General features: G+C 66.4%; 51 protein-coding genes and 1 other RNA gene. 21 read left to right on the forward strand and 31 right to left on the reverse strand.

The window, feature by feature from the left end:
- Window positions 1-60: 60 nt before the first annotated feature.
- On the reverse strand, window positions 61-612 hold the full coding sequence (locus SCH01S_RS05600) for a NuoB/complex I 20 kDa subunit family protein (RefSeq protein ID WP_046347807.1): 552 nt from the start codon (window positions 610-612) through the stop codon (window positions 61-63).
- A complete protein-coding gene (gene ndhC / locus SCH01S_RS05605) occupies window positions 603-980 on the reverse strand; it encodes an NADH-quinone oxidoreductase subunit A (protein WP_046347808.1) in 378 nt (125 codons plus the stop codon). Before ndhC ends, SCH01S_RS05600 begins: the two co-directional genes overlap by 10 nt.
- A 146-nt stretch (window positions 981-1,126) precedes the next feature.
- Here ndhC and SCH01S_RS05610 point away from each other — a divergent pair, with 146 nt between their 5' ends.
- The gene (locus SCH01S_RS05610) at window positions 1,127-2,752 is read left to right on the forward strand and encodes an MFS transporter (RefSeq protein ID WP_052733797.1); all 1,626 of its coding nucleotides are present in this window, start codon (window positions 1,127-1,129) and stop codon (window positions 2,750-2,752) included.
- Between the two features lie 151 nt (window positions 2,753-2,903).
- Here SCH01S_RS05610 and SCH01S_RS05615 read toward each other — a convergent pair whose 3' ends face one another.
- The 4 genes from SCH01S_RS05615 to SCH01S_RS05630 form a co-directional block, all read right to left on the reverse strand.
- Window positions 2,904-3,704: an inositol monophosphatase family protein gene (locus tag SCH01S_RS05615; protein ID WP_046347850.1), complete on the reverse strand. Its 801-nt coding sequence runs from the start codon at window positions 3,702-3,704 to the stop codon at window positions 2,904-2,906.
- A gap of 200 nt (window positions 3,705-3,904) precedes the next feature.
- Window positions 3,905-4,468: an elongation factor P gene (efp, locus tag SCH01S_RS05620; protein ID WP_046347809.1), complete on the reverse strand. Its 564-nt coding sequence runs from the start codon at window positions 4,466-4,468 to the stop codon at window positions 3,905-3,907.
- A gap of 37 nt (window positions 4,469-4,505) precedes the next feature.
- Window positions 4,506-5,096: a M23 family metallopeptidase gene (locus SCH01S_RS05625; RefSeq protein ID WP_046347810.1), complete on the reverse strand. Its 591-nt coding sequence runs from the start codon at window positions 5,094-5,096 to the stop codon at window positions 4,506-4,508.
- 4 nt (window positions 5,097-5,100) lie between these two features.
- On the reverse strand, window positions 5,101-6,105 hold the full coding sequence (locus SCH01S_RS05630) for a L,D-transpeptidase family protein (protein ID WP_046347811.1): 1,005 nt from the start codon (window positions 6,103-6,105) through the stop codon (window positions 5,101-5,103).
- Between the two features lie 168 nt (window positions 6,106-6,273).
- On the opposite strand from SCH01S_RS05630, the gene SCH01S_RS16740 reads away from it, so the two are divergent.
- Window positions 6,274-6,456: a hypothetical protein gene (locus tag SCH01S_RS16740; protein WP_169746359.1), complete on the forward strand. Its 183-nt coding sequence runs from the start codon at window positions 6,274-6,276 to the stop codon at window positions 6,454-6,456.
- Here the strand turns inward: SCH01S_RS16740 and thiE are convergent.
- Entirely contained in the window at window positions 6,453-7,115 is a 663-nt protein-coding gene (thiE, locus tag SCH01S_RS05640; protein ID WP_046347813.1) for a thiamine phosphate synthase, read from the reverse strand. The genes SCH01S_RS16740 and thiE overlap by 4 nt on opposite strands.
- Between thiE and SCH01S_RS05645 the strand changes: the two genes are divergently transcribed.
- Window positions 7,100-7,855: a DUF72 domain-containing protein gene (locus SCH01S_RS05645; RefSeq protein ID WP_245612166.1), complete on the forward strand. Its 756-nt coding sequence runs from the start codon at window positions 7,100-7,102 to the stop codon at window positions 7,853-7,855. The genes thiE and SCH01S_RS05645 overlap by 16 nt on opposite strands.
- Window positions 7,856-7,881: 26 nt before the next feature.
- The gene (locus tag SCH01S_RS05650) at window positions 7,882-8,829 is read left to right on the forward strand and encodes a phosphatase PAP2 family protein (protein ID WP_046347815.1); all 948 of its coding nucleotides are present in this window, start codon (window positions 7,882-7,884) and stop codon (window positions 8,827-8,829) included.
- Window positions 8,830-8,836: 7 nt separating this feature from the next.
- Here the strand turns inward: SCH01S_RS05650 and SCH01S_RS05655 are convergent, their stop codons facing one another.
- The 6 genes from SCH01S_RS05655 to tkt all read right to left on the reverse strand — a co-directional run bounded on the left by SCH01S_RS05655 (window position 8,837) and on the right by tkt (window position 15,134).
- Window positions 8,837-9,502 (reverse strand): O-methyltransferase, encoded by a 666-nt coding sequence (locus SCH01S_RS05655; RefSeq protein WP_046347816.1) that lies wholly within the window; start codon window positions 9,500-9,502, stop codon window positions 8,837-8,839.
- Window positions 9,503-9,516: 14 nt separating this feature from the next.
- Window positions 9,517-10,422 (reverse strand): fructose bisphosphate aldolase, encoded by a 906-nt coding sequence (locus SCH01S_RS05660; RefSeq protein WP_046347817.1) that lies wholly within the window; start codon window positions 10,420-10,422, stop codon window positions 9,517-9,519.
- 76 nt (window positions 10,423-10,498) lie between these two features.
- On the reverse strand, window positions 10,499-11,692 hold the full coding sequence (locus SCH01S_RS05665) for a phosphoglycerate kinase (RefSeq protein WP_046347818.1): 1,194 nt from the start codon (window positions 11,690-11,692) through the stop codon (window positions 10,499-10,501).
- Window positions 11,689-12,102 carry an MOSC domain-containing protein gene (locus SCH01S_RS05670; RefSeq protein WP_046347819.1) on the reverse strand — a complete coding sequence of 138 codons (414 nt, stop codon included), beginning with the start codon at window positions 12,100-12,102 and terminating at the stop codon, window positions 11,689-11,691. The genes SCH01S_RS05665 and SCH01S_RS05670 overlap by 4 nt, the downstream gene beginning before the upstream one ends.
- Before the next feature lie 50 nt (window positions 12,103-12,152).
- A complete protein-coding gene (gene gap, locus SCH01S_RS05675; RefSeq protein ID WP_046347820.1) occupies window positions 12,153-13,160 on the reverse strand; it encodes a type I glyceraldehyde-3-phosphate dehydrogenase in 1,008 nt (335 codons plus the stop codon).
- Between the two features lie 9 nt (window positions 13,161-13,169).
- Window positions 13,170-15,134 (reverse strand): transketolase, encoded by a 1,965-nt coding sequence (gene tkt / locus SCH01S_RS05680; RefSeq protein WP_046347821.1) that lies wholly within the window; start codon window positions 15,132-15,134, stop codon window positions 13,170-13,172.
- 136 nt (window positions 15,135-15,270) lie between these two features.
- Here tkt and SCH01S_RS05685 point away from each other — a divergent pair, with 136 nt between their 5' ends.
- The 3 genes from SCH01S_RS05685 (at window position 15,271) to ssrS (ending at window position 15,972) form a co-directional block, all read left to right on the forward strand.
- Window positions 15,271-15,462, forward strand: a complete 192-nt coding sequence (locus tag SCH01S_RS05685) for a hypothetical protein (RefSeq protein WP_046347822.1) — start codon at window positions 15,271-15,273, stop codon at window positions 15,460-15,462.
- Window positions 15,463-15,481: 19 nt separating this feature from the next.
- Entirely contained in the window at window positions 15,482-15,805 is a 324-nt protein-coding gene (locus SCH01S_RS05690; protein ID WP_046347823.1) for a cell division protein ZapA, read from the forward strand.
- A gap of 11 nt (window positions 15,806-15,816) precedes the next feature.
- Window positions 15,817-15,972: non-coding RNA, 6S RNA (gene ssrS, locus SCH01S_RS16035), on the forward strand.
- A gap of 10 nt (window positions 15,973-15,982) precedes the next feature.
- Here ssrS and fabG read toward each other — a convergent pair.
- Genes fabG through SCH01S_RS05710 form a run of 4 tightly spaced genes read right to left on the reverse strand, consistent with a single transcriptional unit; the run spans window position 15,983 to window position 19,064 of the window.
- Entirely contained in the window at window positions 15,983-16,723 is a 741-nt protein-coding gene (gene fabG, locus SCH01S_RS05695) for a 3-oxoacyl-[acyl-carrier-protein] reductase (RefSeq protein ID WP_046347824.1), read from the reverse strand.
- 4 nt (window positions 16,724-16,727) lie between these two features.
- On the reverse strand, window positions 16,728-17,153 hold the full coding sequence (locus SCH01S_RS05700) for a GxxExxY protein (protein ID WP_046347825.1): 426 nt from the start codon (window positions 17,151-17,153) through the stop codon (window positions 16,728-16,730).
- Between the two features lie 36 nt (window positions 17,154-17,189).
- Window positions 17,190-18,122, reverse strand: coding sequence for an ACP S-malonyltransferase (gene fabD, locus SCH01S_RS05705; RefSeq protein ID WP_046347826.1), 933 nt, complete (start codon window positions 18,120-18,122; stop codon window positions 17,190-17,192).
- Window positions 18,123-18,152: 30 nt separating this feature from the next.
- A complete protein-coding gene (locus tag SCH01S_RS05710) occupies window positions 18,153-19,064 on the reverse strand; it encodes a diacylglycerol/lipid kinase family protein (protein ID WP_046347827.1) in 912 nt (303 codons plus the stop codon).
- A 94-nt stretch (window positions 19,065-19,158) separates the two neighbouring features.
- Between SCH01S_RS05710 and SCH01S_RS05715 the strand changes: the two genes are divergently transcribed.
- The gene (locus tag SCH01S_RS05715) at window positions 19,159-20,475 is read left to right on the forward strand and encodes an amino acid permease (RefSeq protein ID WP_052733799.1); all 1,317 of its coding nucleotides are present in this window, start codon (window positions 19,159-19,161) and stop codon (window positions 20,473-20,475) included.
- On the opposite strand, the gene SCH01S_RS05720 is transcribed toward SCH01S_RS05715, so the two are convergent.
- Window positions 20,460-21,647, reverse strand: coding sequence for an aromatic ring-hydroxylating oxygenase subunit alpha (locus SCH01S_RS05720; protein WP_046347828.1), 1,188 nt, complete (start codon window positions 21,645-21,647; stop codon window positions 20,460-20,462). The genes SCH01S_RS05715 and SCH01S_RS05720 overlap by 16 nt on opposite strands.
- Window positions 21,648-21,826: 179 nt before the next feature.
- Here SCH01S_RS05720 and SCH01S_RS05725 point away from each other — a divergent pair, with 179 nt between their 5' ends.
- On the forward strand, window positions 21,827-23,572 hold the full coding sequence (locus tag SCH01S_RS05725) for an N-acyl-D-amino-acid deacylase family protein (RefSeq protein WP_046347829.1): 1,746 nt from the start codon (window positions 21,827-21,829) through the stop codon (window positions 23,570-23,572).
- Window positions 23,573-23,714: 142 nt separating this feature from the next.
- On the opposite strand, the gene SCH01S_RS05730 is transcribed toward SCH01S_RS05725, so the two are convergent.
- Complete coding sequence (locus SCH01S_RS05730; protein ID WP_046347830.1) at window positions 23,715-24,068, reverse strand: endonuclease domain-containing protein; 354 nt, start codon at window positions 24,066-24,068, stop codon at window positions 23,715-23,717.
- 292 nt (window positions 24,069-24,360) lie between these two features.
- Here SCH01S_RS05730 and rpsF point away from each other — a divergent pair, with 292 nt between their 5' ends.
- The 4 genes from rpsF to SCH01S_RS05750 all read left to right on the forward strand — a co-directional run bounded on the left by rpsF (window position 24,361) and on the right by SCH01S_RS05750 (window position 25,969).
- Entirely contained in the window at window positions 24,361-24,735 is a 375-nt protein-coding gene (gene rpsF, locus SCH01S_RS05735; protein ID WP_046347831.1) for a 30S ribosomal protein S6, read from the forward strand.
- A gap of 5 nt (window positions 24,736-24,740) precedes the next feature.
- Complete coding sequence (gene rpsR / locus SCH01S_RS05740; RefSeq protein ID WP_046347832.1) at window positions 24,741-24,965, forward strand: 30S ribosomal protein S18; 225 nt, start codon at window positions 24,741-24,743, stop codon at window positions 24,963-24,965.
- 12 nt (window positions 24,966-24,977) lie between these two features.
- Window positions 24,978-25,583 (forward strand): 50S ribosomal protein L9, encoded by a 606-nt coding sequence (rplI, locus tag SCH01S_RS05745; RefSeq protein ID WP_046347833.1) that lies wholly within the window; start codon window positions 24,978-24,980, stop codon window positions 25,581-25,583.
- Window positions 25,584-25,753: 170 nt separating this feature from the next.
- On the forward strand, window positions 25,754-25,969 hold the full coding sequence (locus SCH01S_RS05750) for a hypothetical protein (RefSeq protein WP_046347834.1): 216 nt from the start codon (window positions 25,754-25,756) through the stop codon (window positions 25,967-25,969).
- 127 nt (window positions 25,970-26,096) lie between these two features.
- On the opposite strand, the gene SCH01S_RS05755 is transcribed toward SCH01S_RS05750, so the two are convergent.
- Together SCH01S_RS05755 and folE are read right to left on the reverse strand one after the other, a co-directional pair.
- Window positions 26,097-26,837, reverse strand: coding sequence for a DUF4336 domain-containing protein (locus tag SCH01S_RS05755; protein ID WP_046347835.1), 741 nt, complete (start codon window positions 26,835-26,837; stop codon window positions 26,097-26,099).
- 399 nt (window positions 26,838-27,236) lie between these two features.
- Window positions 27,237-27,848 (reverse strand): GTP cyclohydrolase I FolE, encoded by a 612-nt coding sequence (folE, locus tag SCH01S_RS05760; RefSeq protein ID WP_046347836.1) that lies wholly within the window; start codon window positions 27,846-27,848, stop codon window positions 27,237-27,239.
- Window positions 27,849-28,076: 228 nt separating this feature from the next.
- Here folE and SCH01S_RS05765 point away from each other — a divergent pair, with 228 nt between their 5' ends.
- Together SCH01S_RS05765 and SCH01S_RS05770 are read left to right on the forward strand one after the other, a co-directional pair.
- Window positions 28,077-31,028, forward strand: coding sequence for a TonB-dependent receptor (locus SCH01S_RS05765; protein ID WP_046347852.1), 2,952 nt, complete (start codon window positions 28,077-28,079; stop codon window positions 31,026-31,028).
- Window positions 31,029-31,103: 75 nt separating this feature from the next.
- Window positions 31,104-31,712 (forward strand): PRC-barrel domain-containing protein, encoded by a 609-nt coding sequence (locus SCH01S_RS05770; protein WP_046347837.1) that lies wholly within the window; start codon window positions 31,104-31,106, stop codon window positions 31,710-31,712.
- On the opposite strand, the gene SCH01S_RS05775 is transcribed toward SCH01S_RS05770, so the two are convergent.
- The 4 genes from SCH01S_RS05775 to mutL form a co-directional block, all read right to left on the reverse strand.
- On the reverse strand, window positions 31,677-31,952 hold the full coding sequence (locus SCH01S_RS05775; RefSeq protein ID WP_046347838.1) for an acylphosphatase: 276 nt from the start codon (window positions 31,950-31,952) through the stop codon (window positions 31,677-31,679). The two genes, SCH01S_RS05770 and SCH01S_RS05775, sit on opposite strands and share 36 nt — an antisense overlap.
- Before the next feature lie 20 nt (window positions 31,953-31,972).
- The gene (locus tag SCH01S_RS15730; protein WP_157032820.1) at window positions 31,973-32,542 is read right to left on the reverse strand and encodes a hypothetical protein; all 570 of its coding nucleotides are present in this window, start codon (window positions 32,540-32,542) and stop codon (window positions 31,973-31,975) included.
- 207 nt (window positions 32,543-32,749) lie between these two features.
- Window positions 32,750-33,088, reverse strand: a complete 339-nt coding sequence (locus tag SCH01S_RS16350; RefSeq protein WP_157032821.1) for a hypothetical protein — start codon at window positions 33,086-33,088, stop codon at window positions 32,750-32,752.
- Window positions 33,089-33,199: 111 nt separating this feature from the next.
- The gene (gene mutL, locus SCH01S_RS05785) at window positions 33,200-35,023 is read right to left on the reverse strand and encodes a DNA mismatch repair endonuclease MutL (protein ID WP_046347839.1); all 1,824 of its coding nucleotides are present in this window, start codon (window positions 35,021-35,023) and stop codon (window positions 33,200-33,202) included.
- 130 nt (window positions 35,024-35,153) lie between these two features.
- Here mutL and SCH01S_RS05790 point away from each other — a divergent pair, with 130 nt between their 5' ends.
- The 5 genes from SCH01S_RS05790 to rodA are packed head-to-tail and all read left to right on the forward strand — an operon-like array spanning window position 35,154 to window position 40,700.
- Window positions 35,154-36,194 carry a rod shape-determining protein gene (locus tag SCH01S_RS05790; protein ID WP_046347840.1) on the forward strand — a complete coding sequence of 347 codons (1,041 nt, stop codon included), beginning with the start codon at window positions 35,154-35,156 and terminating at the stop codon, window positions 36,192-36,194.
- Window positions 36,195-36,209: 15 nt separating this feature from the next.
- On the forward strand, window positions 36,210-37,097 hold the full coding sequence (locus SCH01S_RS05795; protein ID WP_046347841.1) for a rod shape-determining protein MreC: 888 nt from the start codon (window positions 36,210-36,212) through the stop codon (window positions 37,095-37,097).
- Complete coding sequence (locus tag SCH01S_RS05800) at window positions 37,094-37,609, forward strand: hypothetical protein (RefSeq protein WP_052733802.1); 516 nt, start codon at window positions 37,094-37,096, stop codon at window positions 37,607-37,609. Before SCH01S_RS05795 ends, SCH01S_RS05800 begins: the two co-directional genes overlap by 4 nt.
- Window positions 37,606-39,591, forward strand: coding sequence for a penicillin-binding protein 2 (gene mrdA, locus SCH01S_RS05805; protein ID WP_046347855.1), 1,986 nt, complete (start codon window positions 37,606-37,608; stop codon window positions 39,589-39,591). Before SCH01S_RS05800 ends, mrdA begins: the two co-directional genes overlap by 4 nt.
- Window positions 39,592-39,638: 47 nt before the next feature.
- Window positions 39,639-40,700, forward strand: a complete 1,062-nt coding sequence (rodA, locus tag SCH01S_RS05810) for a rod shape-determining protein RodA (RefSeq protein WP_046347856.1) — start codon at window positions 39,639-39,641, stop codon at window positions 40,698-40,700.
- On the opposite strand, the gene SCH01S_RS05815 is transcribed toward rodA, so the two are convergent.
- Both SCH01S_RS05815 and SCH01S_RS05820 read right to left on the reverse strand, forming a co-directional pair.
- Complete coding sequence (locus SCH01S_RS05815) at window positions 40,697-41,842, reverse strand: ABC transporter permease (protein ID WP_046347842.1); 1,146 nt, start codon at window positions 41,840-41,842, stop codon at window positions 40,697-40,699. The genes rodA and SCH01S_RS05815 overlap by 4 nt on opposite strands.
- The gene (locus tag SCH01S_RS05820) at window positions 41,839-42,750 is read right to left on the reverse strand and encodes an ABC transporter ATP-binding protein (protein WP_245612167.1); all 912 of its coding nucleotides are present in this window, start codon (window positions 42,748-42,750) and stop codon (window positions 41,839-41,841) included. The genes SCH01S_RS05815 and SCH01S_RS05820 overlap by 4 nt, the downstream gene beginning before the upstream one ends.
- 61 nt (window positions 42,751-42,811) lie before the next feature.
- Here SCH01S_RS05820 and SCH01S_RS05825 point away from each other — a divergent pair, with 61 nt between their 5' ends.
- Window positions 42,812-43,336: a GNAT family N-acetyltransferase gene (locus SCH01S_RS05825; RefSeq protein ID WP_046347844.1), complete on the forward strand. Its 525-nt coding sequence runs from the start codon at window positions 42,812-42,814 to the stop codon at window positions 43,334-43,336.
- Here the strand turns inward: SCH01S_RS05825 and SCH01S_RS05830 are convergent.
- The 4 genes from SCH01S_RS05830 to SCH01S_RS05845 all read right to left on the reverse strand — a co-directional run bounded on the left by SCH01S_RS05830 (window position 43,333) and on the right by SCH01S_RS05845 (window position 46,548).
- Entirely contained in the window at window positions 43,333-44,244 is a 912-nt protein-coding gene (locus SCH01S_RS05830) for a helix-turn-helix domain-containing protein (RefSeq protein ID WP_157032822.1), read from the reverse strand. The two genes, SCH01S_RS05825 and SCH01S_RS05830, sit on opposite strands and share 4 nt — an antisense overlap.
- Window positions 44,245-44,378: 134 nt before the next feature.
- The gene (locus SCH01S_RS05835; protein WP_046347846.1) at window positions 44,379-45,815 is read right to left on the reverse strand and encodes an NAD(P)(+) transhydrogenase (Re/Si-specific) subunit beta; all 1,437 of its coding nucleotides are present in this window, start codon (window positions 45,813-45,815) and stop codon (window positions 44,379-44,381) included.
- Window positions 45,816-45,838: 23 nt separating this feature from the next.
- Window positions 45,839-46,123 (reverse strand): proton-translocating transhydrogenase family protein, encoded by a 285-nt coding sequence (locus SCH01S_RS05840; protein ID WP_046347847.1) that lies wholly within the window; start codon window positions 46,121-46,123, stop codon window positions 45,839-45,841.
- Window positions 46,120-46,548: an endonuclease domain-containing protein gene (locus tag SCH01S_RS05845; RefSeq protein ID WP_046347848.1), complete on the reverse strand. Its 429-nt coding sequence runs from the start codon at window positions 46,546-46,548 to the stop codon at window positions 46,120-46,122. The genes SCH01S_RS05840 and SCH01S_RS05845 overlap by 4 nt, the downstream gene beginning before the upstream one ends.
- Window positions 46,549-46,634: the final 86 nt, after the last annotated feature.

The raw sequence follows: 46,634 nt of genomic DNA on the forward strand, positions 1-46,634 counted from the left end.
CCTCCGTCAGGCCTGCGGCCTGCCACCTCCCCGTCCCGGGGAGGATTTCGTGTTCGCCCATCACCGTTCGATCGTCCCCGCGCGGCGGATTTTCCGTTGCAGCTGCATGATGCCGTACAGCAGCGCCTCGGCGGTCGGCGGGCAGCCGGGGACGTAGATGTCGACCGGCACGATCCGGTCGCAGCCGCGCACGACGCTGTAGCTATAGTGGTAATAGCCGCCGCCGTTCGCGCACGATCCCATCGAGATCACATAGCGCGGCTCCGACATCTGGTCGTAGACGCGGCGCAGCGCCGGCGCCATCTTGTTGCAGAGCGTGCCGGCGACGATCATCACGTCCGACTGGCGCGGGGACGCGCGCGGCGCGACCCCGAACCGCTCGAGGTCGTAACGCGGCATGTTCACATGGATCATCTCGACCGCGCAGCAGGCGAGACCGAACGTCATCCACCACAGCGAGCCGGTCCGCGCCCACTGGAACAGGTCCTCGGTCGAGGTGACCAGAAAGCCCTTGTCGGTCAGTTCCGAGTTCAGGTCGTTGAAGTAATTCTGGTCGGGAAGCTTGCCTTCGGGCGGGAAGACGTTCTCGGCCGGGCTGAGCATCACTCCCATTCCAGCGCTCCCTTCTTCCACGCATAGATGTAGCCGAGCACCAGTTCGCCGAGGAAGATCATCATCGCGATCCAGCTCGCCCAGCCCACGCTGAACAGCGAAACCGCCCAGGGCCACAGGAACGCGGCCTCGAGGTCGAAGATGATGAACAGAATCGCCACCAAGTAAAAGCGCACGTCGAACTGGCTGCGGCTGTCCTCGAACGCGGGAAAGCCGCATTCATATTCGCTGAGCTTTTCCGGATAGGGCTGGTGCGTGCCCGTCAGCCGCGCCGCGATCATCGGCAGGAAGACGAACGCGCTCGACAGCAGCAACGCCACGCCCAGGAACAACAGGATCGGCAAATAGCCGGCGGCGACCGACGCCATCACATAACTCCGTCAGGTGCGCGCTGCGTGAAGGGACACGCAGCGGACTTGGGCGGGCATCTAGGCCGGAGGTGGCGTTGACGCAACACCTTACCCGCCCGCGAAAAGAGCGGAACACGCCCTCCCCCTCGCCGGTTCACCCTGACATGCTTCAGCCCCAGGCGCATATCAGCGCGCAGGAGTGCGAGCGCGGCATCCGCTTCCTGATGATCGACGCCGCCGCAGCCACCGCGATCGGCGCGCTCAACAGCGGCGTGGTGCTGCTCGCGCTGGCGCTGCACATCGGCGCGTCGACGATCGCGATCGGCTATCTTGCCGCCATTCCGCTGCTCACTCAGGTGCTGCAGGCGCCGATGGTGAAGCTGGTCGAGCGGGTGCGGCGGCGCAAATTGCTCTCCGTCTCCGGCGTGTTCATTGCCCGGCTGGCCCTCCCGATCTACGCGGCGGTCCCGTTCATCCCCAGCCGGCGCGTCGCGACCATCGTCCTGCTCTGTGCCGCCCTGCTCCATTATGGCGTGAACGCGGCCTCGGCCTGCAGCTGGAATAGCTGGATCCGGGACCTGGTCCCGGCGGACCGGCTGGGTCACTTCTCCTCCCGGCGCGGGCTTTACGGGACCATCGTCAGCGCCGGCGCGACGGTCACGGCGGCGGTCGCGCTCGGCTGGGCTCAAGGCTCGGAAACGATCGGCGACCGCATCTTCAGCGCGCTCTACATCGCCGGTTTCATCTTCGGCCTGATCAGCGCTGCGGCGCTCGCCCAGGTGCCGGAGCCGGTGATGGCCGCGGAAAGCGTCGGCGCGCCGCTGCACCGCCTGCTCTGGGAACCGCTGCGCCACGCCAATTTCCGCAAGCTGCTGCGCTATGTCGCCAGCTGGCAATTCGCGGTGAACCTCGCGACGCCGTTCTTCACCGTCTATTTCGTCCGCGCGCTCGGCTTCAGCATGAGCTTCGTGCTGATGCTGACCGTGATCAGCCAGCTCGCCAATGTCGCCTTCGTGCGCCAATGGGGGCGACTCAGCGACCGCTTCACGAACAAGTCGACGCTGGCGGTCGCGAGCCCGCTCTATCTCCTCTGCGTCGCCGCGATGGCGTTCGCGAGCGATGTTCCCGGCGATACCGCGCGCGCGACCTACCTGATCCTGCTCCACATCGTGATGGGCGCAAGCGGCGCCGGGGTCGGGCTCGCGGCGGGGAATATCGTGATGAAGCTCAGCCCGTCGGGAGCGGCGACCAGCTTCATGGCGACCAATGCGCTGGTCAGCGCGCTTGCTGCCGGCTCGGCGCCGATCGTCGGCGGCTGGGCGGCGGATTTCTTCGCGCGCCGCCGGCTTGAGCTGTCGCTCAACTGGTTCAGCCCGTCAGGCGTCGAGCAATTGCTCGGCATCACCTTCTCGCACTGGGAATTCTTCTTCCTGCTGTCGGCGCTGCTGGGCCTCTACAGCCTGCACCGGCTGTCCGCGATCGAGGAGCCGGGCGCGGTCGAGCGCCGCGAGGTGGTGCAGCACATCTTCACGTCGGCGCGCCGTACGCTGCGCAATGCCTCGTCCGTGGCTGGCCTGCGCCTGGCCGTCACCTTCCCGGGCGGCGAGCTGATCAAGCTGCGCGAGCGCGCGCCGCTGCTGCTGGAAAATCTCTTCGAGGACGAAAAGCGCGTCGCGGCGGCCCCGCCCCGGTCCGCCGCGCTGGCAAAGCTGTTGGGTTCGGCGTTCGAACAGCCGGCCAACGATGCGGATTTCGAGGACCTGCTGAAACGGCTGGACCACGCAGCCTGACGAAACGCTGTCCTACACCCCGGCGGCTGTGCCATGCTGCCGCCGGCTCTTTCTCAACGTTCAATCGATCGGTGCGCGGTCCGTTCACGGGAAAGGGAAAATTTTCCCGATTCCATGTAAAAGTCGTCCATGTTGCCCAGGTCGTCCGCGGTCAGCGCAGCGCGCCCGCGACCAATTTGTGCAGCCGGGAATGGAGCGCGTCGTTGGCGGCCAGGAACTCGCTGCGTTCCATCGCGCGGTCGCCGCCGCGGAAATCGGTGACGAAGCCGCCCGCCTCGCGCACCAGCAGGATGCCGGCGGCGACGTCCCAAGGCTTCAGGCCCGCTTCCCAGAAGCCGTCATACCGGCCGCCCGCGACCCAGGCGAGATCCAGCGCGGCGGAGCCGAAGCGGCGGATGCCGGCGACTTCGGGCGCGACCGCGCCGAAGATCCGGCTCCACTGCGCCATGTCGCCATGGCCCTTGAACGGGATGCCGGTCGCGATCAGCGCTTCGTCGAGGGTGCGGCGCGAGGAAACGCGCAGGCGCTGGTCCTGCAGCCACGCGCCCCGACCCTTCTCCGCCCAGAAGCTCTCGTCGGTCAGCGGCTGGTAGACCAGGCCGCTGGTGATCTCGCCCGACGGCTCCTGCACCGCGATCGAGATCGCGAAGTGGGGAATGCCGTGCAGGAAGTTGGACGTGCCGTCCAGCGGATCGACGATCCAGCGCGGCTTCGACGGATCGCCTTCGATCTCGCCCGCTTCCTCGAGCAGGAATCCCCAGTCCGGCCGCGCCTTCTTCAGCTCGTCGAACAGCGTGCGCTCGGCCCGCTGGTCGGCCATAGACACGAAGTCGGCCGGGCCTTTGCGCGAGACCTGGAGGTGCTGCACCTCGTTGAAGTCGCGCCGCAGCCGCGGCCCCGCCTTGCGCGCCGCGCGCTCCATGACGGTGAGAAGGCCGGAATGGGATGGCAAATCCAAAGCTCCAATCAGCCCCTCTCCCATCGGGAGAGAGTATCAGGTCGGTGATGCTCCCAGCATCACCTGAACAGCGCGGGGCGCTGTTCACCTGATACTGGGCCCAAGCCGCAGGCTTGGGAGGGTGAGGGTGAGGTGGTCGCCCTCACCCGGCCGTCGCTACGCTCGGCCACCCTCTCCCGACGGGAGAGGGTTGGTTAATCCGCCCGACGGACGTACGTCTTCTCATACACGTCGACCACGATCCGGGTTCCGCTCGCGATGTGCGGCGGGACCATCACGCGGACGCCGTTGTCGAGCACGGCCGGCTTGTAGCTGGACGACGCGGTCTGCCCCTTCACCACCGCGTCGGCCTCGACGATCGTCGCTTCGATCGTGTCGGGCAGCTGCACGGAGATCGGGCGCTCGTCATAGAGTTCGAGCACCACGTCCATGCCGTCCTGCAGGAACGCGGCCTCGTCGCCCAGCATGTCGGCGCTGAGCGTGATCTGGTCGTAGGTGTCCTTGTCCATGAAGGTCAGCTGGTCGCCGTCGCGGAACAGGAACTGGAAGTCCTTGGTGTCCAGACGCACCCGCTCGACCGTCTCGGCAGAGCGGAAGCGGACATTGGTCTTGCGGCCGTCGATGAGGTTCTTCATCTCGACCTGCATATAGGCGCCGCCCTTGCCCGGCTGGGTATGCTGGATCTTCACGGCGCGCCACAGGCCGCCTTCATATTCGATGATGTTGCCGGGACGGATGTCCACGCCGCTGATCTTCATGTCGGTTCCTGAGAAAGACTGGAAAGTGGCGCGGGCCTTAGCTGGCGGCGGCCTTTCCGGCAAGCAGCGGGTATGGATTGACTTCCTGGCCCTGCCACCAGCCCTCCCCCGGCGCCATGTGCTTGATCTCGAAATGGAGGTGCGGCGCCTCCGGGCTGGCGTCGCCGGTCGAGCCGACCGTCGCGATCACGTCGCCGGTGCCGACCTGCTGCCCCTCGACGAGCCCGGGCCGGTAGGCATCCAGATGCGCGTAGTAATAGACGGTCGAGCCGTCGGGGCTGCGGATGTAAACGGTGTGGCCGCCATCGTGGCTCTCGAAGATCTTCTCGATCCGGCCCGGCGCCGCCGCGACGACCGGCGTTCCGCGCGGCGCCATGATGTCGATCGCGTGATGCTCGCGCGTGCCGTTGCCGCGGCTCTGGCCCCAGGTGTCGGTCAGCTGCTCCGGCTTCACGCCGGCGACCGGGATCACGAGACCGGCGCCGGCCGGAGCGGAGGCCGCAGAGGTCTGCGTCGGCTGCGGCGTCGGCAGTGCAACCGGCGCGCGAGAACTCGGCCCCAGCATCAGCGCGAACGCGATCGCGCCGAGGATGAAGATCAGGAGGAGGAACCAGCCGAGCCTGTTCAAGCGCCTATTCCTGGAAGATCGCCGGCGTGCCGCGCTTGACCATCAGCGACAGGCGCGCGGCATCCCAGTTGGTCATCCGGATGCAGCCATGGCTTTCGGTCCGGCCGATCGTCTGCGGCTCCGACGTGCCGTGGATGCCGTAATGTTCCTTGGTCAGGTCCATCCAGATCACCCCCACCGGACCATTGGGGCCGGCCGGCAGCATCTGCTCCTCATCGCCGGCCTTCGCATCCCAGAACAGGTCGGGGTTGTAGTGGAACTTCGGGTTGTAGGAAAAGGTGGTGATCTTCCAATTCCCGATCGGCAGCGGGTCGTGGGCCGAGCCCATCGTGACGGGAAACTGGCCGACCACGCGGTCGCCGGCGAACACGCGCAGCACGCCGTCCGATTTGTCGACCACGACCCGGTCGCCCTGCGGCTGGCGCGCGTCGACGTTCAGGCTGGACAGCGTCTGCCGCCATCCCGTGTCCTTGACCTGCGCATAGTCGCGCGAGCTGGGCAGGATTCCGGGCACGGTTATGACCTGTCCGGTCTTCAGCGGCGTGTCGGGGCTGTTCAGCGCAACCAATGTCGCCGGCGAGGTATGAAAGCGCTCAGCGATCTTCTCGAGCGCCGTCCTGTAGCAAAGGCAAGGCAGTTTCGCCTGCTCCTCCGGATCCTTGGGGATCGGGTTGACGAACGGCCCGGAAACGTCCTCGCGGGCAATCCGCACCTGGATCGTCGGCCGGTTGCCGCGGAACGGATAGAGCGCATGCAACGTCGGCTGGTCGATCTTGCCGGTCGGCTCCAGCCCATGCGTTTCCTGGAAGCCGCGCAGCGCGAGCCGCAGCGACTCGCCTTCCTTGCCGTCGATCACGCCGGGCGAGAAGCCGAGCTTGTCGAGGATGACCTGGACATGCATCACCGTCCGATCGATGTCGGAACCGGCAGGCGCCGTCTCCGTCCGCGCTGCGGTGGCTGCCGCGATCGTCAAAGCGGCGACGGCCGCGGCTTTCAGAACTCGTTTCACGCCTGAGCTACTCCTGCTGATCCAGGCCAAACGCGGAGCAGCACGTTTCTTTCCGGCAGAGAAATGACCGGGCCGGATCGCAGCTTCGTCGCCGCGTCCGTCGCTTTCGTCGCTTCTGTGCAATACGCCCGGCCGAAGTGCGCGTATCCGACGATCGGGAGCCGCACCGTGTCAGATGTCGTGAAGCCGAATCATCCGAAGCCGCTGGCGCCTGCCGTGGGCAAATTCGGCGAGTTCTCGAAAGACGGCGGTGGCGAAGGCCGCCGCCCGACCGGCTGCCCGAGCCTGGAGCAATTCGAGACGCGCTTCCTGTTCGCGAACGATCAGAAGCACCCGCCCCACGCTGCCTAGGCGAGCAGCTCCGTAAAGCGCCGCACCGCCTGCGCTTCGCCTTCGGGCGCGTTCCAGACCGCGCCGCACACAGCGATGAAATCGGCGCCTGCATCGATCAATGGCCGGGCATTATCGGGCGTGATGCCGCCGATCGCGACGCACGGAATCTCGAAGATCGTCGACCACCAGTCGAGGATCGACGGATCGGGCCGGTGCCGGACCTCCTTGGTCGTGGTCGGGTAGAATGCGCCGAACGCGACATAGTCCGCGCCGGCTTCGCCCGCCTCCATCGCGAGGTGCTTGCTGTCATGGACCGTGACGCCGATCTGCGCCCCCGGCCCCAGCACCCGTCGTGCATCGCGCGGGTCGCCGTCGTCCTGGCCCAGATGCACCCCGTCGGCGCCAAGCCGCTTCGCCAGCGCGATCGAATCGTTGACGATGAACGCGACGTCACGCTCGGCACAGATGCGCTGCAGCGGCTCGGCCAGCGCCGCGGCCCGGTGCTGGTCGACCTCCTTCACCCGGAACTGGAAGGCCGCGACGGGCCCCGCGTCGAGAGCGCGCGCGAGCCGGTCGGGGAAGGCTCCGCCCACGTCCAGCGGCGAGATCAGGTAAAGCTGGCAGGGATCGCGTTCTTCGTCGCGCGCGAACAGTTCGGCGAATGACTCGTTGGACATGGATGATCCGTATCGGCTGCTCCGGCTGGAACTACCGGCATTGGCGCGGGGACTTCTACCCCGAAGGCGTGCCCGTCAAGCGCTGGTTCGCGCATTACGCCCAGGCGTTCGACACGGTCGAGATCAACGCGAGCTTCTACCGCCGGCCGACCGCCGAGACGTTCGCCAAGTGGCGCGAGCAGGCGCCGGAGGGTTTCTGCTACGCGGTCAAGGCGCCGCGCTTTATCACGCACATGCGCAAGCTGAAGGAATGCGAGGAGAGCATCGCCGAGTTCCTGGCCCGCGCGCGGCATCTGCGACCGGCGCTCGGGCCGATCCTCTACCAGCTTCCGCCGAACTGGCGCTTCGATCGCGAGCGGCTGGAAAGCTTTCTGGCCCTACTGCCGAGGGACCTTACCCATGTCTTCGAATTTCGGGAGCCGAGCTGGCTGGCGGACGAGGTGCTGGCGATCCTCGACGCGGCCGGCGTGGGCTTTTGCGCCCACGACTTCCCCGGCCTCGCCACACAGAGGGCAGCGACCGGCAACACCGCCTATGTCCGCTTCCACGGCACGAGCGGAAAATATTGGGGCCGCTATTCAAAAGAGGCGCTGCGAGACTGGGCAGACTGGATGCGCGGCCAGGAAGCCGAAGGGCGGGCGGTCTGGGCCTATTTCAACAACGACATCCACGCCCACGCGATCGCGGATGCGACCGCGCTGAAGGTCCAGATCGGACGAGATGCAGCGAGCCCGAGTTAGGCTAACCTTCACGAATTCCCTCCTAATTGGCGGTCGAGGGGGAGCCGACAATCCTGACCATCTCACGCACCGGCGCCTGGCTCTTCCTGAGCTGCGGCCTCACCGCTGCCCTGTTGATCCTGGCTGCCCTGGGACTCTCGATCGACTGGTGGGCGAGTCGATCCGGCCTGCTTCTGATCGCAGCCGGTGGCGGCCTGGCCCTGTTCCGCGGGCGCGTGCAAAATCCGCTGGTCGGAAAGCTGATCGATGCGCTCGAAGGCTTGTCCTTCTTTTTCGGCGTGACGGTGTTCGGGATTCTGCTGACCTACGCCGCCGCAAAGGCGTCCGTCGGTTATTATGACGCGTGGCTCGCCGCTGCCGATGTCCGTCTCGGCTTCAACTGGACAGCCATGTACGATTTCATGGACCGGCATCGCTGGCTGATGGTGCCATCGAAGCAGATGTATTTCAGCATCTTCGCGTCGCCGATCATCGTCATTTGCGCGCATGCCCTGACGGGCAGGACAGAGCGGTTAAGGGCCTTTCTGATCTGCTTTGCGATTGCGCTGGCGATCACGGCCGCCGTCTTCCTCTACGTACCAGCGCAATCGGCCCTGCCGTACTGGATCGGTCGGCATCCGTCTTACCCGGCCGCCGTGACCGACCAGCATGTGATCGTGATCGACGCGCTCCGGGCCGGCACTTTGACGACCATCGATCTGTCACGCCCGGTCGGCCTTGTGAGCTTTCCCAGCTTTCACGCCGCCGCCGCGCTGCTTTTCGTCTGGGCGGCGTGGCCCTTCCGACGGCTTCGCCTCCCTCTCGCCCTGCTGAACCTTGCGATGCTGATCACCACGCCTGTCGAGGGCTCGCACTATCTTGTCGAGATCATCGCGGGGCTCGTCGTCGCCTGCGTCTCGATCGGATGCATCCATGTGCCGGCCCTTCGCGCGGCGGCCGGGTGGAATGCCGGAGCCGATCTCAAAACGGCCTGAGCGCTCGTCAATCGACGATTGCGAGCGCGAGGCCGTCCCATTTCTTCGCGCCGACCGTCTGGACCGCGGTGGCGCTGAGGCGGGGTTCGGCGGCCATGGCCTCGAACAGCGCGCGCGTGCCCTGGACGCGGGGATCGGCGTGGTCGGGATCGAGGATGCCGCCTTCGCGCACGACATTGTCGAACACGATCATCGTGCCCGGCCGCGACAGGCGCACCGCGGCGCGGAGATAAGCGGGATAGCCTTCCTTGTCCGCGTCGACGAAGATGAAGTCGAACGGCTCTTCCCCGTCCGCGATGATCGCGTCGAGCGTCTGGACGGCGGGGCCGACACGGACCTCAACCTTGTCCGCGAGACCGGCGTGCATGATGTTGGAGCGGGCGACCTCGGCATGGTGGGGATCGAGCTCGAGCGTGACCACGCGACCGCCCTTCGGCAGTGCGCGGGCGAGCCAGATCGTCGAATAGCCGCCAAGCGTCCCCACTTCCAGAATCCGCCGCGCGCCCATGCCGCGCGCGAGCAGGTGCAGCATCTTGCCCTGGACGGGAGAGACGTCGATCGCGGGCAGCCCCGCCGCGGCATTGGCGGCCAGCGCGGCGTCGAGCGCCGGATCACCCCCAAGCAGATGGTCCGCGATGTAGCTGTCGACCGCGGACCATTCTGCCTGAGCCATGCCGCTCTCCCCGGCTACGCGTTGACCAGCGCCTTTTGCGTCGAGGCGTGGTGTATCTCGTCGATCGCGCCGCCGAGCGAGCTGTTGAACTGCTCGTCGCTCATCTGGTGGCGCAAGTCCTCCAGCAGCGCGCGGCTGAAGCTGGCGATCATGCCGCGATTCTTCGCGAGCTCCGCGCAGGCTTCGGGCCGGGCATAGCCGCCCGAGAGCGCCACGACGCGCAGCACGCGCGGGTGATCGACCAGCGGGTCGAACAGGCCGGACCTGGCCGGGATCGACAGCTTCAGCATCACCTTGTCGGTGCCGGGCATCGCGTCGAGCGCCTTGGTGAGCTCTTCCAGCAGGATCTGGTCCGCCCCCTCACGCTCGGCGCTCTTGATGTTCACTTCGGGCTCGATGATCGGCACCAGCCCATGGGCGAGCACCTGCTGCGCGACTTCGAACTGCTGCTTCACGATGGCGGCGATGCCCTCGCGATTGGCGAGGTTGACCACCGAGCGCTCCTTGGTGCCGAACACGCCCAGGCTTTTGGCTCGGGCGAGCAGCGCGTCCAGCTCCGGCATCGGCTTCATCAGCTGCACGCCGTTGACCTCCGCCTCCAGGCCCTTGTCGATCTTGATGAAGGGCACGACGCCCTTCTCGATCAGCGCCTGCGGGACCGGCTTGCCGTCCACCTGCCCGTCCATCGTCCGCTCGAACAGGATCGCGCCGATCACTTTCTGCCCATTGAAGCAGGGCGAGCTGATGATGCGGCTGCGCATCTCGTGGATCAGGCCGAACATCTCCTCGTCCGTCGACCAGGCCCCTTCCTCGACGCCATACCCCTTTAGCGCTTTGGGCGTCGACCCGCCGCTCTGGTCGAGCGCGGCGATGAAGCCGTTACCTTCGGCAATCTTGGCGGTCATGTCGGCAGTGTTCATGTTCTTCCCTGATCTGGATTTTGGAGTTTGGGACAGCGCTAACGCCGCGCGTCCGAAACCTCAACGGATCGGATGCTTAACGGTTCAGCGCCGCCACGCCCGGCAGCTCCTTGCCTTCCATCCATTCGAGGAAGGCGCCGCCGGCGGTCGAGACGAAGGTGAAATCGTCGGCGACGCCGGCCTGGTTCAGTGCCGCGACCGTGTCGCCGCCGCCGGCGACCGAGACCAGCGAGCCTTCGCGGGTGAGCGCGGCGGCGGTCTTGGCGAGGCTGACAGTGGCGGCGTCGAAGGGCGGCGTCTCGAACGCGCCGAGCGGGCCGTTCCAGACCAAAGTGCGGCAGGTCTTCAGCACGTCGGCCAACGCCTCGGTCGCCGCAGGGCCGATGTCGAGGATCATCTCGTCGGGCGCGACCTCGTGCACGTTGACGATGCGGGTCGGCGGGTTCGGCTTGAACTCCTTCGCGACCACCACGTCATAGGGCAGATGCACCGTGCAGTTGGCGCGGTCCGCCGCCTCCAGGATCGCCTCGGCCGTGCCGGTCAGGTCATGCTCGCAGAGCGACTTGCCGACATTCACCCCGCGCGCGGCGAGGAAGGTGTTCGCCATGCCGCCGCCGATGATCAGGTGATCGACCTTGGCGACGAGGTGCTTCAGCACATCGAGCTTGGTCGAGACCTTTGCCCCCCCGACCACCGCCGCAACCGGATGCTCGGGATTGCCCAGCGCCTTTTCGAGCGCGCCGAGCTCGGCTTCCATCTGCCGCCCGGCAAAGGCGGGAAGAATGTGCGCGAGGCCTTCGGTCGAGGCATGGGCGCGGTGGGCGGCCGAGAAAGCGTCGTTGACGTAGAGGTCGCCGAGACGCGACATGCCGGCCACCAGCTCGGCATCGTTGCGCTCCTCGCCGGCGTGGAAGCGGGTGTTCTCGAGGACGGCGATATCGCCGGGTTTCAGGTCTGCGACGGCGGCTTCGGCGATCTCGCCTTCGCAATCGTCGATGAACTGGACCGGACGGCCGAGCAGGTCGGACAGCGGCTTGGTGACCAGCGCCAGCGACATTTCCGGATCGCGCTTGCCCTTTGGCCGGCCGAAATGGGCGAGGACCAGGACGATCGCCCCCTTGTCCGACAGCTCGGCGATCGTCGGCACCGCCGCGCGCAGGCGCGTGTCGTCGGTTACCTTCGCTTCGGCGGTCGGCACGTTCAGGTCCTCGCGGACCAGCACGCGGCGCCCACGGATATCCCCCATGTCGTCCAGCGTCTTGTAGCTCATTCCTCACCTTCGATGATGATCGGGTCGCCGACCCGAATGTCGCCGCCGTCGAGCACCCGCGCCAGCGCGCCGCCGCGCCAGTCGGGCGTCAGCACAGCCTTCAGGCCCGGCACGATCGCGTCCATGCGACTGCACGGATCGCACTCGCATGTGATTTCCAGCCGCACGTCGCGGCCGATGCGTATGACCGCGCCAGCACGCTGCGGCAGCTCGACGACGTCCAGCAGCAGGTTCGCGCGGCGTTCCTGCCATTCGACGACCGTGCCCAGCTCCTCGATCGCGGCGAGCCATTTGTCCGCCGCGATCATCGAGACCTGACGCCGATCCTTGCCACCCGGCCGGATCGCGCCGCGGAAGTCGCCCGCCAGTCCGCCCTCACGGGTGACATGGACGTGGTCGAGCACTTCCATCGGCGCACGCGGGAACGCGTGGCGCGCAATCCCGCGAAGAGTGCCTGTCGTCAGCCGAGCCTCGCTATCGCGGTCGCAGTGTCGACCATGCGGTTCGAGAAGCCCCATTCATTGTCGTACCAGGAGACGACGCGGACGAGCTTGCCTTCCAGCACCGCGGTTTCGAGACTGTCGATGGTCGAGGAGGCCGGCGTATGCATCAGGTCGATCGAGACCAGAGGCTCGTCCGAATAGTCGAGGATGCCCGCGAGCCGGCCGCTCTCTGCCGCCGCCTTCAGGATCGCATTGATCTCGTCCCGCGTCGTATCGCGCTTGGGCGTGAAGGTCAGGTCGATCAGGCTCACATCCGGCACCGGCACGCGGATCGCCGATCCGTCGAGCTTGCCCTTCAGCTCCGGCAGCACTTCGCCGACTGCGCGGGCGGCGCCGGTGGTGGTGGGGATCATCGACATGGCGGCCGCGCGGGCGCGACGCAGGTCGGAATGGATCTGGTCCAGGATCTTCTGGTCGTTGGTGTAGGCGTGGACCGTCGTCATCAGCCCGCGCTCGATGCCGACGCTGTCGTTCAGCACCTTGGCGACCGGCGCCAGGCAGTTGGTGGTGCACGACGCGTTCGAGACGATCTTGTCGTTGGCGGTCAGCTTGTCGTCGTTGACGCCATAGACGACGGTCAAGTCGACATTCTTGCCCGGCGCCGAGATCAGCACTTTCTTCGCGCCGGCGGCGATGTGCTTTTCGGCGCTCGCGCGGTCGGTGAAGAAGCCGGTGCATTCGAGCACCAGGTCCACGCCCAGCTCGCCATGGATCAGGTTCGCCGGATCCTTCTCCGCCGTCACACGCACATGCTTGCCGTCGATGACGAGGTCGTTGCCCTCGGCATGGACTTCGCCCGGATGTTTGCCGTGCACGGAATCGCGCTTGAACAGCCAGGCGTTGGACTTGGCATCGGCCAGATCATTGATCGTGACCAGCTCAAGCTCCGAGTTCTTGCGCTCCAGCATCGCCCGCGCGACGAGGCGGCCGATGCGGCCAAATCCATTGATGGCGACTTTGGTCATGTTCGCTCCCTAGTTCTTGAGCGCCGCGAGGATTTGCGGCGCGATCGCGTCGGGTGTGAGCCCGAAATGCTTGTAGAGGTCCGGCGCCGGCGCCGAGGCGCCGTAGCCGTTGATGCCGAAGCGCAGCCCGTCGGCGCCGGTGTAGCGTTCCCAGCCCAGCGTGGTTCCCGCCTCGATCGAAACCTTGAGCACATTGGCCGGCAGCAGGCCCGAGCGGTAATCCGCGTCCTGCGCGTCGAAACGCACCCAGCTCGGCATCGAGACGACGTCGGCGCCGATGCCCTGGGCTTCGAGGCGATCGCGCACGCCGACGGCGATCTCGACTTCCGATCCGGTCGCGATCAGCACCACGCGCCGCGACGCTTCAGCGGCCCGCAGCCGGTAGGCACCGCGGGCGCAGCGGTTCTCGGCCGCCTCTTCGCGAAGCTGGGGCAAATTCTGGCGCGACAGGGCGAGCAACGAGGGACCGTCGGTCCGCTCGAGCGACAGCGCCCAGCATTCGGCCGTCTCGATCGTGTCGCACGGGCGAAGCACGTCGAGGTTGGGGATCAGGCGCAGCGACGTCAGATGCTCGATCGGCTGGTGCGTCGGCCCATCCTCGCCAAGGCCGATCGAATCGTGCGTCATCACATAGACGACGCGCGCGCCCTGGAGCGCGGAGAGGCGGATCGCCGGCCGGCAGTAGTCGGAGAAGACCAGGAACGTGCCGCCGTACGGGATCACGCCGCCGTGCAGCGCAAGGCCGTTCATCGCCGCGGCCATGCCGAACTCGCGGATGCCGTAATAGATGTAGCGGCCCGAATAATCGTCCCGCGTCAAAGGCTTCAGCGCCTTTGTTTTGGTGTTGTTCGAGCCGGTCAGGTCAGCCGAGCCGCCGATCGTCCAGGGCACGGCGGCGTTGATCGCCTCCAGCGCCATTTCGCTTGCCTTCCGCGTCGCGACCTTTTGCGGGTTGGCGAGCAGCCCGTCGATATAGGGCTTCAGCCAGTCCGACGAGACGCGGCCGGCAAGCTGCGCTTCCAGCTCAGTCTTGCGATCACTGGCTTCGAACCGGCTTTGCCAGGCGGATCGATCTTTCCCGCCCCGCGCGCCGAAGCGCTTCCATTCGGCCGCAATCGGCTCGGGAATCACGAATGGCTCGGCCGTCCAGACCAGCGCCTCGCGCGCCGCCGCCACTTCAGCGGCGCCCAGTGCCGAACCGTGGGTTGCAGAAGTGCCCTGCTTGTTCGGCGCGCCCTTGCCGATGATGGTACGGCAAGCGACCAGCGACGGACGCGGGTCGGCAATCGCTTCGTCGAACGCGCGGGCGGTGTCGGCCGGATCATGACCGTCGCAGCGGACAACGTGCCAGCCCGATGCGGTGTATCGCCCGGCGACATCCTCGCTGGTCGAAAGCTCGGTCGAGCCGTCGATGGTGATCTTGTTGTCGTCCCACAAGACGATCAGCCGCCCGAGCTTCAGATGCCCGGCCAGGCCGACTGCTTCATGGTTGATCCCTTCCATCAGGCAGCCGTCGCCGGCGATCACCCAGGTGCGGTGGTCAACCAGCGCGTCGCCGTAGCTGGCATTCAGGTGCCGCTCGGCAATTGCCATGCCGACCGCGGTCGCGAAGCCCTGACCCAGCGGCCCGGTCGTGGTCTCGACGCCCGCCAGCTCGAAATTTTCCGGGTGCCCGGCGCACGGGCTGCCGAGCTGGCGGAAACGCTTGATGTCGTCGATCGTCGGCCGCTCGTATCCGGTCAAATAAAGCAGCGAATAGATCAGCATCGATCCATGCCCCGCCGACAGCACGAAACGGTCGCGGTCGGGCCAATGCGGATCGGCGGGATCGAATTTGAGGTACTGGGTGAACAGCACCGTCGCGACATCGGCCATGCCCATCGGCATGCCCGGATGCCCGGAATTCGCCGCCTCGACCGCGTCCATCGCCAGTGCGCGGATGGCGTTGGCGAGCTGGTCGTGCGTGACGGTCATTTACGGTCCCGAAGTTGAGGATAAGAGGCTGAGTCGTGCTCAGGCGGGCGTGCTTTGCGGTCTTCGTCCCCACGCGTCAACCACGCGCGAAGGAGAGTCGTTTGCGCGGGCGCTTAACCGTGCTAGTTAAGATCGTGTGACAGATGAGCGGCTGGCCCATGCGATCAGGCGGCTCGACCGGGCGCTGGCCCGGGTCGAGGAGGCATCGCAGCGCGCCGCAGCCAAGCCCGATCCCGAACATGCCAAGCTGATGCGGCGCCACGAACGGCTGCGCGAACGAACGCGCGAAGCGATCGCCGCGATCGATCGATTGACGGCAACGGGCTGAAGGCCGGACTGGGGGGACCATGGCCGAAGTTTCGATCGAGGTCGGCGGCCGCCGCTACGAAGTGGCCTGCCGCGACGGCGAGGAGCCGCAGCTCCGCCGCGTTGCCATGCTCGTCGACCAGAAGGCAGAGCAGGCGCGCGCCGCGGTCGGCAACGCCAATGAAAGCCGGCTGCTGCTGCTCGCCGCCTTGCTCCTGGCCGACGAACTCAACGATCTGCGGCAGGGCACGCGCGCGCCGCTGCCGCCCGACACCGATCTGGCATTGGCCGACGCCGTCGAGCAGCTTGCGGCGCGCGTCGAAACCCTCGCTGCGCACCTTGAGGATGGCGGTCCAAGCGCCTAGATTGGCGATGACGGGTACTGCTCGGTGCGAGCCTCAGCATTATCCCTGAGCCGATTAATCATCCATGGGAGCTGTCCCTGGGCGGACCCTGGTTCGCCCTAAACGGCGCCCACCTGACGCTCGGGCGTCAGAGGATATTCCTGGCCAACGGCCATAGCGGTCCCGTCACCCTTTCCCTCAGATCATCGCCATGCCGCCGTTGACGTGCAGCGTCTGGCCGGTGACGTAGCTCGCTTCCTTGGCTGCGAGATAGGCGACTGCGGCGCCGACGTCGGCACCTTCGCCGAGACGCCCGGCGGGAATACGGGTGGTCAGCGCTTCCTTTTGGGCGTCGGGCAGCGCATCGGTCATCGGCGAGGTGATGAAGCCGGGCGCGACACAATTCACGGTGATGCCGCGGCTCGCCAGCTCCTGCGCCAGCGCCTTGGACATGGCGGTCAGCGCACCTTTCGAGGCCGCGTAATTGGCCTGCCCCGGATTGCCGGTCGCGCCGACGACGGAGGTGATCGAGACGATCCGCCCGAAGCGCGCCTTCATCATCGGCTTGGCGGCGGCGCGGCAAAGGCGGAACGCGGCTTCCAGATTGACCCGGATCACCTGGTCCCACTCCTCATCCTTCATGCGCAGGATCAAATTGTCGCGGGTCACGCCGGCATTGTTGACGAGGATATCAAGCTTTCCGCCCAGCGCCTCGACTGCCTGCGGCACCAGCGCATCGACGGCCGCCGCGTCCGACAGATTGCAAGGCAGAATGACCGGATCGCCCCCGATCCGCCCCGCGACCTCGCGCAAAGCCTCTTCCCGCGTCCCCGAAAGCGCCACCCGAGCCCCCTGCCCCGCCAACGCCTCGGCAATCGCAGAACCAATGCCCCCAGAGGCGCCGGTCACAAGGGCAGTCATTCCTGTGAGATCGAACATGTGTTCACTCCTGAATTTTGTTCACGCGAAGACGCGAAGACGCGAAGGAAGTGTGGTCATTGACCACGCGTCGGAGCCCTTCCTTCAAGGTCGCCGCACCGAAATTTATCAGTAGGCCCAATGGTTGCTTCATGAGGCGCAGATAGGTCAGCAACTGCTTCGCATGCGCTTGGGACAGGTGCTCGACAGATTTGATCTCAAGCAAGAGACGACCATCAATAAGAATGTCGACGCGGAATGCATTCTCGAAACGCATGCCGTCGAACTCGATGTCGATCGGCAGTTGCCGATCGACCCTATAGCCCATTGCACTGAGTTTGCCGGCGAGAACCGTCTCGTAAACGCTTTCGAGCAGCCCTGGGCCAAGCTCCCGATGCAGCTTCAGTGCGAGATCGACAACGTCGGCGCTGATAGTTTCAAGGTCCCGCATCGCTCCCCTTCGCGTCTTCGCGGCTTCGCGTGAACCCTAAAGAGACTTCGCCAGTCCCTCGATGTCCTCCATCGAAACGACGCTCACCGCCTCGGCGTCGGGGGTGATGCGTTTGATCATGGGGGCGAGGACCTTGCCGCCGAGTTCGACGAACTGGTGGACGCCCGCCGATTGCATCGCGAGGATGCTTTCCCGCCAGCGGACGGTGCCGGTTACCTGCTCCACCAGCAGGCGGCGGATGTCGGCCGGGTCTGCGACCGGCGCGGCGGTGACGTTTGCGTAGACCGGCACCAGCGGCGCGCGCAGGTCTGCCTTGCCGAGCGCATCCGCCATCGCTTCGGCGGCAGGCTGCATCAGCGGGCAGTGGAACGGCGCGGAGACCGGCAGCGGCATTGCGCGGCCGCCGGCGGCCTTCACCAGATCCGACGCGCGATCGATCGCCGCCTTGTGACCGGAGATCACGACCTGGCCCGGCGCATTGTCGTTCGCGACGGTGCAGACCTCGCCCTGCGCTGCATCCGCGGCAATCTTCGCGACCGCATCGAACTCAAGCTTCAGGATCGCGGCCATCGCGCCGACGCCGACCGGCACCGCCGCCTGCATCGCCTGCCCGCGCAGTCGCAGCAGCTTGGCGGTGGTGGTCAGGTCCAGTGCCTCCGCCGCGCAAAGCGCCGTGTATTCGCCGAGCGAATGGCCGGCGACGAACTCGGCCTTGTCGGCGAGCCGCACGCCACCCTCGCGCTCCAGCACGCGCAGGGTCGCAATCGCGTTCGCCATGATCGCCGGCTGGGCGTTTTCAGTGAGCGTCAGCTCGTCCGCCGGCCCCTCGCACATCAGCCGGAACAGGTTCTGGCCGAGCGCTTCGTCCACTTCCTGGAAGACCTCGCGCGCCGCGGCGCTGGCGTCTGCCAGAGCCTGCCCCATGCCGACGGCCTGGCTGCCCTGCCCCGGAAAGATGAATGCGCGCATGTTCCTGACCCTTGTTGAGAAGGGCGCCGGTTAGGAAGCTCCCGCGTCCGATGCAAGCGGCGCGATCAGCTTCAGCGCCTTGGGGCGGATGCGATAGCGAAGCGGCGTTTCGAGCACCATCGCCTCGCCGTCGGCAGCCACGTGCAAGCGTCCCCGCGGGCTGTCGACGCGCGCCTCACGGCCGGAAATCACGACAAAATCGCGCGCTTCGTCGAGCCGGCCGAGCAGCGCGCGCAGCATCGCCTTGGCAAGGCCGGTCCGGGTTCGTGCCTTGATCGCGCACAGGAACAGCTGCCCTTCGTCGAGCGAAGCGCGCGTGCCAAGACCGAACAGGCCCGTTTCGTAGCGGTTGTTGCCGACGAACAGGATCGGCGTTTCAACCTGCGCCGTCTCCCCGTCCACATTGATCCGCAGCCGCCATTTGGAAAGGCGCCAAAGCGCGCGGCCGGCGGCGCGCGCCATCGCCGGCCATTTGCCGCGGCCCAGATGCTCCTGCTGCCGTTCCCGATCGCGCACCATCAGCGGATAGAGCCCGACCGAGCTGTTGTTGACGAACACGCGTCCGTTCACTTCGGCGATATCGACATGGCGGACGCGCCCGGCGGCGATCACCGCGACCGCGCCTTCGACATCGGCGGGAATTCCGGCGTCGCGCGCGAAATGGTTGAGCGTCCCGAACGGGAGCACGCCCAGCGCGATATCGGTGCCAGCGAGCAGCCCCGCGATCGACCCGACCGTTCCGTCGCCGCCGGCAATGACCAGCACGTCGAGATCGCCCGCCTTTATGAGTTCCCCAGTCCGGTCCCGGATGCATTCAGGCGGAAGCGCCTGGAAATCAGCCTCCAGGCCCGCGGCGGCAAATGCATCGCGCGCCTGCTCGAGCAAATCGGGATTGCGCACAAGCGTCCCGCACGACCGGTTCAGAAGGACAGCAATGCGCATGCCGGGTGAGGGCTAAGACCGGCTCACGGCCGGCGCAAGCATTGCATTGCGCCCGGCACCGAATGCTGCAACACCCCGCGTCCGGGGAGGGCCGATGATGGCCGCCGATATCGAACCGCAACAGCATCGTGCGCTCGGCTTCTGGATGTGCCTGGCGCTGGTCGTCGGCAACATCATCGGCGCGGGCGTGTTCCTGCTGCCCGCCGCGCTGGCGCCGTTCGGGATCAACGCGGTCATCGGCTGGCTCATCACGATTGGCGGCGCGCTGTGCCTCGCCTTCGTGCTGGCGGAATTGGCGAAAGGCCGCTCGGGCGGGCCCTATGCATACACGCGCGAGGCGTTCGGGCCGCTGGCGGCCTTCATGGTCATGTGGAGCTATTGGATATCCATTTGGACGGCCAACGCCGCCATCGCGATCGCGGCGACCAGCTATCTGAGCCGGCTTTTTCCCGCGATCGGCGCGACGCCCGGTTCCGCTGCTGCCGTCGCCATTGGCCTGGTCTGGCTGTTCACGCTGATCAACATGCGCGGGGCCCGCGCTGCAGGCGTCACGCAAGTGATCACGACCATCTTGAAGCTTGTGCCGCTGATTGCGGTGTTCCTGCTCGCCGCTTGGCTGTTCGGGTCCGGGGCCGAACGCCACGTCCGTCTGGTGCCCGTGCCGGTGACGGGCGGCGGGATTGCAGGCGCGGCGGCGCTCGCGCTCTGGTCGGTGATCGGGTTTGAGTCGGCGACCCTGCCGGTTGGGAAGGTGCGGGATCCGGAGCGGACCGTCCCGCGCGCGACCGTCGCCGGGACGCTGATCGCGGGATTGTTTTCGCTGCTGGCCTGTGCTGGAGTGCTGCTGCTCCTGCCCGGCTCACAAGCCGCCGCGTCCCCCGCACCGTTCGCGGACGCGGTCCAGCCGTTCCTTGGATCGAAGGCCGTCGACTTCATTGCCTCCTTCGCCGTCATCAGCGCGCTCGGTGCCCTGAACGGGTGGGTGCTCTGTTCAGGCGAGGTGCCGCTGACGCTCGCGCGCGCGGCGGTGTTCCCGGCCTGGTTCGGCGTCACCGCGCGCAGCGGCGCGCCGGTTCGGGCACAGACGCTGTCGAGCATGCTGGCCTCGCTGCTCGTGCTGACCAACTACAGCCGCTCGCTGACGGGCCTGTTCACGTTCATGGGGCTTATCTCTGCGGCGACATCGCTGCTGCTCTACTTCGCCTGCGCCGCCGCTGCGTTGAAGTTGACGCTGGCGCCGCAATCGAAGGCGGTCGGCGCGCTCGCGCTGATCGGCCTGATCTATTGCCTTTGGGCCTTTTGGGGCGTGGGGGCAGAGTCGACGCTGTGGAGCATCGCGCTGCTGCTGAGCGGACTGCCGCTCTTCTGGCTGATGAGCAGAGTGCCCGCTGCCGCTCAGTCGACGGCCTGAACAGGCGCACGCCGGCTCCAGCCGGGTGTCGGCGCGTGCGGCAGACGCGCTTCCGGAATCAGTCGCCGGACCTTGCGGGCGAAGCTCCTCAGGCAGACCTCGCTCTCGCCCAGCGGCCCGGCGACGTAGCTGGGCGATGCCATGCCCGCCTGGACCCGCTCGATCAGCTTCGTGTCCTCGGCATTGACCTGGCGGTTGATCCGCCAGTTGAGGTACCGCGCCGCCCGCATTTCGCGGCGGTCGTCCGGAAGCGCGTAGCTGATCTCGCGGATCGTTGTCGTGGTCGACGAGGTCGGCAGGAACTGCATGAAATCGACCTGGTCCGGGTAGATGTCGAACGCGACGTTCGGCCAGAGCTTGTAATAGAGCCACAGCCGCTGCTGCGCCTCCGGCAGATGCGCGACGCTCGGCAGGAAATGCTGATAGGCCCGCTCGCTCGGGTTGGCCGAGGGGCGCTCGACCAGCAGGCCGGACATGCGGTCGACATGCGCGTTCGCCTCGATGTCATAGGACCGCCCGAACAGCCGCGTCAGTCCGGGATGGCCGACCGGGATGTGCAGCCCATCCGAATAATTGTCGGCAATCGTCTTCCAGTTGAGCGCGCGCGGGCGGAGCGTCACGCGGCCGATCGGCTGCAGTTCCTCGAAGCGGTAAGGCGCGATCTCATGCTCGTACGGCGCCATCATCTCGGCGACTGAGGGCGCGCCGGGCTCCAGCGTCACGAACACGAAGCCGCGCCACAGCTCCACCGCGATCGGGAACAGGCCGAGTTTCGACTGATCCAGCCCCGGATATTGCGTCTTCATCGGCACGCCGGTCAGCCGCCCGTCGAGATCGTAGGTCCAGGCGTGATAGGGGCAGACGAGCTTCTTTGCGCAGCCGCCGGTGCCGTCGGTCAGCCGCGAGCCGCGGTGACGGCATACGTTCGCGAAGGCGCGCACCGCGCCGTCGTCGCCGCGGATCACGATCACGCTTTCGCCGAGGTAATCGAAGCTCCGCCACTCGCCGGGGCGGGCGAGCTCGTTCACATGGCACACCACTTGCGGCGCCGCGCGCAGGAAGCGCGCGGCCTCTGCCTCGAAGAACTCCGGGTCATGGTAGAGCCAGCCGGGCAGCGACAGATGATCGCCAGGATCGACGTCGAAAGCGATGCGGGCGGGCTGCGTGCTCATGCCGAATCTCTACCTCTCCCATTGGGAGAGGTCGAGTCGCGCGAAAGCGCGACCGGGTGAGGGCGACCGCAGTCAGACGCCATTCGCCCTCACCCCGCTCAGGCCTGCCGGCCTGAGTCGCCCTCTCCCAACGGGAGAGGGAAGATGTTACCGCTTACGTAAACAGCAGGAGAGGCCTCATGCACGACCTGGTGATTCGCGGCGGGACGGTGGTCGACGGATCCGGGGGCGCGCCATTCCAGGCGGATATGGCGATCGACGGCGGGCTGATCACAGCCGTCGGCCAGATCCCCTCCCCCGGCCGCGAGGAGATCGATGCGGCGGGCAAGATCGTCATCCCCGGCTTCGTTGACATCCACACCCATTATGACGGCCAGGCGACCTGGGACGCGGAGATGGCGCCCTCGTCATGGCACGGCGTCACCACGGTCGTGATGGGCAATTGCGGCGTCGGCTTCGCGCCCGCCGCGCCCGAGCGGCACCAATGGCTGATCGGCCTGATGGAAGGCGTCGAGGACATTCCCGGCACCGCGCTGGCCGAAGGCATGACCTGGAATTGGGAGAGCTTTCCCGAATACATGACGGCGCTGGAGAAGCTGCCGCGCACGATCGACGTCGGCTGCCATGTGCCGCACGGCGCGGTTCGCGCCTATGTGATGGGCGAGCGTGGAGCGCGCAACGATGCGCCGACAGAGGCGGAGATAGCCGAGATGTCGCGCATCGTCGAGGAAGGGCTCCGCGCCGGCGCGCTCGGCTTCTCGACCAGCCGCACGGTGATCCACAAGTCGATTGACGGCGAGCTTGTCCCCGGCACCACCGCGACGGCTGAGGAGCTGATCGGCATCGGCCGGGCGATGGCGCGCGTCGGCCATGGCGTGTTCGAAATGGCATCCGACCTCAATCCCGAATGGAACGAGTTCGGCTGGATGGAGAGGCTGTCGAAGGAGACCGGCCTGCCCGTCACGTTCGCGATGCTCCAGTCGCCCTTGAAGGCGATGCACTGGATCGAGCAGATGCGCTCGACCGCACACGCCAACGACAATGGCGCGAACGTCGTCGCGCAGATCTCGCTGCGCGGCACCGGCATATTGATGAACTGGCGCGGCACCGTGCACCCGTTCCGCCTGCGCCCGAGCTGGCAGGCGATTGCCGACCTGCCCTGGCCGGAGCAATATGCCCGCCTGTCCGACCCGGCGTTCAAGGCGCAGCTGCTCGCCGAAGACAATCTGCCGCCGCCGCACCCGGATATCGCCCCGCTGCTGATGATCGTGACCGGCGGCTGGGGCATGCAATTCAAATTGGGGACAGTCCCCAATTACGAGCCGATGCCGGAGGAGAGCATCGCCGCCGTTGCAGCCGCACAGGGCCGGAGCCCACAAGAGATCGCCTATGACATGCTGATGGCGGACGAGGGCAACGGCTTCGTCTACCTGCCGCTGTTGAACTATGCCGACGGCAATCTCGACTTTGTTCGCGACCTGCTGCTGAACCGCGACGACATCGTCATTTCGCTATCCGACGGCGGCGCCCATTGCGGCACGATCTGCGACGCCGCCTCGCCGACCTTCCTGCTCCAGCATTGGGTCCGCGACCGCGCGCGTGGCACGATCCCGCTGGAACTCGCCGTCCGCCGCCAATGCCGCGACACGGCCTTGCTCTACGGCCTCAACGACCGCGGCCTGCTCCGCCCCGGCTATCTCGCCGACCTGAACGTGATCGACCTCGACGCCCTCACCTTGGAGAAGCCGTACCTGGCCTGGGACCTCCCCGCCGGCGGCCGCCGCCTGCTGCAAAAGGCGCGCGGCTATGTGGCGACGGTGAAGTCGGGCGAAGTCACCTTCCGCGGCGGGGAACTCCAGCCCGCGCGCCCGGGCAAGGTGATCCGGGGACCGCGGGCAGAACCAATGGCGATAGCGGCGGAGTGAACCCACCTCTCCCATTGGGAGAGGTCGAGTCGCGCATCAGCGCGACCGGGTGAGGGGATCGGGAGCATAACGTCTCGCTTCGTCTCCCCTCACCCCGCTCGCGGGGTTGCCGCGAGTCGCCCTCTCCCAATGGGAGAGGGACCTAAGCTCCTCGCGCGATCAGCAGATGCTCCCGTATCCGCTCCAACACGCCGTCCAGATTCTCATTCACATCCGAATTCCAAAATCGCAGCACGGCATAACCAGCCTGCTCCAGCGAACGCGTGCGCGCCGCATCCACCTCCAACTGCTCTGCATGCTGGCTGCCATCCAGCTCGACGATCAGCTTCGCCTCAAAGCAACCAAAATCGGCGACGTGTCCGCCGACCGGCATCTGAAACCGAAACTTCGCATTCTCAAGCCGTCGGCCGCGCAAGTGAAACCAAAGCCGATCCTCAACCTCAGTCCGCTCCCGCCGAAGCCGCCGCGCAATGGGAGTCAAACGCTTCCGAGTCACGCCGCAACCCTAATTGATCCCCTCTCCTATCGGGAGGAGAAATGAGTTAGTCCTTGGCCCAATTACTCCTAACAGAATGGCTCACCGTCGTCCCGCATGCTATACCGAGTCCGAGGGACGCAGGGCTCCCGCCTCGCATCCCCGCCGGCCTTGCGTTCGAGACTGATTTCGTGCATTGGCCGCTTTCCGGGGTGGAGAGCCAGTCTCTCCGCCCCGCTTAGCATTGAGACGACAGCCGGAGGGGCGTCCGCATGGGGCGGCGTCAGCGATCGGCCAACATCGAAGGACCAACATGGCTCTTTACGAGCACGTGTTCCTTGCGCGCCAGGATTTGGCGCAGGCGCAAGTGGACCAGCTGGCGGAAACCGCCACCAAGATCATCGAAGACAATCAGGGCAAGGTCGTGAAGACCGAGACCTGGGGTCTCCGCAACCTTGCCTACCGGGTCAAGAAGAACCGCAAGGCGCATTACGTGATGCTCGACATCGACGCGCCGGCCGGCGCCGTCGCCGAGCTGGAACGCCAGACCGCGATCAACGAAGACGTGATCCGCTACATGACCGTCCGTGTCGACGCGCATGAGCAGGGCCCGTCGGTGATGATGCGCAAGAGCGAGCGCAGCGAAGGCCGCCGCCGCCGCGACGAACGCGACGAGATGGGAGCTTAAAGATAATGGCACGCCCCTTTTTCCGCCGCCGCAAGAGCTGCCCCTTCTCCGCGAAGGACGCTCCCCGGATCGACTATAAGGACGTCCGCCTGCTCCAGGGCTTCGTGTCCGAGCGTGGCAAGATCGTCCCCAGCCGCATCACCGCGGTTTCGGCCAAGAAGCAGCGCGAGCTCGCCCAGGCGATCAAGCGCGCGCGGCACCTCGGCCTCCTGCCCTACATCGTGAAGTAAGGAACCGCCCTCATGGACGTCATTCTGCTTGAACGCGTCGAAAAGCTGGGCGGCATCGGGGACGTCGTCTCCGTGAAGCCGGGCTTTGCGCGCAACTTCCTCCTGCCCCGCAAGAAGGCGCTGCGCGCCAACGAAGCCAACCGCAAGGTATTCGAAGCCAACCGCGCCCAGATCGAGGCCGACAACGCGGCCCGCAAGGCGACCGCGGAAACGGATTCGAAGGGCATCGACGGCAAGTCGGTCACGCTGATCCGCCAGGCGTCGAACACCGGCCAGCTCTACGGCTCGGTCTCGGTCCGCGACATCGCGGAAGCGCTGCAGGCCGACGGCACGAAGGTTCAGAAGAACCAGATCGTGCTCGACAAGCCGATCAAGGCGATCGGCGTGAACACGGTCAAGGTGGCTCTTCACCCCGAGGTTTCGGTCACGATCACCGTCAACGTCGCCCGCTCGCCTGAAGAGGCCGAGCTGCAGGCGAAGGGCGTCGACGTGATGGCCGAGATGTTCGAAAAGGACGCGGCCGGCTTCACCGAAGCGTTCGACCCGAACGCCGAGCCGGGCGACATCGCCGCCGCGACCGCGGCGCCGGCAGCCGAGGGCGAGGAAGCCGCGGCTTAGCACCGATATTCGTCGTCACCCCGGCCTTGAGCCGGGGTCCACCTTCTTTGAAAGGCAGGTGGATGCCGGATCAAGTCCGGCATGACGAAGAAGGAAACAAGGGCTTCGCTCCACCCCGGAGCGGAGCCCTTTTCCTTGGCGCTCGTTGGTCCCGTCAAAGGAGATCAGCGATGCGCGACAACAGCGGCAGCGGCAAAGGCAAGAACAACGTCCGCGACCCGACGCTCAGGGACGTGGAGCAAGGCACGGCCGCTCCCCACGCCACGCCCCGACGCAAGCGTGAGGACACGGACGATCGAGCCGACGAAAACGCGAGCGCCCTCGGCGGCCATGTCGCCACCCGCTCGAACACAGCGCCGACGCCAGAGGATGAACGGACCGAGTAAATCCTCCCCTTCGAGGGGAGGTGGCGCCCAGCGCGACGGAGGGGTGTCAGCGGTGGAGTAAATCTCGAACGGTGACACCCCTCCACCACCGCTTCGCGGCGGTCCCCCTCCCCTTCCAGGGGAGGATCTATACCGCCCAGCGGAAGGCGCGTTTCAGCTCGGCGATGCCGTCGCGGTCGTAGCAGCGGCCATGGGCGAGAATGATCCGCTCCGGCGCCCAGCCGATCATCCGGCGCACGGCGGTGCGAAGCGTGCGCCTGTGGCGCCAGAAGCTCAGTCGCATGTCGATCGGTGCCTTGCCGTCCGGATCGGCCGCGCCCGACCATCTGATGATCGTGCGCAGGAGCCGCGAACGGATGCGCCGCGGCTCGAAATTCTCGATAAGGTCGGTCAGGATCAGCGTGCGTGACGAGCGGTGGAAGAAATCCGCTTCGGTCAGCAGTCCGCCTGGCACCAGCACCTGATCGATCGCGTCCGCCCAGGCAGGATCGGAGGTGTCGCCCAGCACTCGATGCAGCGGCAGCGGCCGCTTGGCGGCGCGGTCAAGGCCGGGAACCGCATGGACCTGGGCCCCTGGAAAGCGCGCGGCCCAATCCGGAATCCACCAGTAATGAAGCGAGTTGGGCGCGATCAGGTGGCGCACCGGGCCGAGCGCGGCGATTGCTTCGGCAAGCGCGTGGTCGAGCGCAATCGGCGAATGCAGCCATAAACCGCCGTCCGGCAGCCGCACCACCGTCATCCGCGTGGGAAACGGCAGCTTCAGCCCCAGATAGCCCATCGCGATTTCAGGCCCGTCGACGATCCATACGCCGTCGGCGAACGGCTTCAGGACATTCAGCGGCGAATAGGGCTCGAACGCGTCACGCATTCATGGGGCACGCTCAGCTGCAGGCGACGACGGCAAACAGAGTAGCAGCAAGCGAAGTCAGGGCAATGGCGACGGGAACGGCTTTGGCGATCATGGGCGTCCAATGATCGAGCGGAGTTCCGGTTGCCTCCGCTACGCCGCGTACATGTACAGCGTGGAAAGCAGCGCGGTGAGCGAGGCCATGAGCGGGATGATGTTCCTGAGCATGAACCCCAGATAAACGAGTCGCGCGGGAGCGGCTGTGAAGTGCGACACAGGGGCGAAATAAGTCGATGGGCGCGACGAAGGTTTCTGTTCCGGCGACCAAACTCCGTTCGCTTCGAGCGAAGTCGAGAAGCGCGCACGTCGGGCCAATCGTTTCTCGACTTCGCTCGAAACGAACGGGACCTTCGTTCGCGCCTAGCACCCCATCAGCGCCAGCACTTCCTTGCGGCTGCGCTCGTCCTCGCGGAAGACGCCCATCATGCGGCTGGTGGTCATCACCACGCCGGGCGTGCGGACGCCGCGGGCGGCCATGCAGCTGTGGCTCGCCTCGATCACAACCGCGACACCCTGCGGCTGGAGATTATCCCAGATACAGTCGGCGACTTCGGCGGTTAGCCGCTCCTGCACCTGCAGCCGCCGCGCAAAGCCGTGCAGCACGCGCGCGAGCTTCGAGATGCCGACCACCCGGTCCTTCGGCAGATAGGCGATGTGTGCCTTGCCGATGATTGGCGCCATGTGGTGCTCGCAATGCGACTGGAACGGAATGTCGCGCAACAGCACGATCTCGTCATAGCCGCCGACTTCCTCGAACGTGCGGCTGAGGTGGGCGGACGGATCTTCGTCATAGCCCTGGCAATATTCCTTCCACGCGCGCGCGACGCGCAGGGGCGTGTCGGCCAGCCCTTCGCGATCGGGATCGTCGCCCGCCCAGGCAAGCAATGTCCGAACCGCCTTTGCGACGTTGCGAGGGACCGGAATCTTCCCCGGAGTCTCGATCAGATCGCCGTCTTCCAGATGATCGCCCACTAAGCCGGCCCTTTATTGCTCCCGGCGCCGATATAGGGCGCCGATCCGCACGCGCAAATGACGCTACGGCATGCAAGCCCAGTGCGGCAGAAGCGCCACAACCGGCAGAAATCCGCGATTCTCAAGGCAATCTTTATTGACCGAAATGAAACAATAAGCATGATCCGCCTCGAAGAGACGCAACAATGCGTCCGCGGCCGATACGGCAGCTATTGGGGAGGGATGCACATGACGCGTAAGTTCGATCTGCTGGGCGCGACTGCACTGGCTTTGCTGGCGGCCGTCCCCGCCGCCGCTCAGGATGCCGGGGCGTCGCCGCCGCAAGGCGCAGCTACATCCGCGGCCGCGACGGACCAGGGGATCGGCGACATCATCGTCACCGCGCAGCGTCAGTCCGAAGCGCTGCAGAGCGTGCCGATCGCCGTGTCCGCGTTCAGCTCCGACTCTCTCCGGCAGCAGCAGATCAACTCGACCAGCGACCTTCAGCTCTCGCTGCCGAACATCACCTATACCAAGAGCAATTTCACCTCCTCGTCGTCGTTCAACATCCGCGGCATCGGCGACCTGTGCGTCGGCGTCACCTGCGACGCGGCCACTGCCGTGCACGTCAACGACGTGCCGGTCCTGGGCTCCCCGATCTTCCAGAACGAGTTCTTCGACGTCGAGCGCATCGAAGTGCTGCGCGGGCCGCAAGGCACGCTGTTCGGCCGCAACGCGACCGGCGGCGTGATCAACTTCATCACCGCCAAGCCGGACCTGACCGGGATCCACGCGTCGGGTGAGGTGGAATACGGGAATTACCAGAGCGTGCGCGTGAAGGGCATGTTCAACCTGCCGCTCACCGAAACGATCGGCGTGCGCGTCGCCGGCTATTACCTGAACCGCGACGGCTTCACCAAGAACCTGTTCAACAACCAGCGGATCGACGGCCGCGACCAGTACGACATCCGCGGATCGATCCGGTGGGAGCCCAGCGCCGACACCACTTTGGACATCGTCGGCCACTATTTCCGCGAGAATGACGATCGCTCGCGCATCCAGAAGCAGCTCTGCCACCGCGACCCGACCGGCATTCTCGGCTGCCTTCCCGACCGGCTCGGCTTCGAGCAGCTGAATGGCGACGCCACGCTGGCGTCGATCCTGACCTCGAGCGAATTCCTCCGGCTGAGGGGGTCGACGGCTCCGCTGGCGCCATTCGCGCTCGGCAGCGTCTACCAGACCGACGGAGACGTCTATACCGGCTACGTCAATCCGGCGAACGTCCGCACGGTCAACATCGACTCGCTGCCCCGCTTCCGCACCAACGAGAAGCAGGTCCTGCTGAACTTCAATCAGGCGATTGGATCGCTGAACCTGAAGCTGGACGGGGGCTATACCGAGGGCTCGACCGACTCGACCGTCGACTACAATATCGGCATCGAGCGGTCCTACGCGAACAACCCCGGCCTGAACGCATTCAACGCCTTTGCCGGCGCGGGCCTGCTCGGGCCCGGCTATCTCGCCGTCCGCAACGCGCTGATCCCCAACGGCCCCAGCAGCCTCTGTCAATCGACGGCGGAAGAAACCGGCACCGGCGTGTTCGGCGGGCACAAGGTATGCGCGCCGACCAGCCTCGATTTCGACCGGTCCGACGCCCACGGCCACCAGTGGTTCGGCGAAGGCATCCTGACCTCGAAGTTCTCGGGACCGCTCAACTTCCTGATCGGCGCCGGCTATCTGGACTATACGGTCAAGGACAACAGCTATTACGTGAACTCGTTCGGCCTCGATTATGCTGCCGGCCTGCTCGGCGGCGGCGCGGGCTACCTGGCGACGCCTTTCTACCGCAACCAGTCGCTCGTCTATCACCTGAAAAGCTATGGCATCTTCGGCGAAGCCTATTACGACGTGACGGATCGGCTGAAGCTGACCGCCGGCCTTCGTTACAATCACGACGACAAGCATGTCGTCGCGCGGACGACCCTGCTGAACTGCCCGGTGCCGCTGAGCACGACGGACGCCTACAGCGCGCCCAGTTTCGCGTGCTTTGACGCCGACCCGTCGATCACCGGCAACCAGCCGCTCGCGATCAACAATGTGAAATTCGGACGGCTGACCGGTCGCGCGGTGCTCGACTGGCAGATCACTGACCGTAACCTGCTCTATTTCTCCTATTCGCGCGGCTACAAATCAGGCGGCATCAATCCACCGCTCTCGCCGGTGACGGCGGTGCCGGTGTCGTTCGGCCCCGAAACCGTGAACGCGTTCGAGATCGGTTCGAAGAACACGTTCCTCGACGGCACGGTGCGCCTGAACTTCACCGCCTTCTACTATCAGTACAAGCAGTTGCAGCTCAGCCGCATCGTCGCGCGCACGTCGGTCAACGACAATGTCAACGCGGATATCTACGGCCTCGAGGCGGAAGCGATCATCCATCCCATGCGGTCGGTGCTCGCGAATCTGGGCTTCAGCTACCTTCACACCCGCGTTTCCGCCGACAAGTTCCTGGTCAATCCGCAGGACGTGTCGGGTGGCCGCGCCGATGCCGTCATCATCAAGGACCTGACGAACGCGTCGAACTGCGCCGTCGTTTCCAACAGCGGCAACCCGGCCGTGTCGAACGGCTTCGTGAACAACGTCAACGCGGGCATCAACGCCGGCGCCTTCTCCGCTCCGGCCTTTGGCGGCCTCGGCCCGAATACCGGCCTGCAGGGCACGACGCCGATCCCCGGCACCAACACCACCGGCGCGTTCAGCGTCTGCTCGCTGCTCGCAGGCGTCGCGGCGGCCACGCCGGCCGCGGCCGTCACCGTCCTCGAAGCGGGCGTGCCGGTGAACATTCGCGGCAACCAGCTGCCGCAATCGCCGCAGTACAAGTTCTCGGCCGGCCTCCAGTACACCGCCTACTTCGCCAACGACTGGACGCTCGTCCCACGGATCGATCTGACCTATACCGGCGGCTATTACGGCAGCATCTTCAATCAGCCGATCAACCGCATCCAGGGCTATGAAGTCGTCAATGCGCAGATCCAGCTGAACGGGCCGGATGATCGCTATTTCGTCCGCGCCTTCGTGCAGAACCTGACAAAGAACAACGCGATCACCGGCCTGTACGTGACCGATCAGTCCTCGGGCCTGTTCACCAACGCCTTCACGCTGGAACCGCGCCGCTACGGCATCGCCGCCGGCTTCCGCTTCTAAGCGAAACGAGTTCCGTCCCTGAGCCCGCGCGACATCCTCGCGCGGGCTCTTTCTTAAGCGGAACGATCGCCCGCAGTGGCGGGTTCGCGCGGGATGGAAGAACTCTCCAGCTGGATGGCGCCGATCGCGACCACCCTTGCCGCCTGCATGACCGCCGCGAACCTTGGCACGCGCGTGACCGGCTGGGGGTTCATCGTGTTCACGATCGGCTCGCTGGCCTGGACGACCTATGGCGCGACCACGGACCAGTCGAACCTGCTGTGGCAGAACCTGTTCCTGACCGCGGTGAACCTGATCGGCGTCTGGCGCTGGCTGGGCCGCCAGGCGCGACTCGACGACGGCGCGCGCGCGGCGGCCGAGCGCAGCGAGCACCAGAACGCGCCGACGCTCTTTCCCGTCTCCGCGCTCACCGGCTCACCACTGCTGTCCGCTAAGGGCGAAACGATCGGCTCGACAGTCGACGCGATGGCCCGCTGCAGCGACGGCGGCATCGAATATCTTGTGGTCGGCAGCGGCGGCGTCGGAGGCCTCGGCGAAACGCTCCACGCGCTGCCCTGGCGCGACGTGACCGTCGAGCCCGAGAGAGTCATGACCAGCACGAGCATCGACGGGCTGAAGCCGCTGGACCCGAACCATTGGCCCGCGCGCCTAGGCCGTCGGCCTGACCTCGAAGCCAGAGACTGACAGCGCCTCGCCCGGCTGCTCCGCCACAGCGTCGACGCGCGCCAGCGACGGTCCCTGCCGAAGCGCTTCGACGAAACGAGCAAGCGGCGCATCCTCGCCGCTCGCCACCAATTCGACCCGCCCGTCGCGCAGGTTGCGCACCCATCCGTTCAGCCCGAACGCGAGCGCCTGGCTCTGCGCCCAATCGCGATAGCCGACGCCCTGCACGCGTCCGGAGATCAGCAGCCGGGTCGTCTGCAACGGATCCCCTCGCTGCTCACTCAGCCGCCGGTCGACGGCGACGGCGATGGCGATGGCGCCGGTGCAGGCGCCGCCTGGGCCTCCAGCTGCGCCGCCGTCATGCCGAGCACGGCTCCGCTCGGCCCCGGCGCAAATCCGGATTTCGGCAGCCGCACCTTGGCGCCGTTTGGAAGCGTCAGCGTCACCAGATCGCCTTCCACCAGCTCGATCGTGCCGACGGTTCCCCGCTGACGATCGTGCACGACGGCGCCGGGCGCCAGCATCTGGTCGAGATTGGCGACGCTCTGTTCGACCTGCGCGTTCAGCTGCTCCTTGGTCATGCTGAACGTCAGTCCCTTCGGGCGGAACGCGAACGAGTCCTTTGACAGCCGCACCTCGTGCCGGTCGGTCTTGAGCACAACGAAGTTCGGCCCGACGGACGATATGGTCCCGACCGGGTTACCGCTCGGATCGATGACCGGCGTGCCGGCGACGATCTCGGCCGACGCCTGCGCGGTCGCACTCGCCGCCGGCGCCGGCGCTCCCTGGCCGAAAGCCGGTGCCACACCAAAACCCGCGACCGCAACGCACGCGAACAAAACAGATTTCATGCTTCTCCTCCTATCGTGAAGGAGAACGTTTCGCAGAAGCTTCGGTTCTCTGTCAAAAATTGGGCGCCTGCGTGATCGCACGGACGCGACATCTGCCCGCCTATTTCCGCCCCAAAAGCCGCTCCAGATCGGCTCTGGCGGGCTTCACTCAAATGGGCGCACAAGAGAAGGCGGATGTCCGCAACGGTGAACTGTAAGCGGCAACGCTCACTCGCAGCGATAGTAGACGGCAATGACCTTGTCATCCCGCTCACGAAACAAACGAGACCCGGTCGTTCCAACCGTGAGTCGTTCCAGATAGGGTGGATGGGTTCGATCGCTCTGGAGAGCTACTTCGACCACATTGCTCTCCACTGACACTGTTCGGACAACAGGCTGACGCTGCCCGTCGTACTCCAGCTCGCGCGCTTTGATTTTGACGCGGGGAGTTCCTTCCGTTCCGCATCGAGCACCTTCGATGCCCCAAGTACCGACGAAGCTGCCGGGGAAGTAGTCTGGGACGGTAATGGCTGTCGAAACAGCTCCGAAAAGGAGAATGGCTGGCATCACATTGAACAGCTTAGAGCCACTTGCGGCGTCCGCAATGGTCGTTTGCGATCGCTCGGGACTATGATCGTCCCGAACAATTTTGAAGGCTGCAATCCTCGATTAAACCACTCATTTGCGCCCAAAAAGCCGCTCCAGATCAATTTTGGAAAGCTTTACCCAGGTCGGGCGGCCGTGATTGCATTGGCCGCTGTGCGGGGTGACTTCCATTTCGCGGAGCAGCGCGTTCATTTCGGTCACCGACAGCGCGCGGCCGGCGCGGACGCTGCCGTGGCAGGCCATCGTCGCGGCGACGTCGTCGAGCCGTTCCTTGAGCGAGAGCGCCTGGTCGAACGCGGCGAGCTCGTCGGCCAGGTCGCGGACGAGGCCGTGCACGTCGCCGGCACCGAGGAGCGCCGGCGTCGCGCGAACCAGCATGGCCGCCGGACCGAACCGCTCCAGGTCGAGACCGAAGCCGGCAAGCTCGGGCGCGCGCGCCTCCAGCCGGTCGCAACCGGGCTCGTCCAGCTCGACTACCTCGGGCAGCAGCAGCGCCTGGGCATGCACGCCGCCATTCGCCGCCGCTTTCTTCATCCGCTCCAGCACCAGCCGTTCGTGCGCGGCGTGCTGGTCGACCAGGATTAGCCCGTCCTCGGCCTCGGCGACGATATAGGTGTTGGCGACCTGCCCACGCGCGACGCCGAGGGGGAAGGCGCGGTGGTCGGGCGGCGGCGTGTCGGCGGCCTCGGCGCGGGCTTGCGGGGGCGCGGTGAAGAAGGCGTGATGATCGGAAACGCCATATCGAAGCCCCTCCCCTTCAGGGGAGGGGTTGGGGTGGGGCAGATAATTTCGAGTGCTGAAGCCGGAAACCGGCCCCACCCCCGTCCCCTCCCCTGAAGGGGAGGGGCTTGCCTGCCAGCCCGCCAGCACATCCACCGCCGCCGGTCGCGCGCTGGCGTGGCCGGCTTCGTCGAGCGCGCGGCGGAGGCCGCTGACGATCAGGCCGCGCACCAGCGCCGGATCGCGGAAGCGGACCTCCGTCTTGGCCGGATGGACGTTCACGTCGACCTGGTCGGCCGGCACGTCGAGGAACAGCGCCACGACCGGATGGCGGTCGCGCGCGAGCAGGTCGGCATAGGCGCCGCGCACCGCGCCGGCGAGCAGCCGGTCCTTCACCGGCCGGTTGTTGACGAACAGATATTGGTGATCGGCGACGCCGCGGCTGAAGGTCGGCAGGCCGGCGACGCCGCCGAGCCGCAGCCCCTCGCGCACCAGGTCGACGCCGACGCTGTTATCGGGCAGGTCGCGATCGGTCAGCGCGGCGACGCGGGCCGGCGCGCTGTCGCCCGGCGTCACGTTCAGCAGCTTGCGGCCGTCATGATCCAATGAAAAGCCGATCTCCGGCCGCGCCATCGCCAGCCGCTTCACCGCATCCAGGCACGCCGCATATTCGGCGCGCACCGAGCGCAGGAATTTGCGCCGTGCCGGCACCAGCTCGAACAGCCCTGCGACGCGCACCCGTGTTCCGGGCGGGAGCGCCGCGGGCCCCTCCCCTATCACTGCGCCATTGTCGACCGTCAGCGCCCAGCCGTCGGCCCCGCGCACGCGGCTTTCCAGCGTCAGCCGCGCGACGCTCGCGATCGACGGCAGCGCCTCGCCACGGAACCCCAGGGTGGTGACAGCCTCAATGGCCCCCTCCTCCCACAATGCTTCCGGCAGCTTCGACGTCGCGTGACGCTCCAGCGCCAGCCGCATCTCGTCTGGCGCCATGCCGCAGCCGTCGTCGGTCACCTCGATCAGCTCGATCCCGCCGCCCGCCAGCCGGACGGCGATTCGGATCGCTCCCGCATCGATCGCGTTCTCGACCAATTCCTTCAGCGCGCTGGCCGGTCTTTCGACCACTTCACCGGCGGCGATCCGATTGACGAGGTGCGAGGGCAGGCGTCGTATTGACATGGTGAATGCTCTAGCCCAAGCGGCCGCATCCCGCGACCCGGCGCTCACGAAAAATCAAGGCATCTGTGCTTTTACAAGAGCCGCTGGCGGGTATAGTGCCCCAGGGATTCTGTTTCAGAGCGGGACGAAAATGCTCTTTTCGCGTTTCTTCAAATTCATGTCGCACGACATGGCCATCGATCTCGGGACGGCGAACACCGTCGTCTATCTGCGCGGGCGCGGAATCGTCCTCAATGAGCCGTCGGTGGTCGCGATCGAGACCGTGAACGGCGTCAAGAAAGTGAAGGCTGTCGGCGACGACGCCAAGCTGATGATGGGCAAGACGCCGGGTTCGATCGAGGCGATCCGACCCTTACGCGACGGCGTCATCGCCGACATCGACGTCGCCGAGCAGATGATCAAGCATTTCATCCATAAGGTGCACGGGCAGCGCCGCTTCCCGCGCTGGCCGGAAATCGTGATCTGCGTGCCGTCGGGCTCCACCTCTGTCGAGCGTCGCGCGATTCGCGATGCCGCGTCCAATGCCGGCGCAAGCCAGGTCTGGCTGATCGAGGAGCCGATGGCGGCGGCGATCGGCGCCGACATGCCGGTCACCGAGCCGATCGGATCGATGGTCGTCGATATCGGCGGCGGCACCACCGAAGTCGCGGTGCTGAGCCTTCGCGGCCTTGCCTACACGACGTCGGTTCGGGTCGGCGGCGACAAGATGGACGAAGCGATCGCTTCCTATGTCCGCCGCAACCACAATCTGCTGATCGGCGAAGCGACCGCCGAACGGATCAAGAAGGACGTCGGCACTGCCAAGCCGCCCGCGGACGGGATCGGCAAGACGATCCAGATCAAGGGCCGCGACCTGGTCAACGGCGTCCCCAAGGAAATCGAGATCAACCAGGGCCAAATCGCCGAGGCCCTGTCGGAACCGGTCGGCACGATCATTGAGGGTGTCCGCATCGCGCTGGAGAACACCGCGCCGGAACTGGCCGCCGATATCGTCGACCAGGGCATCGTCATCACCGGCGGCGGCGCGCTGCTGGAAGGCATCGACGAAGTGCTGCGCGACGAGACCGGGCTACCCGTCACCGTCGCCGATGATCCGCTGACCTGTGTCGCCCTCGGCACCGGCCGCGCGCTCGAGGACCCGGTGTTCCGGGGCGTTCTGCTCACCGCCTGATCCGGGAGCGGCCAGATGGCGCGCCCTTCCAATCGCCGCCCCGGCTACTCGCGCCGGGCGCAATATGGCCTGTTCTTCGGCTATGTCGCGGCCGTTTCGGGCGCCGCGATCGCGCTGCTGCTGCTAATCCTGTCGGCGGTCGATCCGAACGGCTTCGGCGCGCTGAAAGGCGCGATCAGCGACGCGACGCTGCCGATCACGGCCGGCGGCCGCTGGGTGGTGCAGCGGTCGAGCGATGCCGGCGGCAGCATCGGCTCCTACATCAATGCCGCGGGACACGTGCGCCAGCTCCAGGCTGAGGCGAAGGAGAACCAGACCAAGCTGATCGAAGCGCGCGCGCTCGCCTTCGAAAATGCGCGGCTGAAGCGGCTGCTGGGCATCACGGAGCGCGGCACCAGGCCGGTCGCGGTCGCGCGGCTGGTCGGATCGACGGGATCCAGCATCCGCCGCTATGCGATCCTGAACGCCGGCTATCTGAATGGCGTGCGCAGCGGCATGCCGGTGCGCGGCCCCGGCGGACTGGTCGGCCGGATCGCCAGCGCCGGCGCGATCAGCGCGCGCGTGTCGCTGATCACCGACGGCGGCATGATTGTGCCGGTCCGCCGCGTGCCGGACGGGACGCCGGCGATCGCGACCGGGACCGGCGACGGACTGATCGACATCCGCGCGCTGGGGGCGGAGAACACGACTTTCAGGCGCGGCGACGTCTTCGTGACCTCGGGCGCGGGCGGCGTTTATCCGCCGAACGTTCCCGTCGCGATCATCAACCGGGTCACGCGGGAGAGTTTCTTCGCACGACCGGTCTCCGATCCGGCGGCGCTCGATTTCGCGATCGTCGAACCCGTCTACCAGCCGCAGGTCGAGGTGCAGCGGCGCATCCTGCCGCCACTGCCCGGGCAATGAGTCGCACCCTCACCTATCGCGGCTATCAGCCGGTGCTGAGCGCCAAGGCGCGCGCGGTGCCGATTGTCTCGACGATGATCGGATCGCTGCTGCCGGCTTTGGCGCCGATGATCGCGCAAGGTCCGGTGCTGCCGCCTTTCGGCCTGATGGTGCTGCTTGCCTGGCGGTTGCTGCGGCCAGGCTTCTGGGCGGTGTGGGCGCCCCTGCCGCTCGGGTTCTTCGATGACCTTGTCAGCGGGCAGCCGGTCGGCAGCGCGATGCTGTGCTGGACCTTGGCGTTCCTCGCCATCGAGGCGTCCGAACGGTCCGTGCTGTGGCGCGATTACGTCCAGGACTGGATGGTCGCCGCAGCGGCAATCGCCGGCTGTCTGGTCGGGGGGTATTTTTTAGCCCTGTTCGCCGGCGGCGCAGCACCTATCTTGGCAATCGTGCCCCAAATCATTGCATCCACGTTACTTTTTCCTGTCGTCGCACGCCTGTGCGCGCGGCTTGATGTCTGGCGCCTGCGGTGAAGCGGCCGAAGAAGATCGTCACCGAGGCGAGCCAGAGCTTCACCTTCACGCGCCGGGCGCTGCTGCTGGGCGGGTTGCAGGGCGGCGTCGGCGCCGTGCTCGCTGGTCGCCTTGCCTGGCTGTCGATCGCAGAGAACGAGCATTATGCGCTGCTGTCCGAAAGCAATCGCGTCAACCTGACACTGATCCCGCCGCGGCGCGGCTGGATCGTCGATCGCCAGGGCAAGCCGATCGCGATCAACCGCACCGATTTCCGGGTCGACCTGATCCCCGACCGCATTGTCGACAAGGACAAGCTGCTGGGCGACCTTCAGGCGCTGCTGCAGCTTCCCGAGGAGGAGATGCAGCGGATCCGCGACGATCTGGAGGAGGCGCAGGGGTTCAAGCCGGTCCAGGTCGCGGAGGATCTGGATTGGGAGAAATACGCCGCGGTCAGCGTGCGGCTGAACGACCTGCCCGGCGTGTCGCCGATGCGCGGCTATTCGCGCTTCTATCCGGACGGTGCCGCGGTCGGGCATTTGGTCGGCTATGTCGGCGCGGCATCCGCCAAGGATTATGAGGAAAGCAAGGACCCGCTGCTGATCACGCCGGGCTTCAAGGTCGGCAAGGACGGGCTTGAAAAGGTGATGGAACCGACGCTGCGCGGCACGCCCGGCGCCAAGCGCGTCGAGGTCACGGCGCGGGGCAAGCTGGTCAAGGAACTGACGACGCGCAGCGACGTGCCGGGCCACACGCTGAAGCTTTCCATCGATGCGGGCTTGCAGACCTATGCGGCGCGGCGGCTCGGGACCAACTCGGGCTCGGTGGTCGTCATCGATCTCGCAACCGGCGGCCTGCTCGCGTTCGTGTCGATGCCCTCCTATGACCCGAACAGCTTTTCCGACGGCATCGGCCGCGACGAATGGAAGATGCTGTCGGAAGACGATCACATCCCGCTGATGAACAAGGCCGTGTTGGGCCTTTATCCACCGGGATCCACCGTCAAGCCGATGAACGCGCTGGCTCTGCTGGAAGCCGGCGTCGATCCGCGCGACCGGGTCGTCTGCGCCGGCGCGCTGCGTGTCGGCAATGGCCTGTTCCACTGCCATAAAAAGCGCGGCCATGGCCCGCTGGATATGAAAAATGCGGTGATGCAGAGCTGCGACATCTATTTCTACGAGATGTCGCGGCGGCTGGGTTACGATCGCATCGCGCCGGTCGCAAAGGCGATGGGCCTCGGCCAGAAATTCGATCTGCCGCTCGTCTCGCAACGCTACGGCACGGTCCCCGACAGCGCGTGGAAGCTGAAGAAATATCATCAGCCCTGGACGATTCCGGACTCGCTGAACGCCTCGATCGGCCAGGGCTATGTGCTCGCCAACCCGCTGCAGATGGCGGTGATGGCGTCGCGCCTTGCCTCGGGACGGGAAATCAAGCCGTCGATGTTCTTCGGTCACGACAAGCCGGCCGCGCCGCTGCCGTACAGCGCGGAGCATTTCGCGATCGTCCGTGACGCGATGTACGGCGTCGTCAACGAAGGCGGAACCGGCGGCGCAGCGCGGATGCAGGTGCCGGGCGTCGCGCTTGCCGCAAAGACCGGCACCGCGCAGGTGCGGCGGATCACGATGGCCGAGCGTGCGGGCGGCGTCCTCAGCAACGCCTCGCTGCCGTTCCGGATGCGGGACCACGCCCATTTCATCTGCTTCGCGCCGGCCGATAACCCGCGATATGCAGCATCGGTCGTTCTCGAACATGGCGGCCATACGGTTCGCAATCTCGACTCGCCGATGACCGGTCGCGACATCATGACCTATTTGTTCGATCCGGATCGCGCGATGAAGAGCCTGGCCGAGGTTGAGCCGACGTGGGGCGGCGACATCGCCACGCGGATGGCGGCGAAGGCGGAGGCATGGAAGCTCGCCAAGGCCGGTGCTACGCCGCTGCCGACCTCCACGCCCACGCCGGCCGATCCCGGCGCCAATGTCGCGGCGGCAGTCGATTGAAGCAGACCGGGATCATTCCCGCGCCGTTGGCAGCGCTGCCCTGGAGCATGCTGCTGCTCGTGATCGCGATCACCGGCTTTGGTCTGGTGGTGCTCTATTCGGCGGCCGGCGGCAGTCTGAGCCCTTGGGCGCTCGGCCAGGGGATGCGCTTCCTGATGTTCCTAGGGATGGCCGTGGTCTTGTCGCGCGTCCCGGAGCGCATGTGGCAGACGATCGCCTTTCCGGTTTACGGTATCCTGGTGCTGGCGCTGATCGGCGTGGAAGCGATCGGCGGGATCAGTGGCGGCAGCCAGCGCTGGCTCGACCTGGGCATCATCCGGCTTCAGCCGTCGGAGCTGATGAAACCGGGCATCGTGCTTGCCGTCGCCCGCTTCTACGGGATGCTGCCCGCCGGGCAGCTGCGGACGATTAACGCGATCTGGCCGGCAGCGATCCTGATCGGCGTGCCCGCGGCCCTCGTCATGCTGCAGCCCGACCTCGGCACCGCGATGATGATCACATTCGGTGGGCTGACGGTCACGTTCCTGGCGGGGCTGCCGCTCCGCCTCTATGTCGGCTCGACCCTCGCGGGAGCGGCGGCGGCGCCGATCGCGTTCGGCATGATGCACGAATATCAGCGCAACCGCGTGCTGATCTTTCTGAACCCGGAGAGCGATCCGCTCGGCAAGGGCTATCACATCAGCCAGTCGAAGATCGCAATCGGATCGGGGGGACTGTTCGGCAAGGGCTTCCTGCAGGGGACGCAGAGCCGGCTCGATTATCTGCCCGAGCGCCACACTGACTTCGTGTTCGCGACGATGGCCGAGGAATGGGGCATGGTCGGCGGCCTGTTCCTGATCTTCGCCTTTTTCCTGCTGATCCGCTGGGGCATGCAGGTTGCGCACAACGCCCGCTCCAAATTCGCGCGCCTGACCGCTGCAGGGCTGGCGACGACCATCTTCTTCTACGTCGCGATCAATCTGATGATGGTGATGGGGCTGGCGCCGGTGGTCGGCATTCCGCTGCCGCTGGTCAGCTATGGCGGATCGGCGGTCATGACGGTGATGATCTGCATCGGCATCCTGATGTCGATCGACCGCGATTCCCGACGCGGACGACGCATGGCCTAGGCCCGGCGGCCGCCGCCCGACTTCAGCACGCCGCGGCGGAACAGGCGAGCGGCAATCGTCACGGTGATCCCGAGCCACAGCAGCTGCCAGGCAAGCGCCACGACGTGCTGCCAGGCAGGCACGCCGGTCGCCGCGCGGCCGGCCATCGCGAACGGAGAGCTGAACGGGAACACCGCGGCAATGACGCCGACCGTCGAGTCCGGCGCGCTCGCCCCCGCGCTCGCCAGCGCGAACATGGAGACCTGGAAGATGGTCACCGGCAAGGACATCATCTGGATTTCGCGCATTGTCCCCGCCTGCGCGCCGACGCCGAGGAACACGGCGCCGAGCAGCAGGAAACAGAGCATGAAATAGCAGAGGAACAGCACAGCGAAGCTGGCGAGGCCGGTCGCCGGCGCGATCGCCTCGAAACTGAGGCCGCCGAGATGAAGCGCCGCGGCGGTCCCCGCAATGCCGCCCCAGAAGGCGGAAAACAGCAGCGCGACGCCCAGCATGCCGATCAGCTTGCCGAGAAAGACCGCCTCCAGCGGCACGGCGGCGGCGAGGATTTCGATCACCTTGTTGTTGCGTTCCTCCGCCAGCATGCCGATCGCCTGGCTGGCGAGCAGCAACGACAAGAAGAAGAGCAAGAACACTGCCCCGAAGGCGGTCGCATTCCGTGCGTGCGCGCCGCCCTCCGGCCGCGCAATCGACAGGGCCTTGATGGCCGGCTGCGTTCCCGATGCCGCTGCCCCGAGCAGCGCGAGGTAATCGCCATCCCGAGCGCCCCTCTCGGTATGCAGCACGCGCCCGTCGAACAGGACGGCCGATACGCCGTCACGGCTCAACAGATCGCGCGCCTGCCGTGCCGCATCCCGCTCCCGCGCCTCGAACGAAACTTGCGGCGGCGCCGGATCGCCACCGACAATCCCCCGGAGCCGCTGCTCTGCTTTGCGAAGCCTCGGAAGCTCGTCTGGCCCGGTGAGGACCACGGCACGTTCTCGGCCATCCTCCACGACGTGCATGGCGCCGAGGCTTCCGATCGTCGCGACCGACAGCATGAACAGGGGCGCGAGCAGGAAGATCAGAAAGGTTGGCGTCAGCACGATCGCGCCGAAATCCCGGCGCGCGATGACGAGCGCCTGGGCAAGAAAGCGCCTCATGCCGCGGCCTCCCCTTCCCGCACGAGCTTCACGAATATCTCGTGCAGGCCGGGTCGCTCGATCGACAGTCCGGCGACGCCGTGGCCTGACTCGATCAGCCGGGCCAGCACCGGCTCGATCCCTTCGGCCGGCACTTCGAAATCGAAGCCGTCGCGAACGGGCGAGGCATCCGGGGGCAGAAAGGTGGCCGTGTCACCGTTCCCCGAGCGCGGCACGAGATGCGCGCGCATCGGCAGCAGCGCGCGGGCTTCGTCGACCGTGCCTTCGAAACGGCGCTTGCCGCCGGCGATGATCGCGATCCGCTCGCAGAGGCGCTGGGCGTGCGCCATCACGTGCGTGGAGAACAGGATCGTCGCGCCGCGATCGCGCTCCGCAAGAATCAACTGCTCGAGCTTTTCCTGATTGACCGGGTCGAGCCCGGAAAACGGTTCGTCGAGCACCAGCAGCTCAGGCCGGTGCACCATCGATCCGAGCAGTTGCACAAGCTGGGCCATGCCCTTGGAGAGCGCCCGAATCTTCTCGCCCGCCGCGTGCCCCAGGCCCGCGGCCTCGAGCATTTCGACGCCGCGCCGCCGTCCCTCGGCCCAATCCAGGCCGCGGAGCGCGCCCATGAAGGCAATCGCCTCGCGCGCCTTCATCGAAGGATAGAGGCCGCGTTCCTCGGGAAGGTAGCCGATGCGGTCGCTGACCTCGCGCGGCCTCGATGCGCCGAGCACGATCCGCTCGCCGGCATCGGGATCGATGATGCCGAGCAGCATGCGGAGCGTCGTCGTCTTGCCGGCGCCATTGGGCCCGAGCACGCCATAGATGCAGCCGCGCGGCACAGCGAGATCGACGCCCGCGACCGCCAGCTTGCGCCCAAATCGCTTCTCCAGGCCGGTCGCGGTCAGGACGAAATCGGATTGCACGCGCACCCAAGGCCCCGAACCGGCTCTGGCGTCAAGAGACGGGTGAAGCCAAAGAAGGTTCATGAATCTTCAAATTCGAACCGCCAGTCCGCCCGATATCCCGGCGCTGCTCGACCTCGTCCACAGCGCCTACCGCGGCGATCGGGCCCGCAGCGGCTGGACGCACGAAGCCGATCTGCTGGACGGGCAGCGCACCGATGCGGCTGCGCTCACGGCCGCTCTCAACGATCCGAAGCAGCAGATTATGCTGGCCTTGGACGGAACGGCGCTAGCAGGATGCGTGCAGATTTCCGATCAGGGTGGTGGCAAGGCCTATCTCGGCCTGCTCTCGATCGCGCCCGAGCGGCAGGCGCAGGGGCTGGGTCGCGTGTTGATCGCCGCGGCGGAAGAAGAGGCAAAGCGCGCGTTCGGCGCCACCGTGATGGAAATGACCGTGATTCGCCAACGGGAGGAGCTGGTCGCCTATTATGAGCGGCGCGGCTATGCCCGCACCGGCGAGGAGCGCCCCTTCCCGCTCGATGATCCGCGCTTCGGCGTTCCCAAACGGCGCGACCTGAGCTTCGTGGTCCTCGCCAGGCCACTTTAGGCGACCCGTAGACCCAGCTGATGAGCGGTCTGGAAATACGCCGCGAGCGCGTCCCCGGCATCGTCGGACAATTCGATGAAGATGCGCCGGCCGTCCTCGGGATCGGCGCGGCGGACGAACAGGCCGTGATCGGTCAGCGTGCGGATCCAGCGTAGCGCCGTCGTCGCAGGCACGGCAGCGGCGATGCAGAGGCTCGAAACGGCAACCCGGCTCTGCTCCAGCCGCGCGGCCATCAGGTCGAGCAGCATGTCCCAGGCCGGATCGGCGAACAGGTCGCGCGGAAAGAACTGATCCCGCAGCCGCCGGATGCGGATCAGGCTGCGAACCATGTTGGCATCGACCTTGGCTTCGCCCTCGATCTCGGGAAAGTCGCGGTGCGGCGCGTAGGAGATGGACCGGGCAGAGCTGGACAGCTCGGCGAGCGCGCCGGCGATCCGCGCGACTTCCTCGCTCAGCCGCCGCAGCCGCTCAGCCTCCGCCTCGATGCCGTGATCGTGAAGCCTGTGCCTGCGCTGGGCGAGCATCAGGCCCAATGCCGCGGTGCGCTCCTCGATGCCTGCGTCGCAGAGCAGATCGATCCTGGACTCATCGAGCCGCGCGGTCACCGCGTCGATCAGCGATGATGGAATCGAGATCACGGCGGAGGTCGTGCCCTCGCTCACGGCATGATTGGCCCAATCGATTAGCCTCTCTCGCGTGAGCTCATCCGTGCCGTCGAGCTCGATCAGCACTGAATCGACGCCCACCTGCCGGCTGAGCCGTTCCAATGCGCCGGCGGTCGGCTCGGCGCCCACGATCCGCGCACCGACGCTGCGGGCCGCTTCAAGGGCCGCTGCCCGGTCCTGCTCACGATCGGCGAAGATCAGTACGGAAGGTTCGTCCCCCCAGCCCCCAGCTGCGCTCGCCACCCTGTTCACCTTATGCCCCTGTGGGCCGATACATGCCTTCAAAATGGGGCGAAGTCAGCCACCCGCGACTCCATTTTGGAGCGTTCCGCAGCGGAGGCCGGCTCCGTCGCAGAACTTGATCCGGAATGGAGCGATCAGCCAAGCGACTTGACGATTTCCTCGACCATCTTCTTGGCATCGGCGAGCAGCATCATCGTATTATCGCGGTAAAACAGCTCGTTATCGACGCCGGCATAGCCGACGCCGCCCATCGACCGCTTCACGAACAGCACCGTTTTGGCCTTTTCGACGTCGAGCACCGGCATGCCGTAGATTGGCGAACTCTTGTCGGTCTTGGCGGCCGGATTGGTCACGTCGTTGGCGCCGATCACGAACGCGACATCGGCCTGCGCGAACTCGGAGTTGATGTCCTCCAGCTCGAACACTTCGTCATAAGGCACGTTCGCTTCGGCGAGCAGCACGTTCATGTGCCCGGGCATGCGGCCCGCGACCGGATGGATCGCGTATTTGACGGTGACGCCCTTCTCTTTCAGCTTGTCGGCCATCTCGCGGAGCACGTGCTGCGCCTGCGCGACGGCCATGCCGTAGCCGGGGACGATGATGACCAGCTCGGCCTGCTCCATCAGGAACGCCGCGTCCTCGGCGGAGCCGCGCTTCCAGGGCCGGTCGATCGCCGCCGCGCCGCCGCTCGTGTCCGCAACCGCGCCGAAACCGCCGGCGATCACGCTGATGAAGCTGCGGTTCATCGCGCGACACATGATGTAGGAAAGGATCGCGCCCGAGCTGCCGACCAGCGCGCCGGTGATGATCATCGCGGTGTTGCCGAGCGTGAAGCCCATCGCCGCCGCCGCCCAGCCCGAATAGCTGTTCAGCATGGAGACCACGACCGGCATGTCCGCGCCGCCGATCGGGATGATCAGCAGGAAGCCGATCAGGAAGCTGAGCGCGGTGACGGTCCAGAACACCCAGCCGGCCTGATCGGTCGTGAAATAGGCGATCAGGCCGATGATCGCGGCCAGCGTGCCGAGATTGATGACATGGCGGCCGGGCAGCATGATCGGCGCCCCGGACATATTGCCGTTGAGCTTCAGGAACGCGATCACCGATCCCGAGAAGGTGATCGCGCCGATTGCGACGCCGAGCCCCATTTCGATCCGGCTGACCGGGAAAATGCTGACGATGTTCGGCCCGGCGATCGGAGTGATGACGTTCGCGATATGAAACGCCTGCGGGTTCAGGAACGCCGCCGCCGCGACCAGCACCGCGGCCATGCCGACCAGCGAGTGAAAGGCGGCGACCAATTGCGGCATCGCTGTCATCGCGATGCGGCGAGCGGTGACAAGACCGATGGTGCCGCCGATCACGATCGCGACGGCGATTTCCGGCAGGCTCGCCAGCTCGTGCGTGAACAGGGTGGTGCCGACCGCCAGCGCCATGCCGGCCATGCCCAACCGATTGCCGCGCCGCGACGAAGCCGGGCTCGAAAGTCCGCGCAACGCGAGGATGAAGCACACGCCCGCAACCAGATAGGCGAGCGCGACCCAGGGATTGACCGGTGCGATCTCGTGCATCGTCTAATGCCCCCCGGCCCGCACTAGCGGTCCTTCTTCTTGTACATGGCAAGCATCCGCGCCGTGACCGCGAAACCGCCGAAGATGTTGACGCTGGCGAGCGCCACCGCGACCAGCCCCAGCCATTTCGCCGCCGACCCGCCCAAGGCCGCCGCCGCCGCGATCAGCGCGCCGACGATGATCACCGACGAAATCGCATTCGTCACCGCCATCAACGGCGTGTGCAACGCCGGCGTCACCGACCAGACGACGTAGTAACCGACGAACACCGCGAGGACGAAGATGGAAAGGATGGAGATGAAGGTCATCGATACGCTCCGACCAGATCCTCCCCTAGAAGGGGAGGGGGACCGCGCCGCGCAGCGGCGTGGTGGAGGGGTGTCCCGGCCCGGGCGTTTTGCACAATCGCCAGAACCACACCCTCGAGATTGTTCAGCACCTCGCGTGCGGGAATGCGGAGTACCTTGATACGTCGCCGCGCAAACCACGCGTCTCGGCGGGCGTCGCGCTCCGCCACCTCAATGCTGTCGTGCGCCTGCCCGTCTACTTCGACAACCAGCCGCGCCGAGTGGCAGAAGAAATCGGTGACTCTCCGGGAAGCCGGCTGCTGGCGACGGAATTTCAGGCCGGCCGGGCGCTTCCGCAGCTCGGCCCAGAGAAGCACCTCAGGCAGCGACATTTCGCGCCGCAGCTTTCGGGCAATCTCCACCGTTTCCCGCGATCCCTGCAGCATCAAATCCTCCCCTTCGAGGGGAGGTGGCGCGCGCAGCGCGACGGAGGGGTGTCAGGGGTGGCGGATAAAACTCGGACTGGGACACC

Origin of the sequence: Sphingomonas changbaiensis NBRC 104936 (assembly GCF_000974765.1) — a bacterium.
GTDB classification, from domain to species: domain Bacteria; phylum Pseudomonadota; class Alphaproteobacteria; order Sphingomonadales; family Sphingomonadaceae; genus Sphingomonas_B; species Sphingomonas_B changbaiensis.

Bases quoted from the DNA above. Each gene is read 5' to 3' on its own strand.
- rpsF (WP_046347831.1), top strand. From the start codon at position 24,361: ATGGCTCTTTACGAGCACGTGTTCCTTGCGCGCCAGGATTTGGCGCAG.
- SCH01S_RS05765 (WP_046347852.1), top strand. From the start codon at position 28,077: ATGACGCGTAAGTTCGATCTGCTGGGCGCGACTGCACTGGCTTTGCTG.
- ndhC (WP_046347808.1), bottom strand. From the start codon at position 980: ATGGCGTCGGTCGCCGCCGGCTATTTGCCGATCCTGTTGTTCCTGGGC.
- SCH01S_RS05610 (WP_052733797.1), top strand. From the start codon at position 1,127: ATGCTTCAGCCCCAGGCGCATATCAGCGCGCAGGAGTGCGAGCGCGGC.
- SCH01S_RS05645 (WP_245612166.1), top strand. From the start codon at position 7,100: ATGACTCGTTGGACATGGATGATCCGTATCGGCTGCTCCGGCTGGAAC.
- SCH01S_RS05715 (WP_052733799.1), top strand. From the start codon at position 19,159: ATGATGGCCGCCGATATCGAACCGCAACAGCATCGTGCGCTCGGCTTC.
- SCH01S_RS15730 (WP_157032820.1), bottom strand. From the start codon at position 32,542: ATGAAATCTGTTTTGTTCGCGTGCGTTGCGGTCGCGGGTTTTGGTGTG.
- rpsR (WP_046347832.1), top strand. From the start codon at position 24,741: ATGGCACGCCCCTTTTTCCGCCGCCGCAAGAGCTGCCCCTTCTCCGCG.
- SCH01S_RS05690 (WP_046347823.1), top strand. From the start codon at position 15,482: ATGGCCGAAGTTTCGATCGAGGTCGGCGGCCGCCGCTACGAAGTGGCC.
- SCH01S_RS05660 (WP_046347817.1), bottom strand. From the start codon at position 10,422: ATGAACACTGCCGACATGACCGCCAAGATTGCCGAAGGTAACGGCTTC.
- SCH01S_RS05655 (WP_046347816.1), bottom strand. From the start codon at position 9,502: ATGGCTCAGGCAGAATGGTCCGCGGTCGACAGCTACATCGCGGACCAT.
- SCH01S_RS05755 (WP_046347835.1), bottom strand. From the start codon at position 26,837: ATGCGTGACGCGTTCGAGCCCTATTCGCCGCTGAATGTCCTGAAGCCG.
- rplI (WP_046347833.1), top strand. From the start codon at position 24,978: ATGGACGTCATTCTGCTTGAACGCGTCGAAAAGCTGGGCGGCATCGGG.
- tkt (WP_046347821.1), bottom strand. From the start codon at position 15,134: ATGACCGTCACGCACGACCAGCTCGCCAACGCCATCCGCGCACTGGCG.
- SCH01S_RS05825 (WP_046347844.1), top strand. From the start codon at position 42,812: ATGAATCTTCAAATTCGAACCGCCAGTCCGCCCGATATCCCGGCGCTG.
- SCH01S_RS05725 (WP_046347829.1), top strand. From the start codon at position 21,827: ATGCACGACCTGGTGATTCGCGGCGGGACGGTGGTCGACGGATCCGGG.
- SCH01S_RS05800 (WP_052733802.1), top strand. From the start codon at position 37,094: ATGAGTCGCACCCTCACCTATCGCGGCTATCAGCCGGTGCTGAGCGCC.
- fabG (WP_046347824.1), bottom strand. From the start codon at position 16,723: ATGTTCGATCTCACAGGAATGACTGCCCTTGTGACCGGCGCCTCTGGG.
- efp (WP_046347809.1), bottom strand. From the start codon at position 4,468: ATGAAGATCAGCGGCGTGGACATCCGTCCCGGCAACATCATCGAATAT.
- SCH01S_RS05665 (WP_046347818.1), bottom strand. From the start codon at position 11,692: ATGAGCTACAAGACGCTGGACGACATGGGGGATATCCGTGGGCGCCGC.
- SCH01S_RS05600 (WP_046347807.1), bottom strand. From the start codon at position 612: ATGGGAGTGATGCTCAGCCCGGCCGAGAACGTCTTCCCGCCCGAAGGC.
- SCH01S_RS05815 (WP_046347842.1), bottom strand. From the start codon at position 41,842: ATGAGGCGCTTTCTTGCCCAGGCGCTCGTCATCGCGCGCCGGGATTTC.
- SCH01S_RS05840 (WP_046347847.1), bottom strand. From the start codon at position 46,123: ATGACCTTCATCTCCATCCTTTCCATCTTCGTCCTCGCGGTGTTCGTC.
- SCH01S_RS05670 (WP_046347819.1), bottom strand. From the start codon at position 12,102: ATGGAAGTGCTCGACCACGTCCATGTCACCCGTGAGGGCGGACTGGCG.
- SCH01S_RS16350 (WP_157032821.1), bottom strand. From the start codon at position 33,088: ATGCCAGCCATTCTCCTTTTCGGAGCTGTTTCGACAGCCATTACCGTC.
- SCH01S_RS05795 (WP_046347841.1), top strand. From the start codon at position 36,210: ATGGCGCGCCCTTCCAATCGCCGCCCCGGCTACTCGCGCCGGGCGCAA.
- SCH01S_RS05710 (WP_046347827.1), bottom strand. From the start codon at position 19,064: ATGCGCATTGCTGTCCTTCTGAACCGGTCGTGCGGGACGCTTGTGCGC.
- fabD (WP_046347826.1), bottom strand. From the start codon at position 18,122: ATGCGCGCATTCATCTTTCCGGGGCAGGGCAGCCAGGCCGTCGGCATG.
- SCH01S_RS05835 (WP_046347846.1), bottom strand. From the start codon at position 45,815: ATGCACGAGATCGCACCGGTCAATCCCTGGGTCGCGCTCGCCTATCTG.
- mutL (WP_046347839.1), bottom strand. From the start codon at position 35,023: ATGTCAATACGACGCCTGCCCTCGCACCTCGTCAATCGGATCGCCGCC.
- SCH01S_RS05750 (WP_046347834.1), top strand. From the start codon at position 25,754: ATGCGCGACAACAGCGGCAGCGGCAAAGGCAAGAACAACGTCCGCGAC.
- rodA (WP_046347856.1), top strand. From the start codon at position 39,639: ATGCTGCTGCTCGTGATCGCGATCACCGGCTTTGGTCTGGTGGTGCTC.
- SCH01S_RS05720 (WP_046347828.1), bottom strand. From the start codon at position 21,647: ATGAGCACGCAGCCCGCCCGCATCGCTTTCGACGTCGATCCTGGCGAT.
- SCH01S_RS05845 (WP_046347848.1), bottom strand. From the start codon at position 46,548: ATGCTGCAGGGATCGCGGGAAACGGTGGAGATTGCCCGAAAGCTGCGG.
- gap (WP_046347820.1), bottom strand. From the start codon at position 13,160: ATGACCAAAGTCGCCATCAATGGATTTGGCCGCATCGGCCGCCTCGTC.
- SCH01S_RS05700 (WP_046347825.1), bottom strand. From the start codon at position 17,153: ATGCGGGACCTTGAAACTATCAGCGCCGACGTTGTCGATCTCGCACTG.
- thiE (WP_046347813.1), bottom strand. From the start codon at position 7,115: ATGTCCAACGAGTCATTCGCCGAACTGTTCGCGCGCGACGAAGAACGC.
- SCH01S_RS05790 (WP_046347840.1), top strand. From the start codon at position 35,154: ATGCTCTTTTCGCGTTTCTTCAAATTCATGTCGCACGACATGGCCATC.